This window comes from Lysinibacillus sp. A1, from assembly GCF_000801965.1.
GTDB lineage: Bacteria > Bacillota > Bacilli > Bacillales_A > Planococcaceae > Lysinibacillus > Lysinibacillus fusiformis.
The window spans coordinates 113,903-171,010 of sequence record NZ_JSZM01000008.1; the positions used below are offsets into that span (position 1 = coordinate 113,903).

General features: G+C 36.5%; 69 protein-coding genes and 1 other annotated feature (2 of these 70 only partly in view). Of the genes, 17 read left to right on the plus strand and 52 right to left on the minus strand.

Annotated elements, in window-relative coordinates; all coding sequences use genetic code 11:
* The 23 genes from PI85_RS05755 to PI85_RS05860 all read right to left on the minus strand — a co-directional run.
* Window positions 1-965 carry the 5' portion of a terminase large subunit gene (locus PI85_RS05755; RefSeq protein WP_036122555.1) on the minus strand. The gene continues 715 nt to the left of window position 1, outside the view, so only the first 965 of its 1,680 coding nucleotides appear in the window; the start codon lies at window positions 963-965; its stop codon lies off the left edge, out of view.
* Complete coding sequence (locus PI85_RS05760; RefSeq protein ID WP_025114154.1) at window positions 962-1,423, minus strand: P27 family phage terminase small subunit; 462 nt, start codon at window positions 1,421-1,423, stop codon at window positions 962-964. The genes PI85_RS05755 and PI85_RS05760 overlap by 4 nt, the downstream gene beginning before the upstream one ends.
* A 75-nt stretch (window positions 1,424-1,498) precedes the next feature.
* On the minus strand, window positions 1,499-1,903 hold the full coding sequence (locus PI85_RS25025; protein WP_255350095.1) for an HNH endonuclease: 405 nt from the start codon (window positions 1,901-1,903) through the stop codon (window positions 1,499-1,501).
* 60 nt (window positions 1,904-1,963) lie between these two features.
* A complete protein-coding gene (locus PI85_RS05770) occupies window positions 1,964-2,149 on the minus strand; it encodes a hypothetical protein (protein WP_036122548.1) in 186 nt (61 codons plus the stop codon).
* A gap of 123 nt (window positions 2,150-2,272) precedes the next feature.
* Window positions 2,273-2,788, minus strand: a complete 516-nt coding sequence (locus PI85_RS05775) for a hypothetical protein (RefSeq protein WP_036122545.1) — start codon at window positions 2,786-2,788, stop codon at window positions 2,273-2,275.
* A gap of 505 nt (window positions 2,789-3,293) precedes the next feature.
* Entirely contained in the window at window positions 3,294-3,734 is a 441-nt protein-coding gene (locus tag PI85_RS05780) for an ArpU family phage packaging/lysis transcriptional regulator (RefSeq protein WP_036122543.1), read from the minus strand.
* 56 nt (window positions 3,735-3,790) lie between these two features.
* Complete coding sequence (locus PI85_RS05785) at window positions 3,791-4,240, minus strand: hypothetical protein (RefSeq protein WP_036122541.1); 450 nt, start codon at window positions 4,238-4,240, stop codon at window positions 3,791-3,793.
* A complete protein-coding gene (locus tag PI85_RS05790) occupies window positions 4,233-4,811 on the minus strand; it encodes a hypothetical protein (RefSeq protein WP_036122538.1) in 579 nt (192 codons plus the stop codon). The genes PI85_RS05785 and PI85_RS05790 overlap by 8 nt, the downstream gene beginning before the upstream one ends.
* A 21-nt stretch (window positions 4,812-4,832) precedes the next feature.
* Window positions 4,833-5,186 (minus strand): hypothetical protein, encoded by a 354-nt coding sequence (locus PI85_RS05795; protein WP_036122535.1) that lies wholly within the window; start codon window positions 5,184-5,186, stop codon window positions 4,833-4,835.
* Window positions 5,187-5,218: 32 nt separating this feature from the next.
* Window positions 5,219-6,499 (minus strand): DnaB-like helicase C-terminal domain-containing protein, encoded by a 1,281-nt coding sequence (locus PI85_RS05800; protein WP_036122533.1) that lies wholly within the window; start codon window positions 6,497-6,499, stop codon window positions 5,219-5,221.
* Window positions 6,477-7,244 carry a replication protein gene (locus PI85_RS23830; RefSeq protein WP_082011546.1) on the minus strand — a complete coding sequence of 256 codons (768 nt, stop codon included), beginning with the start codon at window positions 7,242-7,244 and terminating at the stop codon, window positions 6,477-6,479. Before PI85_RS23830 ends, PI85_RS05800 begins: the two co-directional genes overlap by 23 nt.
* A 15-nt stretch (window positions 7,245-7,259) precedes the next feature.
* Complete coding sequence (locus tag PI85_RS05810; protein ID WP_036122531.1) at window positions 7,260-7,487, minus strand: hypothetical protein; 228 nt, start codon at window positions 7,485-7,487, stop codon at window positions 7,260-7,262.
* On the minus strand, window positions 7,487-8,230 hold the full coding sequence (locus tag PI85_RS05815; protein WP_036122526.1) for an MBL fold metallo-hydrolase: 744 nt from the start codon (window positions 8,228-8,230) through the stop codon (window positions 7,487-7,489). The genes PI85_RS05810 and PI85_RS05815 overlap by 1 nt, the downstream gene beginning before the upstream one ends.
* Before the next feature lie 145 nt (window positions 8,231-8,375).
* Window positions 8,376-9,254: a RecT family recombinase gene (locus PI85_RS23520; RefSeq protein WP_052323460.1), complete on the minus strand. Its 879-nt coding sequence runs from the start codon at window positions 9,252-9,254 to the stop codon at window positions 8,376-8,378.
* Window positions 9,255-9,256: 2 nt separating this feature from the next.
* Window positions 9,257-9,451, minus strand: a complete 195-nt coding sequence (locus PI85_RS05825; RefSeq protein WP_036122523.1) for a hypothetical protein — start codon at window positions 9,449-9,451, stop codon at window positions 9,257-9,259.
* Window positions 9,448-10,956: an AAA family ATPase gene (locus tag PI85_RS05830; RefSeq protein ID WP_036122520.1), complete on the minus strand. Its 1,509-nt coding sequence runs from the start codon at window positions 10,954-10,956 to the stop codon at window positions 9,448-9,450. Before PI85_RS05830 ends, PI85_RS05825 begins: the two co-directional genes overlap by 4 nt.
* 21 nt (window positions 10,957-10,977) lie before the next feature.
* Complete coding sequence (locus PI85_RS24610; protein WP_200886554.1) at window positions 10,978-11,115, minus strand: hypothetical protein; 138 nt, start codon at window positions 11,113-11,115, stop codon at window positions 10,978-10,980.
* Window positions 11,116-11,385, minus strand: a complete 270-nt coding sequence (locus PI85_RS05835) for an AbrB/MazE/SpoVT family DNA-binding domain-containing protein (protein WP_036122518.1) — start codon at window positions 11,383-11,385, stop codon at window positions 11,116-11,118.
* Complete coding sequence (locus tag PI85_RS05840; RefSeq protein ID WP_036122514.1) at window positions 11,385-11,729, minus strand: hypothetical protein; 345 nt, start codon at window positions 11,727-11,729, stop codon at window positions 11,385-11,387. Before PI85_RS05840 ends, PI85_RS05835 begins: the two co-directional genes overlap by 1 nt.
* Window positions 11,730-11,733: 4 nt before the next feature.
* Window positions 11,734-12,036 (minus strand): hypothetical protein, encoded by a 303-nt coding sequence (locus PI85_RS05845; protein ID WP_036122511.1) that lies wholly within the window; start codon window positions 12,034-12,036, stop codon window positions 11,734-11,736.
* Window positions 12,033-12,272 carry a DUF6877 family protein gene (locus PI85_RS05850; protein WP_338039986.1) on the minus strand — a complete coding sequence of 80 codons (240 nt, stop codon included), beginning with the start codon at window positions 12,270-12,272 and terminating at the stop codon, window positions 12,033-12,035. The genes PI85_RS05845 and PI85_RS05850 overlap by 4 nt, the downstream gene beginning before the upstream one ends.
* On the minus strand, window positions 12,269-12,454 hold the full coding sequence (locus PI85_RS05855; RefSeq protein ID WP_036122508.1) for a helix-turn-helix domain-containing protein: 186 nt from the start codon (window positions 12,452-12,454) through the stop codon (window positions 12,269-12,271). The genes PI85_RS05850 and PI85_RS05855 overlap by 4 nt, the downstream gene beginning before the upstream one ends.
* Before the next feature lie 13 nt (window positions 12,455-12,467).
* On the minus strand, window positions 12,468-12,713 hold the full coding sequence (locus PI85_RS05860) for a DNA-binding protein (RefSeq protein ID WP_036122505.1): 246 nt from the start codon (window positions 12,711-12,713) through the stop codon (window positions 12,468-12,470).
* Window positions 12,714-12,917: 204 nt separating this feature from the next.
* On the opposite strand from PI85_RS05860, the gene PI85_RS05865 reads away from it, so the two are divergent.
* From PI85_RS05865 to PI85_RS05875, 3 genes are all read left to right on the plus strand, one after another.
* On the plus strand, window positions 12,918-13,376 hold the full coding sequence (locus PI85_RS05865) for a helix-turn-helix transcriptional regulator (RefSeq protein WP_042737486.1): 459 nt from the start codon (window positions 12,918-12,920) through the stop codon (window positions 13,374-13,376).
* 11 nt (window positions 13,377-13,387) lie between these two features.
* A complete protein-coding gene (locus PI85_RS05870; protein ID WP_042737487.1) occupies window positions 13,388-13,840 on the plus strand; it encodes an ImmA/IrrE family metallo-endopeptidase in 453 nt (150 codons plus the stop codon).
* A 74-nt stretch (window positions 13,841-13,914) separates the two neighbouring features.
* Entirely contained in the window at window positions 13,915-15,105 is a 1,191-nt protein-coding gene (locus PI85_RS05875; protein WP_036122501.1) for a site-specific integrase, read from the plus strand.
* 243 nt (window positions 15,106-15,348) lie between these two features.
* Here the strand turns inward: PI85_RS05875 and PI85_RS24395 are convergent, their stop codons facing one another.
* Window positions 15,349-15,507 (minus strand): hypothetical protein, encoded by a 159-nt coding sequence (locus PI85_RS24395; RefSeq protein WP_158499504.1) that lies wholly within the window; start codon window positions 15,505-15,507, stop codon window positions 15,349-15,351.
* 66 nt (window positions 15,508-15,573) lie between these two features.
* Between PI85_RS24395 and PI85_RS05880 the strand changes: the two genes are divergently transcribed.
* Window positions 15,574-16,035: a hypothetical protein gene (locus PI85_RS05880; RefSeq protein WP_029986952.1), complete on the plus strand. Its 462-nt coding sequence runs from the start codon at window positions 15,574-15,576 to the stop codon at window positions 16,033-16,035.
* A 50-nt stretch (window positions 16,036-16,085) separates the two neighbouring features.
* Here PI85_RS05880 and ytxJ read toward each other — a convergent pair whose 3' ends face one another.
* The 6 genes from ytxJ to PI85_RS05910 all read right to left on the minus strand — a co-directional run bounded on the left by ytxJ (window position 16,086) and on the right by PI85_RS05910 (window position 20,198).
* Window positions 16,086-16,415 (minus strand): bacillithiol system redox-active protein YtxJ, encoded by a 330-nt coding sequence (ytxJ, locus tag PI85_RS05885; protein ID WP_036122499.1) that lies wholly within the window; start codon window positions 16,413-16,415, stop codon window positions 16,086-16,088.
* A gap of 99 nt (window positions 16,416-16,514) precedes the next feature.
* Window positions 16,515-16,928 carry a VOC family protein gene (locus tag PI85_RS05890; protein ID WP_036122496.1) on the minus strand — a complete coding sequence of 138 codons (414 nt, stop codon included), beginning with the start codon at window positions 16,926-16,928 and terminating at the stop codon, window positions 16,515-16,517.
* Window positions 16,929-16,997: 69 nt separating this feature from the next.
* Entirely contained in the window at window positions 16,998-17,639 is a 642-nt protein-coding gene (locus PI85_RS05895; RefSeq protein WP_036122494.1) for a 3-oxoacid CoA-transferase subunit B, read from the minus strand.
* Entirely contained in the window at window positions 17,639-18,346 is a 708-nt protein-coding gene (locus PI85_RS05900; RefSeq protein WP_036122491.1) for a CoA transferase subunit A, read from the minus strand. Before PI85_RS05900 ends, PI85_RS05895 begins: the two co-directional genes overlap by 1 nt.
* Window positions 18,347-18,465: 119 nt before the next feature.
* A complete protein-coding gene (locus tag PI85_RS05905; RefSeq protein ID WP_036122488.1) occupies window positions 18,466-19,338 on the minus strand; it encodes a LysR family transcriptional regulator in 873 nt (290 codons plus the stop codon).
* Window positions 19,339-19,559: 221 nt separating this feature from the next.
* A complete protein-coding gene (locus PI85_RS05910) occupies window positions 19,560-20,198 on the minus strand; it encodes a LysE family translocator (RefSeq protein ID WP_036122487.1) in 639 nt (212 codons plus the stop codon).
* Window positions 20,199-20,364: 166 nt separating this feature from the next.
* Between PI85_RS05910 and PI85_RS05915 the strand changes: the two genes are divergently transcribed.
* Window positions 20,365-20,787, plus strand: coding sequence for an SRPBCC domain-containing protein (locus PI85_RS05915; RefSeq protein WP_036122484.1), 423 nt, complete (start codon window positions 20,365-20,367; stop codon window positions 20,785-20,787).
* Window positions 20,787-21,107 (plus strand): helix-turn-helix transcriptional regulator, encoded by a 321-nt coding sequence (locus PI85_RS05920; protein ID WP_036122482.1) that lies wholly within the window; start codon window positions 20,787-20,789, stop codon window positions 21,105-21,107. Before PI85_RS05915 ends, PI85_RS05920 begins: the two co-directional genes overlap by 1 nt.
* Window positions 21,108-21,142: 35 nt before the next feature.
* Here the strand turns inward: PI85_RS05920 and PI85_RS05925 are convergent, their stop codons facing one another.
* From PI85_RS05925 to PI85_RS05940, 4 genes are all read right to left on the minus strand, one after another.
* Window positions 21,143-21,922 carry a YqhG family protein gene (locus PI85_RS05925; RefSeq protein ID WP_036122479.1) on the minus strand — a complete coding sequence of 260 codons (780 nt, stop codon included), beginning with the start codon at window positions 21,920-21,922 and terminating at the stop codon, window positions 21,143-21,145.
* Between the two features lie 16 nt (window positions 21,923-21,938).
* Window positions 21,939-23,453: a DEAD/DEAH box helicase gene (locus tag PI85_RS05930; protein ID WP_036122476.1), complete on the minus strand. Its 1,515-nt coding sequence runs from the start codon at window positions 23,451-23,453 to the stop codon at window positions 21,939-21,941.
* A gap of 107 nt (window positions 23,454-23,560) precedes the next feature.
* Window positions 23,561-24,424, minus strand: coding sequence for an AraC family transcriptional regulator (locus PI85_RS05935; RefSeq protein ID WP_036122473.1), 864 nt, complete (start codon window positions 24,422-24,424; stop codon window positions 23,561-23,563).
* Window positions 24,425-24,442: 18 nt separating this feature from the next.
* Entirely contained in the window at window positions 24,443-25,492 is a 1,050-nt protein-coding gene (locus PI85_RS05940) for an NAD(P)/FAD-dependent oxidoreductase (RefSeq protein ID WP_036122470.1), read from the minus strand.
* Window positions 25,493-26,007: 515 nt separating this feature from the next.
* On the opposite strand from PI85_RS05940, the gene PI85_RS05945 reads away from it, so the two are divergent.
* The 5 genes from PI85_RS05945 (at window position 26,008) to PI85_RS05965 (ending at window position 30,391) form a co-directional block, all read left to right on the plus strand.
* Complete coding sequence (locus PI85_RS05945; protein ID WP_036122467.1) at window positions 26,008-26,877, plus strand: GNAT family N-acetyltransferase; 870 nt, start codon at window positions 26,008-26,010, stop codon at window positions 26,875-26,877.
* 231 nt (window positions 26,878-27,108) lie between these two features.
* Complete coding sequence (locus tag PI85_RS05950) at window positions 27,109-27,723, plus strand: dienelactone hydrolase family protein (RefSeq protein WP_081936989.1); 615 nt, start codon at window positions 27,109-27,111, stop codon at window positions 27,721-27,723.
* A gap of 12 nt (window positions 27,724-27,735) precedes the next feature.
* Window positions 27,736-28,692 carry a LytTR family transcriptional regulator DNA-binding domain-containing protein gene (locus PI85_RS05955; protein WP_036122461.1) on the plus strand — a complete coding sequence of 319 codons (957 nt, stop codon included), beginning with the start codon at window positions 27,736-27,738 and terminating at the stop codon, window positions 28,690-28,692.
* Between the two features lie 146 nt (window positions 28,693-28,838).
* Window positions 28,839-29,687, plus strand: coding sequence for an ABC transporter ATP-binding protein (locus PI85_RS05960; protein ID WP_036122457.1), 849 nt, complete (start codon window positions 28,839-28,841; stop codon window positions 29,685-29,687).
* Entirely contained in the window at window positions 29,684-30,391 is a 708-nt protein-coding gene (locus tag PI85_RS05965) for an ABC transporter permease (RefSeq protein ID WP_036122455.1), read from the plus strand. Before PI85_RS05960 ends, PI85_RS05965 begins: the two co-directional genes overlap by 4 nt.
* 17 nt (window positions 30,392-30,408) lie before the next feature.
* Here PI85_RS05965 and PI85_RS05970 read toward each other — a convergent pair whose 3' ends face one another.
* A complete protein-coding gene (locus PI85_RS05970; protein WP_036122453.1) occupies window positions 30,409-31,560 on the minus strand; it encodes an ATP-grasp domain-containing protein in 1,152 nt (383 codons plus the stop codon).
* Between the two features lie 113 nt (window positions 31,561-31,673).
* Window positions 31,674-32,258, minus strand: a complete 585-nt coding sequence (locus PI85_RS05975) for a GNAT family N-acetyltransferase (protein ID WP_036122450.1) — start codon at window positions 32,256-32,258, stop codon at window positions 31,674-31,676.
* A gap of 96 nt (window positions 32,259-32,354) precedes the next feature.
* On the opposite strand from PI85_RS05975, the gene PI85_RS05980 reads away from it, so the two are divergent.
* Both PI85_RS05980 and PI85_RS05985 read left to right on the plus strand, forming a co-directional pair.
* Window positions 32,355-33,716 carry a PLP-dependent aminotransferase family protein gene (locus tag PI85_RS05980; protein WP_036122446.1) on the plus strand — a complete coding sequence of 454 codons (1,362 nt, stop codon included), beginning with the start codon at window positions 32,355-32,357 and terminating at the stop codon, window positions 33,714-33,716.
* Window positions 33,717-33,865: 149 nt separating this feature from the next.
* Window positions 33,866-34,672, plus strand: coding sequence for an EcsC family protein (locus PI85_RS05985; RefSeq protein WP_036122443.1), 807 nt, complete (start codon window positions 33,866-33,868; stop codon window positions 34,670-34,672).
* 50 nt (window positions 34,673-34,722) lie between these two features.
* Here the strand turns inward: PI85_RS05985 and PI85_RS05990 are convergent, their stop codons facing one another.
* Window positions 34,723-35,691: a zinc-binding dehydrogenase gene (locus PI85_RS05990; protein WP_036122442.1), complete on the minus strand. Its 969-nt coding sequence runs from the start codon at window positions 35,689-35,691 to the stop codon at window positions 34,723-34,725.
* A gap of 316 nt (window positions 35,692-36,007) precedes the next feature.
* Window positions 36,008-36,270: a binding site (T-box leader), on the plus strand.
* A 64-nt stretch (window positions 36,271-36,334) separates the two neighbouring features.
* Here PI85_RS05990 and PI85_RS06000 point away from each other — a divergent pair.
* A complete protein-coding gene (locus PI85_RS06000) occupies window positions 36,335-37,576 on the plus strand; it encodes an MFS transporter (RefSeq protein WP_036122438.1) in 1,242 nt (413 codons plus the stop codon).
* Between the two features lie 40 nt (window positions 37,577-37,616).
* Here PI85_RS06000 and PI85_RS06005 read toward each other — a convergent pair whose 3' ends face one another.
* On the minus strand, window positions 37,617-38,345 hold the full coding sequence (locus PI85_RS06005; RefSeq protein WP_036122436.1) for an IclR family transcriptional regulator: 729 nt from the start codon (window positions 38,343-38,345) through the stop codon (window positions 37,617-37,619).
* 238 nt (window positions 38,346-38,583) lie between these two features.
* Between PI85_RS06005 and PI85_RS06010 the strand changes: the two genes are divergently transcribed.
* On the plus strand, window positions 38,584-40,245 hold the full coding sequence (locus PI85_RS06010; RefSeq protein WP_036122433.1) for a M20/M25/M40 family metallo-hydrolase: 1,662 nt from the start codon (window positions 38,584-38,586) through the stop codon (window positions 40,243-40,245).
* 68 nt (window positions 40,246-40,313) lie between these two features.
* Here PI85_RS06010 and PI85_RS06015 read toward each other — a convergent pair whose 3' ends face one another.
* The 5 genes from PI85_RS06015 to PI85_RS06030 all read right to left on the minus strand — a co-directional run bounded on the left by PI85_RS06015 (window position 40,314) and on the right by PI85_RS06030 (window position 44,136).
* Entirely contained in the window at window positions 40,314-41,267 is a 954-nt protein-coding gene (locus PI85_RS06015) for a methyl-accepting chemotaxis protein (RefSeq protein WP_036122430.1), read from the minus strand.
* A gap of 128 nt (window positions 41,268-41,395) precedes the next feature.
* Entirely contained in the window at window positions 41,396-42,580 is a 1,185-nt protein-coding gene (locus PI85_RS06020; RefSeq protein WP_036122428.1) for an NAD(P)/FAD-dependent oxidoreductase, read from the minus strand.
* A gap of 45 nt (window positions 42,581-42,625) precedes the next feature.
* Window positions 42,626-43,054 carry a DUF1641 domain-containing protein gene (locus PI85_RS06025; protein WP_004227758.1) on the minus strand — a complete coding sequence of 143 codons (429 nt, stop codon included), beginning with the start codon at window positions 43,052-43,054 and terminating at the stop codon, window positions 42,626-42,628.
* 83 nt (window positions 43,055-43,137) lie between these two features.
* The gene (locus PI85_RS25030; RefSeq protein ID WP_255319038.1) at window positions 43,138-43,269 is read right to left on the minus strand and encodes a hypothetical protein; all 132 of its coding nucleotides are present in this window, start codon (window positions 43,267-43,269) and stop codon (window positions 43,138-43,140) included.
* Between the two features lie 237 nt (window positions 43,270-43,506).
* The gene (locus tag PI85_RS06030) at window positions 43,507-44,136 is read right to left on the minus strand and encodes a TetR/AcrR family transcriptional regulator (protein WP_235318461.1); all 630 of its coding nucleotides are present in this window, start codon (window positions 44,134-44,136) and stop codon (window positions 43,507-43,509) included.
* Window positions 44,137-44,254: 118 nt separating this feature from the next.
* On the opposite strand from PI85_RS06030, the gene PI85_RS06035 reads away from it, so the two are divergent.
* The gene (locus tag PI85_RS06035; RefSeq protein ID WP_036122426.1) at window positions 44,255-46,441 is read left to right on the plus strand and encodes an MMPL family transporter; all 2,187 of its coding nucleotides are present in this window, start codon (window positions 44,255-44,257) and stop codon (window positions 46,439-46,441) included.
* A gap of 256 nt (window positions 46,442-46,697) precedes the next feature.
* On the opposite strand, the gene PI85_RS06040 is transcribed toward PI85_RS06035, so the two are convergent.
* The 8 genes from PI85_RS06040 to PI85_RS06075 all read right to left on the minus strand — a co-directional run bounded on the left by PI85_RS06040 (window position 46,698) and on the right by PI85_RS06075 (window position 55,389).
* Window positions 46,698-47,573: a MurR/RpiR family transcriptional regulator gene (locus PI85_RS06040; protein ID WP_036122425.1), complete on the minus strand. Its 876-nt coding sequence runs from the start codon at window positions 47,571-47,573 to the stop codon at window positions 46,698-46,700.
* 71 nt (window positions 47,574-47,644) lie between these two features.
* Complete coding sequence (gene murQ / locus PI85_RS06045) at window positions 47,645-48,550, minus strand: N-acetylmuramic acid 6-phosphate etherase (protein ID WP_036122423.1); 906 nt, start codon at window positions 48,548-48,550, stop codon at window positions 47,645-47,647.
* Window positions 48,551-48,555: 5 nt separating this feature from the next.
* Window positions 48,556-49,563 (minus strand): N-acetylglucosamine kinase, encoded by a 1,008-nt coding sequence (locus tag PI85_RS06050; RefSeq protein WP_036122421.1) that lies wholly within the window; start codon window positions 49,561-49,563, stop codon window positions 48,556-48,558.
* Entirely contained in the window at window positions 49,550-50,377 is an 828-nt protein-coding gene (locus tag PI85_RS06055) for a carbohydrate ABC transporter permease (RefSeq protein WP_036127525.1), read from the minus strand. The genes PI85_RS06050 and PI85_RS06055 overlap by 14 nt, the downstream gene beginning before the upstream one ends.
* A gap of 12 nt (window positions 50,378-50,389) precedes the next feature.
* Window positions 50,390-51,334 carry a carbohydrate ABC transporter permease gene (locus tag PI85_RS06060; RefSeq protein ID WP_042737488.1) on the minus strand — a complete coding sequence of 315 codons (945 nt, stop codon included), beginning with the start codon at window positions 51,332-51,334 and terminating at the stop codon, window positions 50,390-50,392.
* 56 nt (window positions 51,335-51,390) lie between these two features.
* Window positions 51,391-52,704, minus strand: a complete 1,314-nt coding sequence (locus PI85_RS06065; protein ID WP_200886555.1) for an extracellular solute-binding protein — start codon at window positions 52,702-52,704, stop codon at window positions 51,391-51,393.
* The gene (locus PI85_RS06070) at window positions 52,701-53,720 is read right to left on the minus strand and encodes a serine hydrolase (protein ID WP_036122418.1); all 1,020 of its coding nucleotides are present in this window, start codon (window positions 53,718-53,720) and stop codon (window positions 52,701-52,703) included. Before PI85_RS06070 ends, PI85_RS06065 begins: the two co-directional genes overlap by 4 nt.
* Before the next feature lie 154 nt (window positions 53,721-53,874).
* Window positions 53,875-55,389, minus strand: coding sequence for a DHA2 family efflux MFS transporter permease subunit (locus tag PI85_RS06075; RefSeq protein ID WP_036122415.1), 1,515 nt, complete (start codon window positions 55,387-55,389; stop codon window positions 53,875-53,877).
* 157 nt (window positions 55,390-55,546) lie between these two features.
* Here PI85_RS06075 and PI85_RS06080 point away from each other — a divergent pair, with 157 nt between their 5' ends.
* Window positions 55,547-56,464 (plus strand): TetR/AcrR family transcriptional regulator, encoded by a 918-nt coding sequence (locus PI85_RS06080; RefSeq protein WP_008179565.1) that lies wholly within the window; start codon window positions 55,547-55,549, stop codon window positions 56,462-56,464.
* A 36-nt stretch (window positions 56,465-56,500) separates the two neighbouring features.
* Here the strand turns inward: PI85_RS06080 and PI85_RS06085 are convergent, their stop codons facing one another.
* On the minus strand, window positions 56,501-57,108 hold the 3' portion of the coding sequence (locus tag PI85_RS06085) for a HAMP domain-containing sensor histidine kinase (protein WP_036122413.1). 1,036 nt of this gene lie beyond the right edge of the window; the window shows 608 of its 1,644 coding nt (coding positions 1,037-1,644); the start codon falls outside the window, past its right edge — the gene reads right to left on this strand; the stop codon is at window positions 56,501-56,503.

Consider the following 57,108-nt stretch of genomic DNA (forward strand, 5'->3'; position numbering starts at 1 on the left):
TTACAAAGATATTCCTCACGCTCTGAGGGCTTTTCTATGGCTGATTTACGGCTATCTCGTATCTCGTTATAGTTTTCCTCAACTCTCAATGGATTAGCTTGTAATAGCCCTGTATCGTCCCATAAATGCTCGTCCTCAGCATAATAAAGCAGCGCAAACATGCGATCATCTTCAATGAAACCGTTAAACACTTTCTTCGCATACGCCAATTCTTCCAGCATGATAGATTTATCCTCAGCATAGGCCGTTGTTAATTTAAAACGTAATGGATTTTTAACGTTTAATTGTCCAGATTTCATGGCATTTATATTCTTATAATCTTTAAACGCGCCCACTTCATCAGCAATAAAAGCAGATGGACGGATCGAGTTGTTTCTATTCGCCTCTGCAGTACGTGCCTGATAAAAACTATTTGTTAAAGTACATACAATTTTTCCGCTTAATGTTTTGGGAATCACAAAGTATTTAGCAACGCCTGGGCTGGCCATGATAATTTGTGTCATAGCCTTTTTTACTTCACCTGCAAGCTCACGGTCCAAACAGATAGAATAAAACTCCGAATAATCATCCTCTGTAAGCATTAAGATGATGATGATTAAGGCACAAATGAACGTCTTCGCATTCTTACGAGGAATAAACAACGTAATATCACGGTACCTAAACTTTTCTTTATCGTTTTTAAAGCGCCATCCGAAAATGTTGACAAGAAAAAAAGCCTGGAATCCTTCCAAGCCTTCTAATATCGTTTTCCCTGCAACGCCTAAACCTGTAGCAAAGTTAAGTAATTCTAATAGACCCTCTATCTTTTCTATTTCTTCCATGTCGAAATAGTAATCAAAATCATCCTCATACTGCTTTTCTAAATCCTTTAGGAACCAATTACACTGAATAATGACCTCTTTTGTTGTAATTTCTTTGCCTTTTACAACTCTTTCAGCGTATTTTACTGCCTTTTCGAATATCATTTTTTGCCACCACTCAATACTTTTAACAGTGGATCATCTTCTTCAACTCGAACTTGGAAATTGATATTTCCTAGCTTTGCTCGACTTTGAGGAGATAGGCTTAATTCATTACAGCATCGGAAAAACTCTTTTGAATACTTATCTTTAGCACTCAATAAGTTACGATCTAAAAGCCTTTCAATATCCCTGTTAATAATTCGTTCAATTTGCTGCACTCGGTCAATAGCTACCGCACAGGTGCTTAGAATATAAATATCGAGATTACCAAGAATCCCACTTGCTTGTAACTCCTTCACAATGAAATTGAAAATTTTCTTTTGCCTTGCATTCAGGTGTGTAGGAGGCAAGATTTCATCGGCAGCACCTTTTAATTTGTCTTCTGTTTGAGTACGAATTGCGATTTCTTCCTTCGTTAAATTCTTGCTCATTGTTTTCACACTTTTTGACGGTCTAGCCAATTTCCTCACCTCCTTAAAAATTTTCATTTAGGGAATTTTTTTTGAACAAATGGGGGCAGTCGGTGTACAGGAATTTCACGATTTTTCACCAAATAACAGGGGGGTACTCTCCAAAATAATATTTTTTAATTCTTTTGCAGGTATTGATCCCTTCTCTGCCAGCTCATGATGATAACGACACAACGATATAAGGTTGTCATCCTCTAGCCTCTTGTCCCATGCGTTAGCTATAGGCTCTATGTGATGCACCTCTAAGTCTGTGAAATTATATTGCATCTGAGTATTGTATAAGTTGCGTAGACATACTTGGCATAGATGTTTGTCACGATCAGCAATGTGCCCTCGCTTATTCTTCCATGCCCTTGACCATCTGAATCTATCAATGTATGTGGTCTGCTTTGAAGCTACTGGCTTAGATGCACACTGTTGACCGCGCTTATGAATACCACCACAATAAGTGCAACTCTTTAGCAATATCATCACCACCTTTTAAGCATAATAAAAAGCACCTCAATTATTGAGATGCTTAATATTTCAAATTTATTTATTAATACTTTTATAGATTTTCTCGAAAGTAGTAGTAATAGCTGTATCACCAAGTGCTGAATTTAATTGATTTTGCTTTGCACCCTCATTACCTTCTCCATAACTTGATATAATCTCTGCGCGAGCCTTCACAACTGCAATTGTTAAATCTGTAGCCAACTCTCTATTTGTTTTCGTCATTGAAATACACCTCCTATCTACCTTATCTATCATAGGATAAATGGAATGGATTGTAATTACAAGAAATAAAAAACATAATAAAAAGCAACACTTTATAGATGTGACTAAATCTCTTTATTCATTTTAAGATTTCCTATATTTATCTACTTCATAATGTAATTTTTTCATTTTGGCCCTTAACTCTTTTGTATCGCTATCTTTGTTTATTTTATCTAAATCTAAATATATGTCTAATAAATCTTCAGCCCACTCACCATTAATTTCTTCTATCATCTTTTTCATCAAATCTTCGAACTCTTTGTCTTTTTTTTCTAGCCATGCCGATTTTCCTTTATTTTCATCTATATCGGTAGTCACTTCATTTAGCCACATTAACATATTTAAAACAGTTTCGTAATTACTATAAATAGATTGCCTTACTCTTTCTTTTCTATCTAAACGAAAAGCTAGATAGACACCACCTAAAGTAATAAATCCTGATAGAATACCACCTATATAACTTCCCCAAAAGCCAAGCCAAGCTGAAAACTCTGCAGGTGATTTAATTACATAAAGGTTAGCTACCGAATTAATAACTACAGGAATTATCAAGACCACCAATAAAATAATAAATAAATATCTTCTTCTCAAAACTTTCATTATTAATAAATCCTCCTATTCACTTAAAAGTTTAAATGAGTTGAAGGGTTTAATCATTAATATAATTTTGATATGGATGGACAAAACCATCCCTTTGTAATTTCAGTTTAGTTGATTACGATATTGAATTATTCATAGCATAATATCATCCCTTCTTTATTATGATGATCTACCCTAGCAAAATGTATTTGCTAGATAGTTTTCTTTATTGTTTTCTTTATTGTTTTCTTTAGAGTTTTTGCATATATAGAAGGAACTCGTTTCACTAGACGCTAATTAGCGACATTACTAGACGCTAATCCGCGACATAAGTAGACGCTAATCCGCGACATAAAAGGTGACGCTAATTAGCGACAGTAACCACTATGGAAATGAAAAAGGAATCAACTAAGGTCTCCCTTAATCAATTCCCTATGTTATTAATTTATCATGTATAAAACCAAATGCTTCACAGTAAATTACTAATATTTTCATTTAATTTTGCTAATATTTTTCTACCATTTTTCTACATAGTACGTGCAATGTTTAAATCTAATGCCAGTTTGTAGAAAGCTTTCCAACGTATTTTGTCATAAGTAGTTGCAGAAATAGGCGGTTGAAATTTAAAGCAATATACTTTCATGTCCGTTAAGTATTCGGCATCATCAGCCATGTACCTGGATTCAATTAAGAAGCGTTCCATTGGCGGCAGTCTCTTTACAGCACGTTCTATACGATCACAATATTTACGCCTTTCACTTTGTTCATCTACGTTGTAAATTGCTACTGAGCCTGTTTGGTCACTCGTCAGATTACTCTTGCCACCGCCTATCTCATCTAATCGTGAAGTAGTTGCAGCTTCCTTTTCTTCAAATGTTAAGTATTTAAAAATGCGGTATCTTTCTAATTCACGCTCTACAGCTGCTTGCGTTGCTTTTCTATCTAATTCAGGTAATTCAAAGGCCAAAGTCGTTCCTCCTTCTGTTCAAAAGGAATGCCCTAGAATTAACTAGGGCAGTTTAATTAATCTAGTAAATCATCCTCATTTTCTTTTTGAGCTACATCATCTATGTTCATTTGTTCTACGACCTCTGTAGTTCCATCACCATTCACTTTATATTCGATTCCTTCATGATGCTCTTCTTCATCATCAATATCCTCAATGCTCATTTGGCTTTGCTCAAGCAATAATTTAATGTTAAAGCCTGCCTTTGGATATAGTTTAATAGTTTTTTCTTCGCTATCACCTTTAGCTTCAAACTTGAGTACGACTTTCTTGCTATCGCGTTGAATTGATTTAAACTCTGCGGAAAGCTTAACATCACCAATTTCAATTATTACAATGCTGCCTGCCATACCAATTAATTCAGATTTATATTTAACATCATCACCCAGGATATGAAACTCTAAAATTTCTTTTTTATCATCCTTTTGTATCTTTTTAAATAAAACGTCTAATTCTACTTTAGCCATTTGTCACACTCTCCATTTCGATTGTTTTATTTCCTAATATCGATTTAACTACCTCTGCTTGATAGACAGGACAACCAATAAAATCAGGTCTATTAAACTGGTACATGATTCTTGCAATTTGAGCCAAAATATATGCATCTACAACGTTGTCACTATTATGTGAAAAGCCGTAGTGTTCTTTTACTGATTTCATAACTACCTTTTTCTTTTCTACACCTGTAATGCGTTTTTTGTTTCCCACTTCTCCAGTAAAGCCAGTAACATTTACAAATTTCTTAACAGCACTAGGAGCAACTTCGTAGTATGTAAATCCTCGTCTAGTTAGTGACATTCTCATGCCCCAACCAATACCACCAAGCTGTATGCCTTGCTGTGTTGCAAATCCAAATCCCTCGATTGTAATGATGTCACTTTTTTGCATGTGGGCCATAACTTCGTCAATAAGGGTAATCATTCGATAAGGATCTTTATCACCTATACCTGTTAATTCTTTGGCTCTAAGTACCTGGCCACTTTCATCAAGTGCGACAAATCCTGTTTTAGTCGATGGATCTAAACCGATGAATCTCATAATGATCCTCCAAATCTTTTATCAATTGACTTTACGAAAATTTACTGATTCAGAATAATATCCGTTCGATTCACCAACCCAACGTAAAGTTACATAGCCTTTAATAGTAGCGAACTTATAGAATGTCCATGTTGCACTTTCGTAATTGTCGCTTTCAGGAGGACTTTCTATAACTTCCTCAGCCATTAATAAAGGACTGCCTATTAAATCTTCTAAATCCCCGATAGTTTCTTCTAACCAAACACTTTCACAACAATCTTGTTCATGATACATCTTGAATTTATCTCCTTCTGTTGTTAGGAAATAAAGTTCATCGTTGCTAACCTGTTCAATTGATACAAGTGTTTTGTTTAATAATGTTTCTACCGATGCCATTTTTGTTCACCCTTCCTCACAATATCTTTCTACTATTTATCCAATTCGATAAATTTCTGTTTCCAGCCCATAAATAACAGCTTAAATTCATTCATGCCAATGTCTCGACCTTTTGCAAAGAACTGTTGAATGACCTTGCCTTGTTGCATTTTGTCAGCTGGATCATGCCATAAAAACTCAACAACATCTGCGTCTTGTTCTATGGATGATGATTCTTTTAAGTGTGACAGCTGCGGCTTTTTTACATTGTCGCTTTCCCTGGTCATTTGCGATAACATCATGAAGCAACAATTCATATCACGCGCTATCTGTTTGGCCGTTGTTGTTACATTCCCGATTGCTTGCGCCCTGGTCTCATTTTTACGTTGGGGAATGCTCATAATTTGTAAGTAGTCAACAGCGATCATGGCAATTTGGCCATAGCGTTTTTTAAAGCGCCTTGCCGTGGCTCTAACTTCCTCTATCGTGACACCACTTGAATCCTGTACGAAAATAGGCAACTTCTCCAACTCTTTATACGCGTACTCAATCGTGCCTAATTCTTCTACTTTAAGTTCTTTATTTTTTATGCGGCCATAAGCTATTCCTGTTGAATTAGCTATCATACGATCATACAGTTGATATTTGTCCATTTCCTGACTAAAAACAATCACTGGACCACTTTTGGCAACACCCATAATTCTTTGAAGAAGCATAGCTGTTTTACCAACACTAGGACGTCCAGCGCTAACAAACAACCAACCTCTCCAAAGGCCATGCGCCCATTTGTCATATAGATTAAATCCAGTAGGAATAAACTCTGCTCTTTTTAAAAGATGTTCAAAATATCCTTGCCTTGTATCTTTCAAACTTTGCATTTTGCCATCATCTTCGGGCCTTACTTCTGAGGCCAATCTTTCGATCTCAGCAAAATAATCATCATCTGTTTCAAAATCCTCATGTACGAGATCCATTATTTTTTGGCCAACATCCGTTCCACGTCTTCGAATTGCTCTTGAACGGACAATATTTGCATAATGGACAACATTGGATGCCGTTGGACACGAAACAGCTAACTCAGTTAAGTAAGAAATGCTTATTTCGTCCATCTTGTTATGTTGCATGTACAGCTCAATAACTGTTGTAATATCTATTGGTTGGTTTCTATCATCCAACCATTTCATTACTCTATAAATTTGTTGGTGACGCGCACTAATGAAATCTCTTGATTCTAGAAAAACAATGTCATTAATTACATCCGGTTCAAGAAATATAGCACCCAAGACGGACATTTCTGCATCTAGTTCATAATCAGTTGCTCCAATCAAAGCCATTTGGATCATTCCCATCTTGTACCCAACGCTGGAACTCTATTTCTTTATCTCTCGGATCATATTGTGGCTTTTGCTTTGGCTGAACAGGTTTCTTTTCAGCATTCATTTTTATTGCTAGTTCAACAAACTTATCTCTAAGTTTTTTCGCTGATAAAACATTGGTGCGCCAAAATGAGTCCTGTGTTACCCAATCCATTACTTGTTTGGCCAAGTGCTTATCCACTTGATCTATTTCAATTAGCTTTCGCATATCATCAGCCCAGGTTTGCATGTTGGACTTTTTAATTAAATGAGATATTCCTGCTTCATCTGCTACTGCAGCAACTTTTTCATGAAAGTAAACTGCCATTTTGTAATAAGTATTATCTTCATCGTATTTTAACTTTTTAGGTTTATCAGGGATTTCAGGATCTATCTCATTAGTTGGCAGCTGTTCATCCCACTCTTTATAATCTTTATTAAATCCCATAATTTTCGCTCCTTTTGCACCAATCCCAATAACTGAGATTATGTTTCTATCAATCAATGTTGTAAGTTCTCTATTTACTTGAGTTCTGTTGGCATTAATTGCTTTTGTTAAAAAGCTTGTGGACATTTCATTGGTTTTTCGCTGAAAACCATACGTGTATCTCCAAATGGCCAATACCAAACGGAATTGTGTGCCATTGAGATTGGTCTTCATGATATGATCGAAGATTTCATTGGCAATCCGTGTATGCCCATTTTTGAGTTGTGGACTTGCCATGATCACTCACCCTATTCATGCTTTCAATTGGCTGTAGATGTACTTACTAATTTCCTTTGAAAATGCTTCTATGTCCTGACGTTCGTTATCGTCCTGATATGGTTTGCTTAACCACTCATCGATAAGCGTTGCAACAGCTGCTGAAATATTTTGTAGTTTCATAATTTCCATTTGTCGTTTCAACTCAGTATTTTCTTTTTGTAACAATTCAAAAGCAGCTAAAACTAAAGTATATGGATGCATTAAACGACCTCCAATTCGTAATGATTGCCTGCTTTGAATCCTTTATTTGATAACTCCCTATTAACGGTCATTTCCGCTAGCATAGGAAGGTTATTCTTGCTACTTAAATGTGTAAGATATATTCGTTCTCCTTTGCCTACTACAAGCTCTCTGAGGGCTTTCGCCGTTTGTTCATTTGATAAGTGGCCAACATGACTCAATATCCTCGCCTTAACGCTATTAGGGTATTCAGATGCTTCAACCATTCGTGGCTCATGGTTTGCTTCGATAATGTAAATATCGCTATTCCTCATGGCGCTCAACATGCTTTTATCAACTAGGCCAGTGTCTAAGCAAATGGATACTTTAAAGTTATCTAAAGTCCATACAACATACCCCCTCGGATCGATTGCATCATGATGAACATTAAAATGACTTACTATAAAGTGGCCACAACCGAAAATACCGCCAACACCAATTGGCCTAATTAATTCATCCTCAACGGTAGTAATGTTTTTCCATTCGCGTTCGCCCGCATAAACAGGGATTTTATATTTATTGGCCAACGGCAGCCCTTTTATATGATCGCTATGTGCATGTGTAACAAAGATTGCTTTAACGTTATTGGGTGTTATGCCTACTTCCAGTAGCCGTTTCTCTATCTTTGTTTTAGCAATACCTGCATCAATTAGAATGGTAGTTTCATTAGTTGTTAAAGCTATACAGTTTCCACTTGAACCACTCGCTAAGATGTCAACTTTCATTTTCTACCCTCCAACTCCTTATGGCACCGTGAGCATATTTCTAGCCCACGGTATAGGTTGTATTCACTTTCATTCATTTCTTTCCCACACAGCTTACAATCCTTATTTCTCTCATAAACTATTGTTTGTGGTAGTTTCATAGTTTTTACTCGAGTAAATCATCATTACTTTGTTGTGAAGCTAGCATTTCAATATTCATATCTAGCAATTCAATCAATCCAACCATTTCAGCCTCGGTAGCTGTTGCAGGATCAATATTTGGAGCGTTTTTATCCAGGTATTCTTGTACAGCTTGTTTCGTTGTAATGCCAAGCTTCTTTAACCTTGCGTTAATTTCCTTGCGTAACTCGTCAGCGCGAGTTAGTATAGGCTGTTCAACTGGCGGCTCTAACTGTTCCTGGTTAGGTGTAATATCTCTGCGTGATTGCGTAACAGGTTTAGGTCCATCATTTTGTGTGATCGTTACATCTTCAAATGACAATCCATATTGCTTTTTCAATGCACGTTGCTGAACATGTTTTCCGAACATGTCACTTGTCCATTTGTTCCAGTTGTCTTTATTTTGGCCTGTGAACATATGAGATACTTCGTCAATGTCCATAATTACTGTCACAGGTGGATACCCTTCTCGATAAGCAACTGAATAGGCTCCAATAATCTTTCCGCGTGGAAAACCGATTTCATGTTGTATCACTTCCATTTGTTTTGTTTCATTATTCATTGCGATTTTAAATTCATCATTCTCATGTACCATTTGAGTATCAGGTGGGATAAATCCATCCTGTTCACGCGCTTTTGAAAGATAAGCCTCAGCTGCAAACTGTATACGTGCTTGGCTACCATATTTAATAAAGAAGATTTCATTTTTGAATGGATCTAAGCCATATGATGCCGCCTTGTGAGCGAATAATAGAAATTCTTGATCATTGGCTGTTGGAGCAATTGAGTTTCGAATAACCTCTAATACTGCAGGTTGAAAAGCCTCTGTAATTTCAGGTGTTAAAGTAGGTAGGTTTCTGTTCATAATTAATGTGCCTCCGAAAATTTATTTAGGCCATTTTTGACCTGTTTTTTCATACTTTCAAATGCTTTGCTGTAAAGTTCATCAGTATCTTGTCCCGGCTCTACCGAAATTGTTACTGCAGCATCAACTTTTACGTTTTCAAAGTTTCCTAGATTTTTGGTATATGTGTAACCGACAGTGATTTCTTTAGCGTTCATTCAGAAATGACCTCCAATTCTTTACCAGCAACAACTCGGCTAATTATGAGTTGTCCATTTGGTTCCTTAAACTTAGTAATGGTTTCAGCATTATCTACAAAGCAAGGTACGATAAGATCACTTTGCTCTGACAACACATCACGAATTTCAAGCCCTGCTCTTGTTTGTTCACTAAATGAAAGTTTCATATAATCTTTGCCATCCATTTGAACAATGAAAGTTGGTTTATTATCACCTGTTGTTCTTACTTCTTCGAACAGTTTTATTGATAAATTTTTGAACAAGTCTTGAACCTTCTTAACTTGTAATTCTGCCTCTTTTGCTTTGAAATCTTTAATGGCATCCAGGATAAAAATGGACTCATTTAGTGATTCAAGCGTTTCTTTTTCGTTCACTTCTGCAGCAATAACTTGTTCCTCTAAACCCTTATATTGCTTATGCTTAGAAATCTCGTATTCTATTGGATTAATCTTTTCTTGAAGTAAACGCGCTTTTTCCAATTGCTCTGATACATCCACATATTCAAGTGTTTTAAGTTCTTCCTCCAACGCCTTTCGTTCATCTACAGCCTTTTGGAACTTCACTTTAACTTGTTGTATACGCTGCTCTTTGTCTTCCTTTACTGCATCAATAGCTTCATCTTGTAGTGTTTGATTACATACGCTGCAAGTGTCTTGTATCTGTTCACTTTTAAGCTGATTAAAATGGTCTTTAATGTCGTCACGTTCTTGTGACAAAACATTAATTTGGTTGTTTAGTATATTAATTCTTCCATTCACCGTTTGAGCTTTGTCTGTCACTTCTTCTATAGCGTTTCGTTCCTTAACAAGCTGTTTCAATTCCACATTTAGCGAATCTAATGGAATTGTTGGAGCATTTTGTTCTAGCTGCTCTCTTAACGTCTTGGCGCGGCTCTGAGCAGCTATATACTGCTTATCAAGCTTGGTTTTATTGGATCGATGGATTTTATCTAAATCCTCTAAAGAATGCTTTTTAACTAATGTGGCCAACTTGCCCGATTGTGGCTTAGGCAATTCTTTTAATACTTCTTTATTTGCAGGTGCAGTCGTATATTTTAAAATCATTTGACGCTGTTTTTCCCAATGTAACGTGAAGAAGTAACTCGGATTAAAGAGTGATAAGAATAGATCTTTATCAAATAACTTCTCTACTGCCTCGTTAAATTCAGTAGCTTTGGAAGGAACCTCATTTACATAGAATTTGTTGCGTCCTTTCGCAATTTCACGGCCTAAAAGAAGTTCTCCATCCTCAACACTTAAATGTAGTGTTACAAGTGTGTTGTCTGCCTGATATGTTATTGGTGTAGGATCTAGTTTGCTCCCCACCATGTCGGTACCGTATAATAAGAATGTAATTGCTTCACCAATGGAGCTTTTACCTTTTGCATTATCCGCGAGGATCTTAGTCATGTCGCCAAACTTAACTACAAGATCCTTGTGGCTTTTAAAATTCTGTAAGCTTAATTGTTTGAATTTAATTTCCACAGTTCTTACCTCGTTTCACTCTTATTTTTTGTCCATTACAATGGTGCCTCGCTGCCATTCAGCAACAAATTCATGAAACATCCAGCCCTTATTGGCCAGGTTATGTTTTACGAAATAATCACCCAGGACTTCTAAAAGGCAATCATTCACTTTTTCCATCTACTTCAACTCAATTTCAGTGATTAATTTTTTAGCTTCTTCGGGACTTAAAATAAGCTTTCCACCTAGCAAAACGAAATTATCATCTGAGACTTCACCAGTAACAGCGCATGCCATACTAGGCTTGTATTTCTTCAAAATAACCTGTTCACCATTCACAAAAATTTCTAGTGGATCTCCTTCATCTATCCCCAAAGTTCTACGAATTTCCTTTGGAATAACCACGCGCCCTAAATCATCGATTCTACGAACAATACCTGTTGCTTTCATTAACAATTCACTCCTTTAATTTTTGTGTTTAATAAGATACATGTTGTTTCAATTGATCGTGCTACAAGCTCGTCTATTGGTGTAGCAGTACCGTCAATAATTTTATTTTTATATGTGTTAAAGTACTCTAGCAGTTTTTCCTCGGGTGTTTGCTCTGCGGTATAGCCACAATACAAAGCCTGGCAAATTACATCTAGATCCAGTCCGTTTAAAGCATTATTTGAATCTAAGTCCCAGCCCTTCGGATTTCTTACATGCGCATCTACAATGACTCTTTTTGTGTAGTACATTGTTAGACGATCTAGTGCTTTTGCTACATCTTGACTAACCTTCACTTTGGCCATTCCTTCACCCCCATTTAATGCTGAAATATTGAAGCTTATAAGCCCCTAATAGCCCTTGTTTGTTCTCAGTTTCAAATTCGCAATGAAAACCTTTTGACTGCAGCTCTTTTTGAATAACCTTCAAAGCTCTGACATCATCATGTCTATCTACACTTTGTCGCCAACCTGTATAACCATCCAATGCGGAGTCTTCGATTTTAGCAATGATCTTTTTAAATAAAGGGCCATTCAAAACATCTTTTTCATAATTAGCTTGGCCATCACCTGATAACTGTTTTAAAAATTCAGCTGTTGGAATTTCGTTCATTCTAATTTGCCTCCCTTAATTGCCTGATAAACTTTCTGAGCATAAGCCACTTGTTGCTTAATGTATGGATCTGTTTCTTTACCACCACTTGCTAGCCAGTCACCTATACGCTGTTTAACATCAGATAGAACAGATATAGGTAACTCACAAGCAATTTGGTGTAACTCATACAGTGGCGTAATACCACTCGTTAATGCTTGGCCAACTAATGAAACTGGAACAGGTTTTATGTTCATTTGGTTTCGCCACCTACGGTATTAGTGACTAACCAATGTTCAATTGTAGGCCTGTGAAATAAAATTCTTCCTCTCACTTTTGTATGAGGAATTTCTTTTTGACGTACCATTGTATAAACAGTTGTATTACTTACCCCTAATTCGTTCGCTATTTCCTCAACTGACATAGTGAGTTTTTCCATGTACTCCCTCCTTTCATAAACAAACCACTTGTTGCTCACTTTCATCTTCTGTTTCAATCTCGTCCTCTTTTTCAAAAAGATATTCGAGACTACATTTTGGAAAGAAGTGCTTTTTAATCATTAATGCCTCGTCATAATAGAAACGGTATTTTCCATTAACTTTGTCATTAACAGTTGCATAACGAACATTTAAAAACTCTGAAATATCAACCATTGTGATACCTTCCCTAGCCATTTCTGCTCGTAAATTTTTATACATTGTTGCATCACCTCGCTTGCTTAGAACGCAATTGCGTCCTTCGTTATTTACGAATATAAACGTAATTGCGTTCATTGTCAACTGATTTCCGAAGAAAAAGAACGCAAAATCGTCTTTATTCTATTTACATACGAAATTGCGTATAGTATTATATACAAAAGAACGAAATTTCGTATAAACTGTTAATAAAAGGAGTTTTTATAATTGGAAAAGGCGAAAATTATTGAACGCTTAATTGAGGAAGCTGGATATAGTAAAAAAGCATTTGCTGAAATGATTGGTATTCCACCCACAACATTAAGATCTATGTTAGCTAGAGGAATAGGAAATGCATCAGTGGATAACGTGCTTAAAGTATGTAAAGGTTTAGGTATTACTACAGACGAGTTAGAACAAATGGCTACTGGAGAAATAAGTGTTGAAAAGCCATTTGCTCCAGAACTAACTGAAAAAGATGAAAAATCTATACAAGAAGAATTACAGAAAATGCTTGAAGGATTATCTAAAAACGGACATGCTGCATTTGATGGAAGAACACTTGATGAATTGAGTGAGGAAGAATTAGAAGATAGAGAGTTATTAATTTCGAGTTTAGAAAATTCATTAAGACTAGCTAAACGAGTAGCTAAACAGAAATTCACCCCTAAAAAGTTTCGTAAATAGGAGTGTTGCGTGTGTGTTCTATTAAGTCAACAGTCAATCAATTAGTAAATAAATATGGCACTAATGATCCTTTTAAAATTGCTAAATTCATGGGAATAATAGTAGTATTTGAACCTTTGGGCAATGCATTAGGCTATTACAATAAACATTTTAGAGTTCCTATTATTCATATAAACCAGGATGCTGATAGAAAATCTCAATTCTTTATTGCAGCACATGAACTAGGTCATGCGGTTCAACATTCAGACACTAGCACGTCTTTTTTGAAAAAGCACACTCTTTTTTCTACAGATAAGCTTGAAATAGAAGCTAATACATTTGCTGTTGAATTATTACTACCTGACGAATTATTTATAGAGAATAATAGTTGTTTTACCATCTATGATGCTATTAAAGAACAAGGTATTCCCGAAGAATTAGTGTCTTTAAAAAGTATAGATGGTAAAAAAATTTCCCTAAAATAGAACGTACATTCCTAAAAGGTGGTGATTATTAAGTAAATTAAGGATCATATCTATAACGAAAGGAGAAAATTAAAATGGCAAACATCGAAAAACGTGGAGAAAATTCATACCGTTTTACTGTCTATTTACCAAAGGATGCCAAAGGAAAGTATCCTAAAAGGCGTAAATCTATAACTATTGAAGATAGAATGTCACCAAAGCAACTTAAAGAATTTTTAGATCGCGAATACCTAAAATTTAAAGATGAAGTTTTATCAGGAAACTATGTACAAGCTGAAAGAATTCTATTTAAAGATTTTTCAGGACAATGGGAGAAAGACTTTGCCTCTACCCTTGCTCTAACGACATATGGAAATCATCAACGTAAATTAGAATTGCATATTATTCCTTTTATAGGTCACATGCGTATGGATCAAATAAATCAATTTCATCTTATGACCATCATTCGAGATATGAAACGTTATGACGGCAAAGACGATCCAGTTACTTATCACAGTAAACAAGACGTATATAGAACACTTAAAAGTATATTTAAGTACGCTGTAAAATGGGGTGTATTATCTGCTAATCCTATGGATGGAGTTGAAAAGCCTCGCCCTAGTGATACAGATGATGTGGATAAAGAGATGCAAGTATATGAAGAAGATGAAATAGAAAAGTTAATGCAGATGTTACAAAGTGAGTCAGAGTTATGGAGAATGATGTTCACCTTAGCATTAGCTGCTGGATTGAGAAAGGGTGAGCTACTAGGCTTAGAATGGAAAGATGTAGACTTTGAAAATCAGCAAATATACATTCACCAGTCAATCGTTTTGACTAAACAAGGCCCACATATTAAATCTACTAAAACAAAAAAATCGAAACGCTATGTAACATTACCTGATTCAGTTATGGAAGAATTAAAGGCATATCGAATACATTGGGCAAAAGAGAAACTAAAAAAAGGTGACAAATGGATCGAACAAGAAAGAGAATGGTTATTCCATTCATTTGATGGGACACATTTATATCCTACTAGCCCTTCAAAACATTGGCATAAATTTATTAATGGTCATAAATTCAAATATATTCGTCTACACGATTTACGGCATACATCTGCATCATTATTAATTGCACAAGGCGTACACGCTAAACTAATTAGTGAACGTCTAGGACACTCTGATATATCAGTAACAATGAATACTTACGGTCATGCTTTCAAGTCTGCTGATCGTGCTGCAGCTGATAAACTGGATAGCTTCTTTAGAGTGAAAAAACAATCTTAACCCCTGGGGTGATATTGGGGTTAAATTGGGGTTAAAATTGTTTATAAATAATTGTAATTAATGATAATGAATGATAATAACATTTACAAAACCTTTGAATAACGATATTTATTGTAATTATTTATAAATAAATTACCCTCAACAACTCATTTGAGGAGTGGTGGTTTAAAACTTTCTATAATAACTACGGCATACGCGGCTTTTTATATTACATTTACTTTTACAGCACCTTAGCCAATATGGTTAAGGTGCTTTTTTATGTTTGAAAAATGTATCTAAATACCACATACGCATTTGCCCTACAGCACCTGCTATATCTTCATTTTTAATTATCCTATTCCTAAACCCCTCAAAAAGGACATGTTCATCTACCGTTTTAAATCCTAGTTTTAAAAAGTGCATACAACCTTCTCATATTTTGTATAATTCCCTTCCAATTTGCCCATATATGGAGTAACAAGGGAGGTAATGATATTGAAAAAGTTAATGTATGTAATGGTATTTGCTTCACTGCTTCTAACAGCTTGCGGAAAGAGTGACGATCCAAAAGAGGTCGCAGTAGATCAAAATACTTCCGTTGAAGATATTGTCGGAGCAATTGTTAAAAATGAGTTCACGGTTGAAGAATCCAAAGGTGTTGTCACAATATCAATACAAGATACGGATGTGACAGAGGGATCGAAAAGTCAGATGCTGAAGGACTCCACTAAAATTTTTGCTGATTTGTCGAAGCTGAAAGATGTAAAGACACCTGCTGTTACTTGGTATGCTCCCCTTACTGAACCAGATGGAGATAAAACCATGACAGAAGTATTGAATATTTATTTTAGTGAAGAGGATTATCATAAAGTAGATTGGGCTAATTATTTACAGGTTGATATCGAATCAACCGCAACGAATTATCATGAAAGTGAAGCTTTAGAGGATTAATTTTATCGAAACAACAGATACCCCCACATGTATGAAGGGGTATCTGTTGTTTATTTCACATACAGGCTAAGTCCCTCCGCTAAAAGAGACCGTTTTATTTTGTAGTGGGTTGCTTGCCAAATTCCTTTACCATTCTGCAAAATTAATAACTGTGGTGATTCGTGCTTTACCTGTAGATCACGTTCTATGGCGTTGGAAACATCACGTTGCTTTTGGACAATGACTACATATTTAGGTAATTCTGTCGCTAATGCTTTGAACTCTTTTAAAGCTGAAATACTACTTATACATGTCAGACTAAATTTCAAGACAAGACACGGCATTTCGTGAGATTGTTCTAACACGTCTCTCCAACTATCCAAAGTTTTAATTCGTTGCATATATAAATACCCCCCTTATAAAGTATATACTATACAGGGTATTTATTTTGACAAAAAAACACGAGACTACTATTATAGCTCGTGCATTCCTTCTTCTGTTTAAATGCCCTCTGTATTCATTAATACAAGGCGCCAGCCATCAGGGTCCTCAATCGTAATACCCTTCTGCATCCAATATGGATTCTCAGGCTCTACTTCAGGGTACCCCATTCGTGATAAGCGTTTAGCAATGCTATGAATTGTTTCTTTATTTGGAATATAGAGCACTAACAGATTGTCCTTACTTGGGGCAGGACAAGGGCTCCCTTCAACATGTTCTGTAAATTCCAAATGATAGTGTGCATTTGGAAGACCAATCATTATTCCTGTATAGCCACGATGCCCTGAAAAAGAACCAATTTTCTTTAATCCTATGCCCTCACAATAAAATCGTTCAATTTCTTCTAATTGATCTGTTGGCCTTGCTACTCTGACCTGTGCAACTGCTAGTTCATTTGTCCATTGTTGGTCCATCCGGAATTCTCCCTTTTTAAATGAGTATAGGATGATACAACCACGTTGAAAACAGTCCTAAGTCTGAAATTATTGTGCTAAAGCTACATGAAATGAAGCCGCAGTCTTTGCTTTTACTTCCTCTAAAGTAACGCCTTCTGCTAATTCAATAAGCTGCATCCCGTCTTTAGTAAAATCAAATACAGCTAAGTCCGTAATTAACCGGTGGACAACACCTTTACCTGTTAATGGGAGTTCACATTGTTTTTTTATTTTGGATTCACCGTTTTTATTAACATGTTCCATAACGACGATGACTCTTTTTGCTCCTACTACAAGGTCCATGGCGCCTCCCATTCCTTTGACCATTTTCCCTGGAATCATCCAATTTGCCAGATCCCCGTTCTCTGAAACTTCCATACCGCCTAAAATAGCAAGGTCAATATGGCCACCGCGAATCATAGCAAATGATTCTGCACTATCAAAAAAGGAGGCACCTGGCATAGCAGTCACGGTTTCTTTCCCAGCATTAATTAAATCGGGATCTACGTCATCTTCAACTGGATAGGGACCGATGCCAAGTAATCCGTTCTCTGATTGTAAAAGTACTTCATAATCGGCTGGAATAGCATTGGCAACTAAAGTTGGAATACCAATACCTAAATTTACATTCATGCCATTTTGAATTTCTTTTACTGCTCTATTTACGATTCTTTGTCTCGTATCAGCCATCACGCTTCCCCCTTTTTCACTGTCAAACGCTCAATACGTTTCTCATAACTTTCACCCAATAAAACACGTTGAATGAAAACTCCTGGTGTATGGATATGATCTGGGTCTAACTCGCCAACTTCTACAATTTCTTCAACCTCAGCAATGGTAATTTTACCTGCCATCGCAGCTAGCGGATTAAAGTTACGTGATGTTTTTCTATACACTAAATTACCTAGCTTATCTGCTTTCCATGCTTTAACCAGAGCAAAATCAGCAGTAATTCCTTTTTCTAATATATAGTCTTTCCCATCAAAGACCTTTACTTCTTTGCCTTCAGCAATAGGCGTACCAACTCCAGTAGCTGTATAAAACCCAGGAATCCCTGCTCCTCCTGCACGTAGGCGCTCGGCAAGCGTTCCTTGAGGCGTTAACTCTACCTCTAACTCACCACTTAAAAATTGTTGCTCAAAAATTTTATTCTCACCTACATAAGAGGCAACCATTTTTTTTATTTGCTTATTCGCTAATAGTAAGCCTAAGCCCCAATCATCTACACCGCAGTTATTACTGACGACTGTTAAATCCTTCGTGCCCTTTTGCACTAAAGCTGCAATAGCCTTTTCTGGTATACCGCATAGACCAAAGCCTCCTACTGCTAACATATCTCCGTCCTTAATATCAGCAACCGCTTCTTCAAATGAACCCCACACTTTCCCATCTTTCATCTCGAAACCCCCTAAAATTGCTCGTTTATTAAGAAAAATTCTACCTTATCAGCATTTTACAAGTAAAGGAATTAATTAGAATACTACTTATTCCAAAATAGAATAAATCGCTATATGTCTTACTTACGTATCGTATTAAGTAACTGTTTTAAGGCATACGATTGATATGTATTTTTTTTGGTGATAATCCCCAAACGCCAGGGCATGTCAAAATTAGCTAAGGGAATCATTTTGACATTATTATTTGTTTGCTTAGCAGCAATAGAATATGGCAGTAATGTTATTCCTAAATTTGATGATACCAGTTCAACTATCAAATCCCACTGTGAACTTTTATAGCCTATATTTGGTGTGAATCCAACACTTTCACATGATTTAATCACATAATCATGTAAAGCGAATTCCTTAGCAAAAATAATAAAGGTTTCATTTTTTAAATCCTGCAATTGTATTTCGTTAAACTGAGCTAATGGGTGTAGTTCATTTATAAATACATAAAATTGATCTTCTACAAATGGCTGAACCGAAAACTTCCTTTCATCCGTCGGTAGTACGACAATACCCATATCAACATCACCGTTTTCTACTAACGTCCCCACCGTTTTTGCACCTCGTTCAACAAGCTCCAAATGCACGTCAGGATATTGTTGATGAAATTCTCTAGCTATTTTCGGAAAAAATAATGTCCCAATTAAAGGTGGAATCCCTAACTTGATGGAGCCTGTCTTTATATTTAATAAATCATCTAGTAAAATGTGCAGGTCTTGAACGGAACGCATGATTTTTTGCCCCTGTTTAAAGACAATACTGCCTGCATCTGTTAGCTCGACATTGCGTGTAGATCTATTCAATAATTCTACATGCAATGTATCTTCTAATTTTTTTATGCTTTTACTTAGTGAAGGCTGAGATACAAATGATTCATTCGCAGCCTTCGTAAAGCTACCATACTCGACAACAGACATAAATGCTTTTAAATCTCGTAATTCCATAACTATCTTCCCCATTTATTCTTTTTGATGAATGCCTCAGCAAAATTCTCTTATAGTAATTAATTCTTCTTCATCTATGGTAATCCTTCTAAAAAATAAGTGCACTGAAACTACAACTTTCATTCAGAAGATATTCCTGTATTTTTCACACACCTCTTCAACAAAAAAATACACCACCTATCATTAGATTATTACATCTAAATATAGTGGTGTATTGGATATTAGTGTGCCTTTTCCAATGCTAATTTAATGCCGAAGCCTATTAACACCGCACCCGTCAATCCTTCGATTACTGCCTTAGTAGTTGGCCTTTTCATAAATGCACTAATGCGATCTAATAAATAAACATAAAATACAAACCATAACATCGTTAAAGTTGTATATATTAATCCCATGATTAAAAACGGTAGGAATGTTCCACTCGTTCCATCCACAAATTGAGGAAGAAATGTTAGGAAAAATACAGCCACCTTCGGATTCGTCACATTAGTGAGGAACCCTTGCTTAAAGCATGATTGATGTGAGTACTTATGATCCATATTAGCTTCATCCTGCACTTCGGGTGATTGTGCGCGAATTGTCCGTAAGGTCCACAATGTTTTAATACCCAAATAACATAAGTAAACTGCACCAATATACTTTAATGCAGCAAACACATAAGCTGATTTCACAATGATAGCGGAAAGCCCAATGACTGCTGCACACGTATGAATCAATAAACCACCGCAAGACCCTAAAATAGTCTGCAAGCCTCCTTTTCTACTTACAGTCAAAGTATTCTTTGTCGCAATAGCTGTATCTGGACCAGGTAAAATTATGAGTAAAATGCACATAATTAAGAAAACAGAGATGTTCACCATTTTGCTCCCCTACTTTCTGTCAGAAAATTATAAAAATAATTGTAGCATATGTACTTCCTTACAGAAAGATACTAAATTTTTTCTTTTGACATTGACATACAACCATTGGGTGTTATATATTCATAACACCTAATGGTTACATTTTATCTATAAAGGAGATTGACACATGAGCGGAAAATTACCCGATATTGTTAAAACAATTACACTTAATGCACCTATAGAAAAGGTATGGGATACTGTAGCAACTGCAGAAAAAATCGCTTCTTGGTTTATGCCCAATGATTTTCAACCTATTGAAGGTCATGAATTTACGATTCAATCGCCGTTTGGTCCTTCACCCTGTAAAGTTGAACGTGTAGATGCGCCACATTTTCTAAGATTTGCTTGGGATGAGGATGGTTGGTTCGTTACTTTTGAGTTAAAAGAAGTCGGAGAACAAACAGAATTTACCTTAACACATGGTGGCTGGAAGGAAGCTTCACATATTATTCCAAAAGCTAACGCTGCTACTGAAGCCATACGCACAAAAATGGATGGCGGCTGGACAATGATCATCCACCATAAATTAAAAGAAATTGCAGAAGCCTAATGATCCAAGAAGCAATTAAATATGACGTTTTTCAGGCAATTGCAGATCCTACAAGAAGAAATGTTTTAAAGCTACTTGCATCTAGTGATCGACCTATCTCTAATATTTCAGAGCATTTTGCGATTAGTCGAACAGCTGTCGTGAAGCACTTAAAAATTTTAGAACAGGCAGAACTTGTGTCTGCTCAAAAAAAGGGGCGCGAAAGGATATACACTTTGCATAGTGAGCGTTTAAAGGAAATTGAGGATTGGCTCCAATACTTTCATTTATTTTGGGACAATAAATTGGCCCAGCTACAAAGCCTGGTGGAAGACAATTAAAAAATGGAGCTGTCTTATTAGGGACAGCTCCTTATTTAAAAGAGATAAAATAATCCTCCATTAATAATGTCAATTTTAATTTTAGATTCGTATTGCTCCTCTAATGCTTTTCTTTCAATTTCATAGCATTCCGGTTTATCCTCTACATCCTCATAAAAATAATCCAATACTCGTTGATCACGTTGCCATCTCTTTTGTGCTTCAATGGCCCACGAATGATCATCCTTTTCAATAATGGATTCCACTGCTGCATTTAATCTTTCAAGAGCACGTACTGGTTTAATTATATATTGCACATGAAAAACATTCTCTGCTGGTTCGGTGTCAAAATCTGAGGCATAAATCGATTCATGAAAATTCTCTTTGATAACACCCGTTAATAAATTAATACCAAATGAATACATCATTTCTTTTGTCCGATCACAGCTATAGGAAACTTTAAAATTAACGCCTAGCCATGGTGTAAGGATAACCTGCCCCATTGCATGATCAACTTTTTCAAATAATTGGACATAGGCACCTAGTTCTCCTGTCGCATGAAAAAGCTGATTTAACCGTGGTGAGCCATAATGAATCACTTCACCAAACAAGTTACCGGCCATAGCTGTCTGATCTGTAATAAAGGTCACTTGAGCTGGGTTTGGTTCACTATTAGTTGCCTCTATATATTGCCAATAAAATGGTCTATTCATAATTCTTTTATCAATATCTACCGTCAACTGCACGGTCAAAGAATGATCCTCTTCCCCTAAAATAGGGCATTCATTTTCGGTGAAAAATCCCTTTAAATACTCATGAACTTGCTGCGGATACATAGTTTCCCTCCTTACCTCATACTGATTTTTTTAAGTTTGTTAAAATGGCATCTAAATCACCAACCACTTTTTCAAACACATCGATTTTGGTATGAAGTAATTCTAAGATTTTTTCTTCAATGGTATTTTCAATAGCAAGATTATATATGTGAACATCATGCTCCTGCCCCAAACGATGGACACGACCAATTCGTTGCTCTAGCTTCATTGGATTCCATGGTAAATCATAATTGATGACATGATGACAAAATTGAAGATTTATTCCCTCTCCACCAGCCTCTGTGGCAATAAGTACTTGTGCTCTTTCTTTGAATAAATGCTTCATATAATCTCGTTTACTTTTATTAAATTTTCCGTTAAACAATACACTTGTAATACCTTTAGAATGTAAATACCATTGTAAGTAAATTTGAGTTGCACGGTATTCTGTAAAGATAATAACTTTATCCTTCGCCTGTTCAATAATCTCAATCGTCTTTTCTGCTTTAGAATTCACTTCTAACGCCATTAGTTTGGCTATAATATCTTCCATTTCTTGTGATTGTCCATGCTCCTTCAGCATATTTGTTAATGTTAATGCTGTTGCTTCCTTGCTACTGCACATTTCCTTCTGCAAAGTAATTAATGCAAAAGATCCTTTGTTTTCAAGTGAGCCAAGGAGATCGTAAACTTCTCTTTCTTCTTCCGTAAAGGTAATCGGAACAATTTGAACGCAACGATTGGTCCATTCAATACCTGTATCTTCTCTTCGATTTCTCACCATCACCTGATTGACCAATTCTTTCAAATAATCATCATGTTCTAGATGATGCTTACTAGCTGAAAAGGCAGATTGGAAGGTATCATAGTTCCCCAGATGTCCTGGTTTTAATAAGGAAATTAAATAATATAATTCGAAAACATCATTTTGTATAGGAGTGGCAGTTAATAATAAGCAAAACTTTTTCTTTAATCCTTGGACGAACTCATAAATTTGTGTTTTATTATTTTTTAATTTATGGGCCTCATCAATAATAATCATATCGTAATCCTGCTCATAAATACGCTCTCTATGAGGGCTCTTTTTCGCTGTATCCATACTCATGATAATGACGTCATAGCGCTCTATTGGACAATTTTTTTTATAAGCAATAGCAGGTATATGAAATTTTAAATTTAACTCTTCAATCCATTGATTAATAAGAGAAGCTGGCGCTAATATTAACGCTTTCTTCACAAGGCCCCTTAACAGATATTCTTTTAAAATCAAACCCGCTTCAATTGTTTTACCAAGACCTACTTCATCTGCTAAAATGGCTTTTCCATTCATGCGTTCAATGACTGTTTCAGCTGCTTCTAGCTGATGTGCAAGAGGTTTTAAATTTGGTAAATACTTTGTAGCTTGTAGACCTTTGAAATCAGGGATTAATTTCATTTTTACAATATCATAGTTCATCTTATATAATGTCCAGCTATGCCATTGTTCAAGATCATTGACGCGATTGATAAAGCCTTCTTCCCACTCTGACGACCTCTCTATTTTCATGATCATCACCCCACCATGTCAGTATTTCTCCTTAGGTTGTCCAAAAAAGTTAAAGCTATGTTCGATCTATACAAAAAACACCCAATGAATGTAATTTTTTCATCGAGTGTTTGTTAATTCATCTGTTTGCGGAAAATACTAGGTGATAAACCTGTCACCTTTTTAAAGACACGACTAAAATAAAAATAATCCGTATAACCTACTCGATCAGCTATTTCCTTTATAGAAAAATCAGATGACCTTAATAGCATTTTAGATTTTTGGATACGTAAATCAGTTAAATAAACATGGGGACTGACACCCATTCTTTTTTCAAATACATAGCTCAATTTTCTACGATCCCAATTACATTCATTAGCTATATCGTTCACAGTAATATTCTTTGTAAAATTTTCTTGTATATACGTCAAAATGGATGCTATGTTTTGATAGTCTTTCACCTTCATCAATAAAATTATTTCCTCTAAAATATTTAAAAAGAGTACTTTGGATTGAAGAAATGATAAATGACTACCCTTTTGATTTGTTTCGATTAATTGTTGCACGAGGTTCATTAATTTCATGTGCTCTACAATCTGTAAAGGAAAATGACTATTATAATGAGGAAGTTTCGCCTGTTCTTCATCAGATAGGTGAAAGTAAATGACTACATATTCTAATTTGGCCTCATTTGCAGCTAAGAATTGAATGGGAAAGTTCGGACCAACATGGAGGATCCTTCCTTTTTTTATGCGATAATTAGTGCCTTCAATTTTAACGTCTCCTATCCCATCGAATGGGAAGATAAGTCTAGCTACATTTTCCTTTGTCTCGCTAGTCTCAGCAACCATTTCTGAAGAAATCTGGCCAGTAGTGACAGACGTAAATGTTAAAGGTGCCATTGTATAGAATTCTATAATTTCTTGCGTATTGATACTGAATAGCTCCCTTCCTATAGCATGCTTTAAAACAACAAGAAAGGAACACCTAAAATGCATTAGTGCTCCTAAGATTGATTATTTTAAGCTTTCCTGTAATAGCTTGCGATTACGTTGTTTGAAAATATCATTATGGGAGGATACAATACCGCCATCAGAAGCATCTGGCTGAATATACTTCTTCGCACTATTCACTGCGTGCAATGCATCATGAAAAGCTGCTGCAATTAAATGGATTTTGCCATCATGGTGCAAAATATCTCCTGCCGCATAAAGACCCGGAATAGATGATTCACTATTTATAGTACCAGCTATGAAATAGTCGTTTTTACGTTCAATTGCTAATGGACTATTATCTAAAAGCTCTTTATCACGTACATAGCCATGACTAATAACAACTTCATCGATAGGAATTTCCGTTACAGTACCCATTTCATGGTTTGTCAAAGCAATTGCTTTAATCATTCCTTCTTGCTCATCTGCAATTAATTTTGTAATTTCAGAATTATAATGGCATTCAATGGCACTATTCGTAAGCTCCGTAATTTGAGCCTCATGTGCAGACAATTGATCTTTCCGATACGTTAAATAGACCTTTGACGCCACTTCCATTAACTCTAGTGCCCAATCTACCGCTGTATTGCCGCCACCAGAAATAATGACCGCTTTATTTTTAAATTTTTCATAGGATTTAATAGTATAGTTTAAATTAGATACCTCAAATCGTTCAGCTCCCTCAATCTCTATTTTTTGAGGATTAAGGATGCCTCCACCAATAGCAACTATGACCGTTCTTGAATAATGGATATTCCCAGACTCGGCTGTAATAACGAAAATACCCTCTTCGTTTTTAGCAATTGATAATACCTTTTCATCTGTGTAAATAGAAGGATTAAATGTTAAGGCTTGCTCTACTAACTGCTTAATGAGTTGTCCACCTGAAATTGGCGTAACGCCCCCAATGTCCCAAATCATTTTCTCTGGGTAAACGTGGATTTTCCCCCCAAGCTGCGGCTGTGATTCAATTAGCTTCGTCTTCATTTCACGTAAGCCACAATAAAAGCTAGAATATAACCCTGCTGGTCCTCCACCAATGATCGTTACATCATACAATTCTTGTTCAAACAATACTTAACACACCTTTCGTTTATGTTTATTTCCTATCTCAACAATTAGGCTGCGACATCAGCTGAACTACAACCCCTACTGTATACTTTTCATCTTATAAAAATGCTTATTATTTCCTTACTCCCCTATTATACGATAATGATAATCATTATCAAGTGAAAATTCCCCTTTTCAAAGCTATTTTGTCAATTCTTACTATTCACTAAATTATTTTTATATCGTAATTCCATCGACCATGCACTCTCAAACTAACATTAATTGCTAGTTTTAATATGGATGAAGTATAAAAAATAGCTGTCCTGGCAGCAGACTGCTCCTTAGCTATACGAGCGCGTTGCTCCAATAAAAGATAGAGGTTCAACAATTGGGCCATATTGTTGAATAAAGGAAAAAATATCTTTGTTAATGCAATTGAGACTGTGAAGGATTAAACTTAAACTATCGTTACAGGTTAGTGAAAGACAATATTAAAGTATTAAAGTATTAAAGTATTAAACGAAATAGGGGGATATCTAATGCATACAGACAATAAAACAGCATTGGAATTAGTGGAACTAGATCAATATGATATCTTAGGTTTAATAGAACTTTCTGCATCGGTTGGCTGGGATTATGATGAATATGAAATTAGAACTGTTATGTCATCCGGTAAGATATTCGGCCATAAGAATACTACGGGGAAAATTGTATCGAGTGCCGCAATCATACCTTATGATACTAATTTAGCTTCAATTGGTATGGTTATTGTAAATAAAGAGTACAGAGGATTAGGCTTAGGGAAAAAAGTTACTCAGAAATGTATAGACAGTGTTTCAAAAGATACTTCAATAATGTTAATCTCAACTGAAGATGGGAAACCACTGTATGAAACCCTGGGTTTTATTACTGTGGGCTTTGTACAAAAGTTTTTAAGCAATAGTTATATTCACACTGAAACTTTTAATAATCAAGATATTACTATAGAAAAATACAATGAGAATGACTTTAACAAAATAGTTGAATTAGATTCGGGTGCATTTGGTGATATGAGAAAAAGTTTTCTTTTTAACAGGATAAAGCAATCGAAACAATGTTTAGTTGCTAGAAATCAAAAAGGAAAGATTATTGGTTTTGGTCTATCCATCTTAGGACCAATAAATCTAATATTAGGACCTATTGTAGCACCAGATTCCCAAACGGCAGCTATGATAATCGATAAGCTAGCTATTAATCATCAAGGGAAGTTAAGGATTGATGTGGCATCCAGTAATAACGAGTTAATGTTTTTCTTGCAGAAAAGTGGATTTGTAAAAGTTAGTGAACCACCCCTTATGATAAAAAACTCTCTTAATATGCCATACAGAAATAAGGAGTTATTTGCTATCGCTGCCCAAATATTTGGATAGGATCCGAAACTCTTTATTAAACTTCGAGGTATATAGTTGAATAACGTTCTTCCACAATTGGGCGCATTAGCTGAATAAGAAACTAAATAAAGGACCACACATATTAGATATATCTAAATTGTGTGGTCCCTTTATTTTCAACACTTTTCCCCATCTAACCTAAATATAAATTATTCTAGTAAAACAAAAACCTAATCCATAAATTACTAAAATATACGTAAACGTTAGTTTTTGTTACACTATTGGAAAAAGCCAAAAGAGGTCGTTATGAAAAGAAAAATATTTATTTTACATGAAATATATGGCATCAATCAATTTATCAAAGAACAAGCCCAATCCTACCTTGACGAGTATACCTCCGTTTGCTGTGTTTCGCTTTATCCAGAAGGAAAATCCTTTTCATACAAACAGGAACAACAAGCTTATGATTATTTCTTACATACAGTCGGCTTTGACGCACCTCTTGAGATGTTATCCAAAAAACTACTAGAGGCATGTGAAAATTATGATGAAGTAGTGCTAATTGGATATAGTGTAGGTGCCACATTAGCCTGGAGATTATCAACTCTTCCCTTACATCGAGTTATTTGTGTTTATGGCTCACGAATACGACAATTCTTAGATGTCCAACCATCATGTCCAACTTTGATCATTTTACCTAGCTATGAAAGTAGCTTTGATGTGAATGCAATAAAACAGGAACTCAGACATAAATCCAATGTTCAAATAGAGCAATATCAAGGACATCACGGTTTTATGGATACTTATAATTCCAATTTTTGTCCAGCTAGCTACTTGCAAGCACATGCAAATATCTTAAACTTTTTACGAGTAGAACAACATTAGGAGGAACAAACAATGGAACAGCATATAGATATTTTGGTTGACCCTTATATTGAAGGAGGTAATGTGATTTATCCGAGCTTTCCTATATCCTTACAACCCGGCATGATTATCGGCATCTACACAGATGTTTCTAAAATACATACTTTAATGCAATGGTTTATGAAACGAGATCATACATTTACATATTTTCGCGAAAGTGCACTCTATGAACGCCTTACTGTTCGTGAGCATATACGTTTTTATTTAAAATTATTCAAACGTCCAACTAATGAGGTTGAGGATTTATTAAAGCTATTTAGCTTAACTGATCAAAGAAACATTCGAATTAGTAAGATTTCTACTAGTGAAAAACAGCGATTAAAGTTATTGGGTACATATCTTCAGGAAGTTTCTCTTCTTGTATTAGAAGAACCCTTTCAAAATATCGATGAGTTTTCTAAGCAAAATGTCCAACAAATACTAAAAACACTCACAAAAAGGCAAAAAAGCATCATTTTACTTTCTAATAATCTAGAAGACTTAATGATTGCCAGTACTACTATACATAGATTAGATGGGGCCGGCTTACATACCTTGGATGTTAAAGAGGAAGAATTAGAGCAAACACTTCCCCATCTTGAAAATTCACCGATTCGCATTGATAAAATTCCAACAAAGAAGAATGACAAGATCATTTTATTCAATCCACCAGAAATTGATTATATTGAAAGTGTGGAAGGTATCGTTTCTATTAATGTTGCAGGTGAAGCCTATCCATGTACACTATCACTGAATGAGCTAGAGCAAAAACTGACACCATTCGGCTTTTTCAGAAGCCACCGTTCATACATTGTTAACCTACAAAAGGTTCGAGAAATCATTACATGGACACGCAATAGCTATAGCCTTGCACTCAACAGTACTGATAAAACCGTTGTGCCTTTGTCGAAAAATAAACTAGCAGATTTAAAGGAAATACTCGGAATTTAGTAGATTTCCCAGGAAATAAACGACTCCTGTCACCTTCTATATTGTTTCGTTGATGGTCTTTTTTCCGCCTCTCAACTAATTTTTGCTGTGAACCTTTCACTTGTTGTTTATAGTTTAGACATCAACAACAAACAGGAGGCTTACACATGAACGCAGTAATTGATGTACAGCATTTGAAAAAAACCTTTAATAAAGAAACCGCACTACAAGATGTTTCCTTTACTATACAAAAAGGAGAAATATTTGGTTTCCTTGGTCCGAGCGGCTCTGGAAAAACAACTACTATTAAAATATTGACTGCGCAGACTGAAAAAACTGCTGGAAATGTTCTTTTATTTGGACAGCCAGCAACTGGCATGAAACAAAGTCAAAATCGTAAACGTTTTGGTATATTAACAGATAATAGCGGTTTGTATACTAGGTTAACTATTGAAGAGAATTTATTACTCTATAGTAAGTTATATGAGCTGTCAGTCACTGCCGTTAAAGAAGCTCTTGATTTTGTGAACTTATATGCTGATCGCAAAAAGAAGATTAGTCAGCTATCAAAGGGAATGATTCAGCGGGTTACACTGGCTAGAGCTATTATGCATAAGCCCGAATTATTATTTTTAGATGAGCCTACTTCTGCCCTTGATCCTGTCAATACAGAACATATATATAATGGTTTACGAAAACTGAATGCCATGGGGACAACGATATTTTTAACAACACATGACATGAGCGAAGCCGAAATACTTTGTGACCGAGTTGCTTTTTTGCATAAAGGGAAAATTCGAGCAATTGGTGCTCCAAGCGACTTAAAGCAGGAATATGGCACCGATTCTATGACTGTCGAACTTACAGATGGTACACAAGAAGTTATTCAAAACGGCGCTCAAGATGCTCAAAAGCTGTATCAATGGATGCAAGCCAACGTTGTTACTCGAATCCATACAAATGAACCAACATTAGGCGATATTTTTATGCAAATAACAGGGAGTGATTTAGTATGAATATTTCAATGACAAGAATTCAAGCTATATTAATGAAAGATTATAAGGAATTTTCACGTAACTATGCTGTATCTTCGATGGTACTCTTGCCGATAATTTTGGCATTTTTATATAACCAATCCGGGGCATCCTCTATAAACGCTTATCTCTTACCTATTAATATGACGTTTTCAATGGTAACGGCTTATATACAATGCTGTTTAATTGCGGAGGAGAAGGAGAAAAATACATTGCGCAGCCTGATGCTCTCCCCTGCCTCACTAGTAGATATATTAATTGGTAAAAGCTTATTTGTTCTTATCGTAACGATGATCGTGGTGGCTATGTCTATTTTTATTGTCGGATATAAACCATCTAACCTACTCATTTTAGCGATTTCATTAATACTTTCTACTGTATTTTATATTGCACTTGGAACGATTTGTGGATTATTTTCTAAGTCTATTATGGAAGGTTCCATCATTGTTTTACCGGTTATCATAATTTTCTCTTTTGGCCCAATCGCCCTAAATCTTGCTTCTACTTATCCAATCCTAAAGATTGCAGAATGGTTACCAAGCTCACAATTATTACAATTAGCAGAAGCATTAGAAGGTAAATATTCAATGACAGATGTTTTCATTCCTATGATTACGATAGTTGTATGGTCTCTATTTTCTTGGTTTCTTGCTGCATTTATTTATAAAAAAAGAATGGTCGATTAATGACCATTCCTTTTTTACTATAATAGTTCCTGCTCAAGTTTTTCAATCTCGCTAAGTTCATCGGCATACCATATTCCAACGAATCTAGAGGGAACAGGTTCATCGAAATAATTCCCGTCATAAAATGATAACGGAAATAAAATTTTCTGTTCAACAAACTTCTTAATGTTTTGAAAGAAAACTTCATTTTCCTGTGGACTTTGTGCAACATAGGAGGCAAATTTATTGATAGGCTTATCTAAAGTATCATGAAACATTAGCATTGAGGTGGATCCATTTTGGCGAAAATTCAAATCAATAGCCTGAACATCACCAGCCTCTGTGACAATTAAATCAAACCCTGCCACACCAACGAATCCTTCTGCAACGCCTTGCTCCATAATATGTCTTCCTACTTCGATGACCTTTTCAGGAACTTCATCTACTATAATATTACCGTGATAAATACCGTTTTCATCGGTAATTTGTTGAGACGCTCCTAAATATTGGATACCTAGCTCCTCGGAGTAGACAAATTGACAACTATAATTGTCCTTTGTCTGTAATAACTCCTCAATAATTATGCTCTCCGTTCCAGTCATTCGAAATTGCCGCAGACCTTCCGTCAGTTCCTCTTTATTATGGCAAATGATGACTCCATATCCTCCAGAGGTTGGGGAATCATCGCCCGGCTTAAGTACCACAGGCGGTTGCCAATTTTTGATGGCATCTGAGAGCCTATAGGTTTCAACATTTAAACGACTCGGAACAAATTTGCTATCTATTAAATGATCAATATATGCTTTTGAATTCAATTCATTAAATTTCTCGGCATCCATCCAATAGCATTGACGGTCCATCTGTTCCAAGTCATGTATATATTGACAAACAATCGTTTTGTCGTCTTCACACCAAGAACGAATATGAGCTAAATACTCCTCCTGTGTGTCATAACTAAAAGGCTGTTCTACCCATGGTAAACCTGTTAATCGATGTAGTTCCTGAGCTTTTTCAGTTTGGGTAGCTCGGTGCACCAATACAGGAATATCCGCAATTGCTACTTCTCTAGAGGTTAGGGCATCCAGCTTATGAGGATCGTCCATCATCCATGGATTATCACTAAACGGCGTTCTTGGTGTATAAACTGCATTCTCACCATAGATTTGTCTTAGCGTGTATTTTGGTTTCAAGTAGATTACCCTCTTTCAATTTTTAAGTACTCTACCCTTTCCCTTATTTTATGACACTTTTTAATAGAAAAAAAAGCCTTAGCGGCCAATAAAAATCCATTAAAACCCAAATATTAAATAGATTCGCCTAATAATTGATTTAAGTGAATTTTCACCTGCGGCCACTCCTCTAACGTAATACTATACATGACTGTATGGCGAGTGGTTCCATCTTTACGAATCATATGATTCCGTAATACCCCTTCCTTTGTCGCTCCTATACGCTCAATAGCTTTCTGAGACTGACTATTTTCATGATCAGTTTTGATTTGAACTCGCTGTAAATGAAGGGTTTCGAAACAGTATTGTAATAATAGGTATTTACAATTGGTATTAATAGCAGTACGCCAGTAGGCTGGTGTCAGCCATGTTGTTCCTATTTCAACCCGCTGATGTGTATCATCTATATCCATAAAACGTGTAGACCCTATGATCTCTCCCGTCTTTTTATCCACAATAACAAAAGGAAATTCTGTTTTATTACGCCGCATTAATAAAGCATTTTCCACAAAGTTATTCACATCCACCATTTTTTCGATCGTTGTGGACATATGTGACCAAATTTCTGGATAACTCGCCGCCTCTAATATCCCCGATAAATCATTTAACTCTAAAGGCTTCAGTTTAACTATTTCATTTTCTAATGCAATAAATTCCATGATATATCACTCCTTTTTTAATTATTTAACGGTAAAATTGATATGATAGAAAGTACCAATTATTAAAAACCACACCATACCAGAGGAGGTTATCTTGTGGAGCTATCCATTTCATTGACAGGAGATTCAGCCAAATACATACAGATTTACGAAGAAATTAGGCAGTCTATTTTAGCAAGAAGGCTTTTAGGTCATGAGCAATTACCCTCTAAGCGAGCTCTTGCGCGAACTCTCGATGTAAGTGTACATACTGTGAAGGAGGCTTATGAACAATTACTGGCAGAAGGTTATGTTTATAGTAAAGAGCGGTCGGGTTATTTTATCGCTCCCTTTGAATTTGACTGGGTACAAGAGGAACAGCAGCTTGAGACTCCTCTAAGGACAATCATATCCAATGACATTCAGTATGATTTTCATAACGGTCATGTGGATAACGAAGCTTTTCCCTATTCACTTTGGCATAAGCTCCTGAAAAAACATGTAAACAAGAATAATTTATCCACAAGTCCTTGGGCAGGAGAAGACGTTTTACGATCTGAAATTGCGCGCTATGTACAACGTTCACGTGGCGTTGTTTGTAATGCCTCTCAAGTGTTTGTTTATGGTGGCACACAAAGTCAACTTCAAGCCCTTAGTCTCTTTTTTGGTCCTCAGAGTAAGGTCGGAGTAGAAGAACCAGGTTTTAAACGGGTACATACTACTTTACGACAATGTGGATTGTCTACAGAGGCCATCCCTGTGGATAAAGCCGGTATAACTCTTCCTTCAAAAACAATTCACATGTTATACACAACACCAGCTCATCAATTTCCTTTGGGCATGATTATGACCGTAGAGAGAAGAGCCGCCTTGTTGCAATGGGCAAATTTTAATGATGCATACATTATTGAAGATGACTATGACTCAGAATTTCGTTATAAAGGGCAGCCAATCCCCTCTTTAGCAAAAATGGACCAGCTTCAGCGAGTTATTTATTTTGGAACTTTTTCTAAAACGTTGCTGCCTTCTTTGCGAATCAGTTATATGATTTTACCAAAGTCATTAATTACATCGTTTAATGCCTTTAACTATGAACAAAAATCCGTTGTCTCCAGAGTAGAGCAACTTGTTTTAGCTGATTTCATTGCAGAAGGTCAATTTGATAAGCATTTAGCGAAAATGCGAACAGTTTATCGTAAAAAACAACAAGCTCTACTAACTGCTATCTCCACTCATTTTTCAGAGGAATTCCAAATCATCGGTGAAAAATCTGGGCTACATATCGTGATGAAGCTACCTAATAGACTCTCTGAGAAAAATGCGATTCAACTTGCTCAAAAGATTGGAATTCTTGTCTATCCATGTTCTACTTCCTATCAGCATGGAACAGAGGATACTTTAATCATTTTAGGCTACGGGGGACTGACACTTCAGCAAATAGATGAAGGTATTGCACTCCTTGCTTCCATCTGGCAATAACATATCATTTTATTAGATGGTCGGAGTCCAATTGTACTTGAACCTTTATTTTGGACACAAAAAATATACAGATGAATCAAGACAAGGCGAAACCTTATACTATTTTTTTCGTATGTAAAGTAAATGAACACATAAGGGGATAGACACTAATGGAGAACCGTCAGCTATTAGAGCAGCACTTGCAGGAAATACAGGTTTGGGAAAAGGATCAAAAGGATTTATGGTTTTGGGAGAAACTAGGTAGAATACCGTTTAAATTGTTAGATAAAATGACGCCTACTTTTATTCAAAATAAAATTGCATTATTAGTCGATGAATTAGGGAACTACATACAATCCGGTGGAAAATATTTAATCAATGAACAAGCTATGATTCAAAAAATCCGTAACTATTCTTCCACAGAGCATATTTTGGGCATTTCAGATATTGGTCAAATCCCATTAGAGGATATGATTACTCTTAGTGATAAATTGCAAAATGAGCGTGTAAAGTTTGCGACTGTTCAAGGGGCTTCTACTGGGTTTGGCGGAATATTTACCTTGGCTATCGATATACCTGTTATTTTAGGAACCGCACTGAAGACATTGCAAGAAATTGCTATTATTCACGGCTATGACCCTAACGATAAAATGGAGCGTATTTTTATTGTGAAATGCCTGCAATTCACATCAGCAGATATTGTCGGTAAGGAAGCCATCCTACAGGAGCTTTCCACTATGAATAGTACTAATAAAGCTACTGATAATATGATTTCCCAGCTACAAGGCTGGCAGGAGGTATTTTATACGTACCGGGACCAGATGGGCTGGAAAAAACTGTTTCAAATGATACCTATTGCTGGTATGATCTTCGGCGCATACGCAAATAAAGGCATGATTCAAGATGTTGCCGAAACGGGTATTATGCTATATCGAAAAAGACGAATTTTTGAAAAAATGAATGAACTAGAAAGTTGATGAAGAGAGATGGCGCTCTTCCTTATATGAGCGTCACTCTCCCCTTGTTTCTATATTTTAATTACTATTTTCCCCTGATGCTGACGACTTTCCATCAGTTCATGAGCCTTTTGCATATCCTCTAATGAAAATATTTTAGCAATGGGCACTTGAAAACTATCCTCTTTTAATAAAGAAAAAATATGTTGAGCGACCTGTTGTAACATTTCCGGTCTTAAGTCCCTAGTCGTACCAAGACTAAATCCTTTTACATTACGACAGCTACTATGTAAATCCGATGTTTTAATAGTTCCTGCCTTGCCACCACTATTGCCGAATTGTACAAGTGTGCCATACGGTGCTAAGCAAGTTAAGCTTTCCTCCGTTATAGCTCCCGCAATGGAATCAAAGATAATATTTACACCAAGACCTCCAGTAAAGCCTCGTACATGCTCACTAAATTGATCGTATGTAAGAACATGATCTGCCCCAAGCTGATAAGCTATCGATGCCTTCTCCAAAGTACTTACAGTACCAATAATTTGTTTAGCGCCTAGCTTTTTGGCCATTTGAATAAGCATTGTTCCTACCCCACCAGATGCAGCATGAATTAATACCGAATCATTTTGACTAATAGGTGCTATCTGATGTGTTAAGATGTACGATAAAAATGATACAGTTGGCACAGCTGCTACCTTCTCTAACGGTACATCATAGGGGACTTTAAAAACTAATTGTTCCTTTGCTACGACATACTCTGCATAAGCACCATTTGTAGGAAATGCAATGACCTGGTCCCCCTTCTGAAAATTGCTGTTTTCATTAAAAACCTCTTCTACAATACCAGCAACATCTAATCCAAGAATCATTGGAAAATTCCCTTTAGCCTTATTACCTGTACGGTTTTTAATATCTGCATAGTTCACACTCGTATAGATTGTACGTATTAGGATTTCTCCTGTAGAGATTGTAGGCTTTGGATATTCCGTATATGTTAATACATCAGACGTACCAAATTCATTTATTACTATAGCCTTCATTTTTCTCTCCCTCCTTGTTATAGTCGAATTATAAACTAAATTTCCAAAGAATGGAGATATCTTTATGAAAATTAAAACTAAGCAAGAGAACTGTAATGGAATACCTTATGATTTTTTTGATCAAAACAGCAATAGCATATGCTTTATGTTATCTGGTACAGGCTATAGCTACGAAAAACCTGTTCTTTATTATTCACGATTGTCCATCCAGTTTTGCGAGTCGCTTTTCATACAACTAAAAGCTTACATTCAAAAAAATGAACCATCTATTTCAATGTAGCGCTTTACCAAAATTATCTATATATGCTACACTATCCAAAATACAGTGAAGAGAAGAGTAAATAAGGCTGTTCTTCCCAGAGAGCTCCGGTTGCTGAAAACGAGCAAGAACGAATTATTGAAACAAGCCTCAGAGTAGCGCATTGGATTTCTATTAGAATGATGGTGCGACGGGAACTCCCGTTATAGAGTTACAGTATAAGCATTCATTCATGCCGTACTGAAAAGGCTATTATGGCAACATAATAGTGAACTAGGGTGGCACCACGTGAGCATAAATTCTTCCGTCTCGTCCCTAAGACTACTGTCTTGGGGGTGGGATTTTTTATTTTGCAAGAGCACTTTCGCTAAAGGAGGAATTTATATGAAAAAATCTTTAAAATCGTGGCGCTATCCAATGATCCTTTTAAGTAGTATTGGTATTTCTAGTATCGGTGAATGGATTTATTTTATTGCTTTGAACCTTACTGTACTCAATCTGACAGGATCCGCACTTGCTGTTTCGGGCTTGTATATTGTAAGGGCCCTCTCCGCATTGTTTATTAATTTTTGGTCTGGTAGTTTAATAGACCGCTTTAATAAAAAACACCTGATGATCCTATTAAATCTTTGCCGGTCCATACTGATTGTCGCACTTCCCAGCTTATCCAGCTTAGGATGGATTTATGTTTTAGTCTTTTTCATTACAGCTACTAGTTCTATGTATCATCCTACCTCTATGACTTATATCACTAAATTGATACCGATAGAGCAAAGGAAACGCTTTAACTCGTTACGTAGTCTGCTTGATTCTGGGGCCTTCCTAACAGGTCCAGCTATTGCAGGCTTTCTATTTACGCTCGGTACACCGAATATGGCTATATACTTAAATGCTATTGCTTTATTTTTTTCTGCCTGCATAACTATAAAGATGCCGGACGTTGAAGGACATGAACAATTAGGCTTTGCTCATCGTACAGAAAATGCAACACTTTATAAAATATGGCTCCATGATTGGAAAATGGTCATCCATTTTAGCTTAAAAAATGCCTATGTGATGGCAGTCTATTTGTTGTTTAGTACTTCCATTGTATTGATGACAGCGACTGATTCTTTAGAGGCTGCTTTTGCCACTCAAGTGCTTGCTTTATCGGAGGGGGAATATGGGGTTTTAGTCAGTTTTGCAGGTGTCGGTGTACTAATTGGCTCTCTAACCAATTCAGCCTTTGTTGAAAAAACCTCTACTGCTTGGTTAATCGGCATGGGGTCTATAACGACGGCCTTCGGTTATTTACTATTTACTTCTTCCAATACTTTTTTTATGGCAGCTTTAGGTTGCTTCCTCTTATCATTCGCAACAGCTTTTGCGAATACAGGTTTTTATACTTTTTATCAAAATAATATCCCTGCTGAAAGCATGGGACGCATAGGGAGTATTTATGGTTTTTTTGAAGCCCTTTTCATCATAATTCTGACTGCTGCATTTGGAATGACTGCTGCATTTATTTCTATTCGATTTGTTATAGTAAGTGCCTCATTTGTCATGGTGACGGTAGCTATCATTTTATTTATTTTAGCGATACGCCCTTCTAAAGCGACTTTGTACCAAAGTACTTCTCCTAGGTAAACAAAAAAATAGGTCTTTTCCTTATGTGGAAAAGACCTATTTACATATGACCCAGCTCTTGTGAAAGAAGGTGAGCAGCTCTTGTGACTTCCTTTGCAATACTTTCTAATTTTTCAGTATCCGTATCATACTCAAAGCACTCTGCACTAATTGCTGCAATTGGTTCTTTATTTAAATCAAAAACAGGTGCAGCCACCGATACTGTTCCCTTTGTTTTTTCTCCATAGCTAATAGAGTATCCCTTATCTTTGATGATATTTAATTGTTCCATTAACTCTATTCTTTCAAGATCATTTATATTTTTTAGAAAGCCTGCATGCATTTCCTTCTCTGAGAATGCAAGTAATACTTTATTCGCTGCTCCAATCGGATAGGGGATTTTTTCACCTATCATATCAATGATACGTACATTTTTTGGGCTATCTACACGATCAATAATAATAGAATTATTTAGTTTTGGAATATTTAAATACGCTGTTTCTCGCACATTAATGGCAAGCTCTTCTAATAAAGGATGGGCTTTTTCTCGGATGTTTGTATGGTGGTACATTTTCATGCCGAGCTGTAACCATGTATACCCTAAACGAAATTCCTTTTTTTCCTCATTTCTTTCTACTAAATCAAAGTTTTCTAATGTATACAATAAACGATATATTGTACTGCTAGGTAAGTCTGTTTCATTATATATATCTTGAACAGAAAAGAATCGTTTAGGATTCTTGGCTAGTACATGAATAATCATCATTGCTCTTTCAATGGATTGAATCATTGCTCATCCTCCTTTTATTCATTTTAACGAATTTTTACTCATTTATATAGACTTGCAACCGAATAAATTAATAAAAAGAAACAGAATTTTATAAAAATGAAAATTGACGTTTACGATTTTTTCTTATATGATGAATTATATTCCACTATACGGATTTATTTTCACATAACGAAACAATTAAGTAAATATAGTTGCTATTTTGAATGATATCTATTCGAACAAAAAAGGAGCAATATACATGTATTCACAACTAAGACAGTTACCCATCGCAAAGCAAATTGAAGAGCTTACAAATGAGTTAGTAACTATTAATAGTATTAATGGTACTCAAGGTGAAGGGAAAATTATCGAGTATATCTATGAGAAAATGAAGGAATTCCCTTACTATCAAGAAAACCCTGCATTTCTTTGGACTTTAAACGTAAAACAGGACCCCATTGGTCGAAAAAATCTTTTTGCCTTCGTAAAAAGTCCTAATGAAACAAAAAAGACAATTATTTATCACGCTCATTTAGATACAGTGGATATAGAAGATTATGGTCATTTAAAAGAGTTTGCTTTTTCCCCTACCAAGCTTGAGGATTTCTTTAAAACCTATGAAGGAAATACGGATGTACAGAAGGATGCTCAAAGTGGTGACTGGATGTTTGGGCGTGGAGCTGTAGATATGAAAAGCGGAGCTGCAGTCCATATTGCCAATATTCAATATTTCACCAATCATCTTCATGAATTAGAAGGAAATATATTACTTATTTTAAACGGTGGCGAAGAAGCAGAGCATAATGGAATTATTGATGCATTAGATGAGCTTAATCGTTTAAAAATGGAACAAGCGCTAGATTTTCTAATGGCGATTAATACTGACTTTACAACTCCTTTATATGGTGAAGATCCTCACCGTTATATTTATACTGGTGTTGCCGGAAAGTTACTACCCTCCTTCCACATTTATGGACGGGAAGTACATGTGGGAGATACATTAAGTGGCATTGATCCTAATTATGTGTCAGCTAAAATAACTGAGCGTATTCATAATAATTTAGCATTAACGGAGGCAATTGTAGGAGAAACCATCCTTCCACCTACATGCTTATACCAACGTGATACCAAAGAATCCTATACGGTTCAAACAGCATCTACTAGCCAGATTTATTTTAACTATTTTTTATATGAAGAGTCACCAGATCAAGTTGTTAAGAAACTTAAGTCTGTCGCACAACAGGCATGTCTTGAGGCAGAACAATATTTACAGCTTCAGTATGAGAAATATATAGAACGCTCCAACGTACCTAAGCGCTCATTATCATGGCATATTGAAGTTGTTACTTATGATGAGCTTATTGTTTATTTAAACGGAAAGGGTATTCAAACCGAGCCTATTATTGCTGATGTCTTGAGAAGAAATGCAGGCAAGGAATTACGCCAACAGTCGTTTGCAATCGTTGATGCCCTGCAAAAGGCAGATCCCGAGCATAAGCCTCGAGTTGTGCTATTCTTTGCACCACCATTCCTACCCCATAATTATTTAAAGGAAAATGTGGTAAGAGATCAGTTATTAAAGCAGACCATTTCACAAGTCGTTGATGAGGTAGCGAATGAAACAGGCGAAGTATTTCAAGTTAAGCGCTTTTTCCCTTACTTAGCGGATGGAAGCTTCTTATCTATTCATGCTACACAGGAGGAACTCCAAGAGTTGCTCAATAACTTCCCAAAATGGGATACACTCTATCCCCTACCATTTGAAAAAATAAAGGCGCTGAATATCCCTTCTGTTACTATGGGTGTATACGGGAAAGATGGACACAAATGGACTGAGAGAGTTTACAAACCTTATTCCTTCGGCGTGCTACCAAACCTAATACAGAAGGCTACAAAAGAAATATTTAAATCCAAACTTTAATATCGAAAAAGCACCATTCTACTCATTTTTAGAACGGTGCCTTTTTTATGTATCAAGTATAACTATTGTTAAATTGAATGAGGGAAACCCTTCACCTTTTCAACTGCTTCTAGTAATTTTTTTGTGACAATATCTGATTCATCAATATGATCCGTTAAAACTTTATTTGTTTCATCAAAAAGTACTGTCGTTGTTTTAAATTTACTCATAACATCTTCAGTCGAAATTTTTTGGCTATCTATATAATGAAGTAATTCCTTCACTTCACCTTGGACATTCATAATGATTTGGAGTAATGCGTTAATTTGCTCAGAAGTATCCGTGCTCTTCTGAAGTCCCTCTGTCACCAATTGCATATTATTTTTATTATCCTCATATGCCTCAGATATTTGATCCTCAATTTTTTTCGTAAGATTTACAATATCCTCTGTACTGGATTTGGTATTTTCAGCAAGCTTTCGTACTTCCTCTGCAACGACTGAAAACCCTTTGCCATGCTCCCCTGCTCTCGCTGCTTCAATAGATGCATTCAATGCCAGTAAATTAGTTTGATTCGAAATCTCACTGATGACTTTGACGATATCTGTTATTTGCTTTGAACGTTCACTTAAATGGTTCATACTATTTGTTGTTTTTCTTGATTGCTCACCAAGCTCATCAATAACATGCTGAACTTCTTTTACAGCTTGTTTACTATCAATCGATAAAGAAACCATTTCATCTGATGAAAGAATTAAAGAGTTTCCTTTTTCTAGGGCATGGCCAGATATGGTATTGGATTCAATGGTGCTGTTTTCTACACGATTAAACTCGTTTAAAATAGTAGTAACCATTTCACCCAAAATGACATGTTGGTGATTAACTATATCGTGCTGTCCAATCGTCGAAATTAATTCCTTATGTAATTCATTGAGAAAAATTTGAAATTCGTGATCCTTCTTATCTAGCTTTGCATTCAACTCATCAATTTTATCCTTAAATTGCTCTATATCTTCTTTTTTTGATTGAAATATCGTTAACACATGTCATCACTCCAGTAACTAGATTTGTATTAATTTTACTCTCTTTGAAGTAATTAATAAACAAATATCGTAACAGCAAACTTTCCATAAAAAAATCCCACCTCCTAATGGAAGTGGGATACTAATTTTTAGTAAGCTAAACCGAATAGAGCTTTAATATGTGTTAGATAACGAATATTTGAAGCTTCTTTCATTAATGTTGCAGGAAGACCTTTAAGTTCTGTATTGCTTGCACCAATTGTAGCAACCGCATCTTTACGGCCAAGGCTTGCAAGTGTACCAGAGTTCACTGCAGAGAATGATTTCATCTCTTGGTTTTTATATTGTGCAAAGACATTATAACCAGCAAGCTCACCCATTTGCCACGCAACTTGCGCAGTTGGTGCGTAAAGTGGACGACCACCATCAGCTGGTAATGCTACAGATGCGTCACCAATAACAAATACATCTTCGTGTGATGTAGATTGTAGGAATTCATTAATTGTTGCTTTACCGCGATCAGCTGCAAGGCCTGATTCACCTACTAGTGGAAGTGGTGCTACCCCACCTGTCCAGACAAGTGTGTTTGCAATAATTGGTTCACGGTCTTTTAGAGAAATAACGTTGCCGTCAACACCAGTTACAGGTGTTCCAGTAATAAATTCTACACCGCGTTTTGTTAAGCTTTCAGTAGCGCGTTGGATAAGTGTATCCGGAAGTACTGGTAAGATTTTTGGACCAGCTTCAACAAGTTTAATTTTAAGATCCGCAAAGTTAACACCGTGTTTTGCAGCGATTTTCGGGAAGTTGTCCACGATTTCACCAACAAGCTCAACACCTGTTAAACCGCCACCACCGATAACGATTGTTGCATCTGCTTCATCTTTAGATTGTGCATATGCTTTGATGCGATCTTCGATATGTTTGTTAATTTTATTGGCATCATTTACTGATTTAAGAACCATTGAGTTTTCTTCTAATCCAGGGATACCAAAGAAACCAGTTTGGCTTCCTAAAGATACTACAAGCGTATCGTACGTTAATGTATAGCCATTATCTAAATCTACTTTTTTATTATCTACATTGAATTTCGTTACTTTTGCAATGTGTAGATCGATGTCTAAACCTTTAAAGATTTTTTTAAGTGGTAATGCAACAGCACCTTCTGCAATTGTACCACCTGCTAAACGGTGAAGTTCAGTGATAATTTGGTGTGTTGGGAATTGGTTTACTACAGTAATTTTAGCTTCATCAGCTGATAGATACTTACGTGCAGTTAATGCAGTTAAAACGCCAGCGTAACCCGCACCTAAGATGACGATTTCTTTTGACATGATTAATTAATCCTCCGTCCTTACGAATTGAATTTACCTTAAGTCTTATTTAGCTTTGCGTTCTGAGCTTACTTGTAAGAAAGCATTAACAAAACGGAAAACATTTTGAACTTGAGGGTCTTTTAACATTTTCACAAGACCGAATAAACCAATTACTTCGTGGCTTTCAGATGCTCGGTCTTTTGCTTCAATTGCAGTTGCTGCTAGGTTTTTCGCAGAGCCTACTACAGGTCCAGCGATTTCTGTTACTGCACCAACAGTATCATTTTTAAGCACTTCATCTGTTGCAACAGCTTGAGCAAACTCGTATGATTTCGTTAATAAAGTCATCATTTCAGTTAACTTTGGTAATTGCTCAACTAAAGTTGTAAGTGATTCTTGAACTTCAGGTTTTAGTAATTGATCTAGTACATCTAATTGCTCTTTACTCACAGTTACTTGTTCAGCCTGTGTTTGGTTATTCGTTTCTGACATTTTGAACTCTCCTTTGCCATCACTAGTACTATTTTTTATTGCTTACATGTAAAAAAGACCATTAAGGTAAAACTTAACAGTCGTTACAGCGTATATCCTACACAATCACCAGTCACAAGGGCTGGATAGCGATTCGTATGACTTGTTATTACAATGTTAACTTTAAGTCGCAAAAAGCGCATCATAATACCATCCTTATCTTGTCTTGGTGACATTACAACCTTCATTATAAGACTGTTTGTACATTATTTCAATGCGCTAAATCACAATTTCGACAATCTTTTCAAAATTCATTGATTTTATCAACTATTAACTGCCTTACTATCATAAATTTTCTAATCCATCAATTTTTTTATGATTATTCACTTTCTTGTCATTTTTAGAACCCTTTTTTGAAATATAACAATGAAAGGAGTTATCTCTAATCTAATGAGATAACTCCTTTCAAAGCTTTATTTATTTTGAACAGATAGCCAAAAGAAATTTGTTACTTCTTTTGCTGTTACATCTACTGAACCTAACAAAGTTTTTCCATCGCCATCTTTAAAATATCCTACTGTCATCAATGCCATAAAGCTATGAGCAAAAAACTTGGCATTACCTTTTCGAATCGTGCCCTTCTCCATCTCCTTTTGCATAGCCCGCTCAATTGTTTGATACATTTCATTTTCGGATGCTTGTACTTGTCTCAACTGAGATTCCGATAAATTGATGGAGGCCTCCCGCATAAAATTATTCATATCAATATCAATAGTTGCTGATAAATGAACTTCAACGAGCTGTTCAAGGCGTTCTTTAAATGGTTTTTGTTGCTCCAAGATTTGTAGAATGGATAGCCTGATGCGATCCATCATTGCAATGAGTGCCGATGTATACAATTCGCCTTTAGTTGGGTAGTAGTAATAGATAGTCGCCTTTGTTACGTTACAAGCTTTTGCTACATCATCCATTGAAATATTTTTGTAGCCTTCTTTAATAAAAAGTTTTGTAGCCGTGTCAAGGACTAGATCTTTTGTCGGTTTCGCATTTTCATCATGGCGAGGTCTTCCAAGCACACGCGGTGACTGTTTCAACAAGTTCACCTCCTTTATAAATAAGCAGTCTTTTTACTCATATTATAACATATCAGTATTTCTAGATTGATTAATTAACCTTCTAGTATATATAATTAAATCACTTACATGAAATGGAGGTCTTCTCATGAAAAAACATCCACTTGAGCAATGGGGCTCAATGGTTGCAAGTAAAAAGGGGCGCTTATTAGCACTAGCCTTTTGGGTGTTATTAGTCATTGTATTGTCGTTTGCTTGGCCACAAATTAATAGCATCGAAAGTGAGTCAGGCAAAAACCTACCTGACACGGAAATGTCTGAACAGGCCGCGGCAATGATTGCCGAACAATTCCCTAATGATGCTGGTACACCATTATTATTAGTTTGGTATCGAGACAGCGGTTTAACGACTGAGGACTATTCAGCTATACAAAGTATATACAGTGAGCTTCAAGCTAAACCATTAGCTCATCAAACAATGGTTCCACCATTTGATAAAATGCCACCTCAGGCTCTATCAGCCTCCGCTTCAGAAAATGGCACAACCATTGTTACACCTGTGTTTTTTGAAAAAGGTGTCGCTACAGATGCCCTACAAGATAGTTTAGATAAACTTACAAAAATAATGGAGAGTAACGAAGTTCAATTAGATAAGAAACTTTCAAATGACATGCTTCATGTACGCTATTCAGGGCCAGTTGGAATCGCTACTGATGCTGTTAGTTTATTCTCCCAGGCAGATGTGAAGCTATTGATTGCAACCGTATTGCTTGTTTTAGTACTACTTATTATCATATATCGTTCGCCATTACTGGCTATTATTCCTTTACTAGTTGTAGGTCTTGCCTATGGAGTGATCAGCCCAACATTAGGCTTCTTTGCGGATCAAGGATGGATTGATAAAGATTCGCAGGCTGTCTCTATTATGACAGTATTGCTTTTTGGCGCAGGTACGGATTATTGTTTATTCCTGATTTCTAAATACCGAGAAGTTCTCTTCCATGTTGAAGATAAAACTGTCGCAATGAAACTCGCTGTGAAAGAATCAGGTGGCGCTATTTTAATGAGTGCCCTGACGGTGGTCATTGGCCTAGCTACCCTTAGTCTGGCTCATTATGGTGCATTCCAACGCTTTGCCGTGCCATTCAGCTTTGGTGTACTTGTAATGGGGATTGCAGCTCTCGTCGTCCTTCCTGCTATTCTTGTCATCATTGGTCGTGTAGCTTTCTTCCCATTTGTTCCACGTACAGAAGAGATGGCACTTAGCAAAGGAAAGAAACAACATAAGCCGTCACATAAGATTAGTCATAAAATCGGACATTTCGTTACGCATAAGCCATGGATAGTTATTGCTGTAACTGTTATTTTACTTGGTGGATTAGCGGCATTCGTTCCACGTATCCAATATACGTTTGATCTACTTTCATCCTTCCCAAAAGACATGCCGTCAAGAGAAGGCTTTACTTTAATAGAAGAGAATTTTTCGCCTGGTGAATTAGCACCTGTACAATTAGTGATTGATACAGAGGGAAATGAAATTAATTTACAGCAACAGCTTTCAACAATTTCTTATATTGATAGCGTGGCAGATGTGCAAATAGGTGAAAAAAATAACGCTATTCAGTTATACGAGCTATCTTTAAACGCCAACCCCTATGCGAAGGAATCATTGGCTCATATTCCTGAGTTAAAGGCAGAAGTTGTCGAAATGCTGGAGCAAAGTGGGCTTAAAAATGCTGATAAGCAGGTTTGGATCGGTGGAGAAACTGCTAGTCAGTATGATACCCAACAAATAACTAAGCGTGATGAAACGGTTATTATGCCAACTATGATTGCTTTAATTGCATTATTATTATTTGTTTATTTACGTTCCATTACAGCCACTGTTTATTTATTAGCAACCGTGATCATCTCTTACTTTGGAGCATTAGGGGCAGGTTGGCTGATTTTACATCATATCATGGGAGCAGAAGCCATTTCTGGAGCTATCCCGTTGTATGCATTCGTGTTCTTAGTAGCGCTCGGCGAAGATTATAATATCTTTATGATTTCAGAGATTTGGAAAAAACGAAAAACAACGGATCATTTAACAGCTGTAGAAGAAGGGGTTGTCCGAACGGGAAGTGTCATAACATCTGCTGGTCTCATTTTAGCAGGGACTTTCGCTGTTCTGGCAACATTACCAATTCAAGTACTTGTTCAATTCGGTGTGGTCACTGCAATCGGTGTCCTTCTGGATACATTCATTGTTCGACCATTGCTTGTACCAGCCATTACAACGGTTCTAGGCAAATACGCCTTTTGGCCAGGAAAACTATTCAAAAAAGAAGTCTAGCCTATTTTAAATAACACGGTCATTAGCAACTCTACTTGCTAATATCCGTGTTATTTTTTGTATGAATACTAGAAAGAGCTGCTACAAATCTTTTCTGGACCTATTGCTTTTCCTTTGGTGCTACCAGTCGATGTGGTTGAATTACTTGAGGCTAGTAATCTTTCTCCCATGTTTAGTTTTTTAACCCTGCTGTACCAACACTCCATTTGTGACAGAGCAACAAAAAAGAAGACGATGCTAAGAAATCGTCTTCATGCTACTTTATTTTTCTTTTAGCAACTTTTTTATGCAGTCGTTGAATTACCGTTCGTGTCTCATCTAAATAATCAATTGTCTGATTATAGGCACTGGTCACTACTCCCATAAATAAAATATCAATGACAAGAAGCTGGGCAAGACGAGAGGAAGTGGCACCGCTTCTAAAGGTCGCTTCGACATTCGGTGACACATATAAACAAATATCGGCTAAACTCGATACTAATGAATTACCGTAACGCGTTAAGCTTATGGTAGTAGCAGGAGTTTTGCCCGCTATTTCAAGGATTTTGGCCACTTCATGCGTTTCCCCAGAGAAGGATATCCCAACTAACACATCCCCCTCCTGTGAATTGACGACCGCTGTAGCTCCTAAATGTAAATCCATGAATACTTTACTATGCTTATTAATCCTTAAAAACTTTTGATCTGCGTCCATTGCAGTAATTCCAGAAGCACCTACGCCAAAAAAAATAATTCTTCTAGCCTTTGCTAAAGCTGATACAGCACGTTCTAATTCAGCCTTATCTATTAAATTAGCCGTTTGTGTCAAAATTTCACTACTTTGCAAGGTTACCTTCTCTACAATTGATTGTAACGGCTCATTTGCCTCTATATCTCTGTCGAAGGTGTTCTTACGCTGTAAATCACCGGCAATACGCAATTTTAATTCCTGAACGCCGCTGACGTGCAGAGATTTGCATAATCGTATAACAGCTGCACTGCTTGTCTGACTTGCCTCTCCCAACTCTACAGCGGTCATTTTAATCGCCTGAGTGGGATTCTCTAAAATAAAGCTCGCCACCTTTTTTTCGGAAGGGGGCAGCTTCTCACGCATTTCTGATAACATAATTAAACCAGCATTTATTTTTTCCATACGTCCATCCCCACCTCTAGTATGTAGCCTTCACGGAAAAGTGAATGGAGCAGTTCCATCCACCTCTTTCTTCAAAGCTTACGTAATTCTACTGCTCTACGGACATGCCCTTCGGATTCGGCGAGTAATGTGGTCGCTTCTTCTAACACTGTATTTGTTAGTAACATGACAATCGCCAGTTTTACTTGATAATTGGTTTGCTCTAAAACTTGCTCAGCTTGAAAATACGATACTCCTGTCACTTCACAAATAATTTGCTTGGCACGTTCTCGCAATTTAAAATTACTAGCATGAACATCCACCATTAAATTTTTATAGACTTTACCAAGCTTGACCATAGTTGAGGTCGTAATCATATTGAGAATTTGTTTATGGGCTGTTGCAGCCTTTAGTCTAGTGGAACCGGTTAGAATTTCTGGACCAGTAATAACCTCAATAGCTATATCTACATTTTCGCTAATGGTAGAACGAGCGTTGCTGACCAAGCTAATCGTTTTGGCTCCTATTTGCTGAGCATAATTTAAAGCTCCTTTGACAAAAGGCGTTCTACCACTTGCCGCAATACCAATGACTATATCTAGATTTTTTAAGCGTTGTTTTTCCAATTCTTGCCGACCTAAAGATAAATCATCTTCTGCCCCTTCTATAGCGATCATTACTGCCTCTGACCCACCCGCTAATATGGCTTGCACTAGCTTAGGCGAAGTACTAAATGTTGGTGGACATTCAACAGCATCTAAAAGCCCGATTCTCCCACTTGTCCCTGCCCCTACATAAAACAATCTACCGCCATTTTTTAGCGCATGTACAACAGCCATAATAGCCTGTTCTATTTCAGGTAATACTTTGGCAATAGCCTGTGGAATTTTTTGATCCTCTTCATGCATTAGCCTTACAATTTCAGCAATGGACATTAAATCTAAATTGGTTGTGTCTGGATGATAATCCTCAGTCGTCAGTTTTGTCATTCGCTCCATCGAAATCAAATCCCTCCATTCGATTTTTTTATATTCATCCAAGTTTCCTTTACTGTTTGTTGTAAAGCCTTTGTCATTGGAATTCCTTCACTAAAGAGCCCATTTATAAAAGCACCAATAGCAGGTGGTACTTCAGGCTGAATAATTTGATTATCAATAGTAGATTGTTGCAATTTTGCTTGAAAGCATTGAACAAAGTATTGATTTTCGAATAATCCTCCACAAGTAACAATAGGGAATTTTTTCACCTGTGGTTCTTTTCTAAACATCATTTGGAGAAGTTGAACTAAATGGGTAACTGCACGGTCAACAATCCTCTTCGCTATCTCATTATTTTGGGTAGCTAAAAGTAATACCGTCCTAGTAATAGAGGAAATACATATGCGTGGCTGCGTATGCTCATAAATTAGTGTAATAATTTCCGTAGGATCTGTTAGTGCTAGACGCTCTAAAATGGCTTTAGAAAAGGCATCTTCATTTAAACCATAAGCATCATATTGACGAGTAATGGCACGCAATGCCTCTTGGCCAATATAGTAGCCACTTCCCTCATCTCCCAATAGATAACCCCATCCCCCCATACGACTAATAGAATTTTGTTGAACCGCATAAACAATTGAGCCCGTTCCCGCTATAACTACTAACCCTTCCCGCGTAAACGTCCCACTAGTAAGTGCCGCCACTGCATCATTGGTGACAGTAACTTTACAGGAAGTGGAAGGGAGCATAGGAGCTATCCACGCCTTCCAGCGTTTTATATCCTCCTGACGATCCCCTCCTGCTACGCATAAGAAAATCGTTGAAACATCGTATTTTGTAGCGCTTATTTTTTGCACTAGACTCTCCAGTAAATGTTGAATATGTTGCCTTACCTCATGGGCTGGAGTTGATTTTATATTCGTACCGTGTCCATCCATAAAGGCGAGAATATTTCCTTCTTTTGTCCCGATTATGGCACGGGTTTTCGTTCCACCACCATCGACTCCAATAATATATTGATTATTTAATGGCACCTGCCGTCAGCCCCTCCATAAATTGCTTTGAAGCAATAAAGAATAATAGAATCATTGGTAATGATGCTAATGTCAGTCCAGCAAATAATGAGCCCCAATCAGCCGAATGCTCCCCAAACAGCGACATCATTCCGACCGGGATTGTCCGTTTCATCTTTTCCGTAATAAAAATAAGCGGGAAGAAAAAATCATTCCATGCTGCGATAAAATTGATAATCACGACTGTTCCTAGTGCAGGCCGCATTAATGGTAAAACAACATACCAAAGGACCCTTAGATTTCCTGCTCCATCCATACGGGCAGCCTCTTCCAATTCAGACGGCATCGTTTTAAAAAAGCCTGTTAGTATGAGTATGGATAAAGGTATACCTGTCGCTGTATTCATTAAAATTAATGACCATAAAGAATTAATTAGTCCTAAATCACGCATTAAAATGAAAAGAGGGACAATCCCCAATTTTATTGGGATCATCATGCCTAATAAGAAAATGAAGAATAAGGCATGATTCCAAGAAAATTTAAAGCGTGCAATATAAAAGGATGCCAATGAACAAACAACAACAATCAGTACGACAGATACAACACTGACAAATAGACTATTCATAAAATATGTGGTGAATGGAATTTTAGACAATAATGTGCGGTAAGTATCTAAGCTAAAGCTAGATGGAATGCCTAATGGATCCTTATAAATGTCCACACTTTTCTTAAAGGAGGACAAGATCATTAACAATATAGGATATATGCTGATTGTCGCCACTGTAAACACAACAAGATAATAGAATGGTCGAACCCAAATGGCTTCTTGCTTCATATACTTCCCCCCTTACATTTGGACGTCTTTTTTATTGGCCAAGCTTAAAAACAGCGTTGTACAAATTAATATAAATAGGAACAGTACTGTCGCTAGCGCAGATCCTAAGCCAATAGCTGTCGCACCAGAAGCTGTAGAACTACCAAATGCTAAGCGATAGAAAAAGACGGCTAATGTATCTGTAGAATAATAAGGCTCTCCCATCGAACCTTGCATGGCGTAAACAAGTTCAAATGCCTCAAAGGATTGAATAAATGTTAAAATGCCCATGATCATTATCGATGGCACCATTAAGGGTAAATAAATCGTACGTAATAAGGTGAAGCCCTTTGCACCGTCTAGTCTCGCAGCTTCAATTAATTCATTGGGGATGCCCTGGAACCCAGCTAAAAAAATTAAGACGCCAAATCCTAGTCCAAACCAACAATTGACTAAAATAATGGCAATCAAAGCTGTTCCAGGATCACCGAGCCAAGCCTTTTGCAACGTCTCTAAACCTATTTTCTCTAAAAGGACATTTAAGGTTCCGAAATTGGGGTTTAAAATAAGCTTCCATAAAAAACCTACGACAATTACAGATAAAACTCGTGGGAGAAAAAAGGCTGCCTTAAAAAACTCAGCACCTTTAATTTTTTGGTAGATAATAAATGCTAAAAAGAAAGCTACACCATTCATGACCACCATTTGCACAATAAAATAAAGAACATTATGTTTGAAGGCATTCCAAAACATGGAGCCATTAGGTTCTGTCGTGAAAAGCGTCACAAAGTTTTGGAAGCCAATAAAGTCCCCCCGTGCCATCCCTTTCCATTCAAAAAAACTATAGGATAAAGCCGCTAGAATTGGATAAAGCACAAACATTCCATAAATGATAATTGCAGGGATAGGGAAAAGGTGGATAGACCACCCTGCCCATGATTTTCTTTTTGATAACGGTGAAGCTGTAGGCTCTTTCATGATGAACAGCCCCCTTTAAATTTTTGAAAAAGGAAGATTCCTTGTAGGAGCATTATTTATTTTTGAAATGGCGTATACCAAGTTTTAGCGTTTTCTTGTACTTTTGCAGCGACCTCTTCAGGCGTTACCTGACCTAAATACATACCTTGTAATTCACTTTCAAGTAAACTTTTTGTTGTTGGGTCCCCACCTGTAAAATTAGTCACCCACATGTATGGTGTCGCCTCATTTGCAGTGGACTTACTAATCTCATTTAATAGGGCATCGTCAGAGGTAATATCAGGTATAGCACTGATCATGGAAAACTCCTTCACAAACAACTCTCCAAATTCCTTTGTTGTTAAAAACTCTAAAAATACTTTGGCAGCCTCTATATTTTTGGAATTTGCATTAATAGCAAATGAGCCATCCACCCAAGTCGTCACTGTTTTCTGACCCCCTTTAGATGGAATAGGGAAATACCCTAACTCTAAATCTGGATTCATTTCTAATACAACAGGAATTTCCCAGCTACCTAGCGGGAACATAGCAGAGTCCTCTAATGCAAACAAAGTACGAATATCATCCATTCCTAAGCCTTCTGAATTTGCAGGAAAATACTTCTTCAAGTCATTCATTACTTGTATGGATTCTATAAACTGAGCATCTGTAAAATCCTTTTCTCCAGCAAGCACTGCTTGGTAGAAATCATTCCCTTCGTAAATCGCTGGTCCAACAATCCCATGCAGTAATGACAATAGCCACCCTTCCTTAGTACCCATTGCTATCGGTGTAATGCCCTTTTCAAGCAATTGATCATTTAATGCTATAAACTCCTCCCAAGTAGTCGGTATTTCAAGGTTATTATCCTTGAAGATTTTTTTATTATAGAAAAATTGCGTGGAGCTCAAATTGATCGGTACCCCGTATTGATTTCCATCTTCATCACGTGAAGCTAGTAATGCCTCTTCAGGAAACGAAGCTAAACCGTTTAAGCCATTTATGTTCTCTACATATCCTGCTTCAGCAAGCTTTAATCCTGCTGCATAAGGTCGTAAGTGGAAAATGTCTGGGCCTTCCCCAGCCTGTAGTGCTGTATTGAGAACAGTGTTATACTCTGTATTTTTAGTTGGATTAAAGGAAATGTGTATTTCGGGATGTTGTTCATTAAATAAAGCAATCACCTTTTCATATTTTGCCACATCTTCAGTACGCCAACTTCCTATCGTGAGAGAAATCTCTTCCGTTTTCTCCCCTTCTTCCTTATCAGGTGTTGTTGAAACCGTTGTTTTCTCTTTTGAGGTACACCCCACTAAAGCTACAACGAATAATAATGGAAACAGCCATAACCATTTACTCTTTTGTTTCATATCAACTAATCCACCCTTCATATAAGTAATTTTTCATAGATCAACGTATGAAGCTTTTCCCGAATACTTCTCATATTTGTATTCCTTCCATAATGAACTGCATTCGTCAGGAAAATAACAAAGGCCTTTTCAATAGGGTCCATCCAAATACTTGTGCCTGTAAAGCCTGTATGACCAAATGACCCCTTACTCCACCTCCTAGCAAAACAGGATGATGAGCAGTCTCCGTTCCATACTTCAAAACCCAGCCCCCTATTCCGAAATGTCTTCGTATGAGCAAGTTCTAGCCACTCATATGGAAGAACATCTTGTTGTGTAAGACCTAACCATATTTCTGCATACTTCGCTAAATCTTCCGCACATGAAAATAGACCAGCACTACCAGCCACACCTCCCAACAGCAGGGACTTTTCATCATGGACAATTCCTTGAACAAATTTACCATCCACCATTTCTGTGGATGCCGCTAGTGCCTGTTGATGGTCCGGTAATTGAAAGCGAGTATGCTTCATCCCCCAAGGCTTCAATATTTCCTGTTCAACGAATTGGCTAAGTGACCTTCCTGATACTATTTCAATTACTTTCCCTAATAAAATCATACCTAAATCACTGTAGAGTACTTGCTTGCCTGGCTGAAACACTACTTTACTGGAAAATATCTCTGTCATGATGTCGCGTTGATGATGCCTCTTCACTACTGGCATTAAGTCTGCTGGTAGCCCTGAATTATGCTGTAATAAATGTTGAATGGTTATATTGGCATACTTAAAATTCGGTAAATATGTTTGAACTTTATCGTCCACAGTCATTTGCTGTCGACTCAAGAGCAGTAAAGTAGCTGGTAGCGTTGCCACTACTTTTGTTAATGACGCTACATCGAATAATGTATGGCTCAAAATGGGTTGTTTGCTGCCATCCTGCGCTGTAAAAGCCCCGTAACTACGAGACAAAATTCTTTTATGATGTTGTTGAACAATCAATACTGCACCTGGAATTTCCTTTTTCCGCACTAATTCATTTATATAGGCATCTACCAAATGAACACCCCACAATTATAACTAACTAAATTTTCTGTAAATTAGTATTATCATATAAAATAAAATGATAAAAAATTACTCCAATCTTAAAATTTTTTTTCACATAAAAAAACTCCCCACCAAGTAATTGCTTACTTGATAGAGAGTTTCTTCACTATTTAGTTGGTTTTTTCAAATCCATTGAAGCTGCTGCGCTTTCAACCTTTACGCGTTTTAAGAAGAATGCAAGCACGACTGCAATCACTGTTATACCAGCTGCAATTAAGAATGAGTGTGTAATACCATCTAATAAAGCAGTTTGCATAATTTGATCTTGCATTTGTTGCATTTGCTCTGCGGTGGGTGCTGCACCTGCTTGTGCCGCATTTGCTTTCGCCTCGACAATTAATTCTTCAGCTTTGGCTTTTGTACGATTATTCATGAATGTAACTAAAATCGCACTACCAATTGCTCCTGATACTTGCTGTAATGTGTTGTTAATAGCTGTACCATGTGGATTCATAATTTGTGGTAATTGGTTTAAACCGTTTGTCATAATAGGCATCATTACCATCGACATACCGAACATACGAATTGTATACATCGATACAATAAATGTATAGCTTGAATCAATTTCTAATTTTGTTAAACCGAATGTTGCGATTGTTGTAATCGTTAATCCGATAATGGCCAATATACGTGGACCAAACTTATCGAAAAGCTTACCAGTAATTGGTGACATAATCCCCATTACAAGCGCTCCTGGAAGCATCATTAAGCCAGCTTCAAAAGGTTCAATACCGCGAATAGATTGTACGTAGGCCGGTGTTAAAATCATCCCTGAGAACATTGCCATCGAAACAATAACAGAGATAACAGACCCTAATGCAAACATTGGATATTTATAAATACGTAATTCCAATAATGGTTGATCCATTTTTAATTGTTTAATGATGAAAATAATTAAGGCAATAAAGCCAATTGAAATTGTGCCATATACCCAAGGACTTGACCAGCCTTTATCTCCTGCTGTACTAAAGCCGTATAAAATACCGCCGAATGCAACTGTTGATAAAAGTACTGATAGGAAATCTAAGTGAACTTCACGTGTCTCCATCACGTTTCTTAATTTCCAAACACCAAATAATAAACTAATAATCGCAAATGGAATAATCATTTGGAAAAGCATACGCCAATCATGATGCTCAACAATATAACCTGATAATGTCGGTCCAATTGCTGGAGCCATGATCATAACTAAACCGAAGATCCCCATTGCTGCCCCACGCTTCTCTTTCGGGAAGCTAGTTAACATAACATTCATTAACAGTGGTGACATACTAGATGCTCCGGCTGCTTGCACCATACGACCTGCTAATAGCACGTCAAAGTTAGGAGCGAAGCCTGCCATAATTGTACCAATAGTAAAGATGGACATCGCCGCAATAAATAAATGTCTATTTTTAAAGCGTGTCACAAAAAATGCTGAAGCAGGAACTAAAATACCGCTTACTAGCATATAACCTGTTGCGAGCCATTGTACTTTTGAATATGTGATCCCAAAATCTTTCATGATTGTTGGTAATGCCACATTCAACAATGTGTTGTTAAGAAAAGCAACAAAAGCACCCACAAATAATATAGCAATCATGCCATAAGGGGGCTTCTTCATTGTCTGCTCACTATTCATTTATATCCCTCAATTCTTTCTTGTGTTTTTCGATAAAACTTATTTTATACTCGTAGTCTACTTTTTTCAACAAATAAGTTTATATTTTTTATAAACGTTGATATATCAGCGTTTATAGTGTAGAATAAGAGTATAATATTTTAAAAAAGGTGAGGTCATGAACAAAAGAAAAAGACAGATAATTACAGCTGCACGCGCACTTTTTATTGAAAAAGGATTTCTAGATACATCAATTAATGACATTATCCATGATGCTAAAATTTCAAAGGGGACGTTTTACAATCATTTTTCTTCTAAGAACGAATGCTTAATCGCAATTTTAGATGAAGGACGTGAGGAAGCAAGTAATCGTCGACATGAACTTATTTACGGGAAAGATCCTACAGATTTAGAAGTATTAACACAGCAAGTTGCTGTTCTCATGTACGTCAATCGTGAACATAATTTAATTCAAATTTTTGAATCGATCTTCCATTCAAGAGATAAAGAACTGAAAAAAATTATTATTAACTACCACCTACAGGAATTAGAATGGTTAGCTAATCGACTTGTTCAAGTCTTTGGTGAAGAAATTAGCCCAATAAGCTATGAATGTGCTGTGCAAACACTTGGAATGATTAACCTCACATTGCGCGCAGTTTTTATTGCTGATTATAATAAATATATCAATCGAGAAGCCATTGTACGTGTAGCATTGCGCAATATTAGCGTTATTATACCTACGATGCTTGAATCGAAAGAAATCATCGTTAGCGTTGAAATGATCAATACTATTCAAAATGTAGTGAATTATAAAACCGTTACAAAAGATATGGTCATTGATCAATTACATGGCTTTGCCAAAGGATTAACGAACAATGAAACAGTGGAAGGCTTGGAGTATGCGGAATTCTTATTAGAAGAGCTTCAACGCGAAAATCCAAAGCTCTTTATCATCGAATCACTTCTTACACCTTTCCGTAAAGCATTCGTTGGAACAGAACATGTCGCAGAAGCCCGCGATATCGCTAATAGCCTATGGCGTTATGTAAAAATTGAGCGCCCAGCTGAGCGCTGCAATAAAAATAGACAATAATAAAAGAGGTATCAAAGTGAATTTTGATACCTCTTTTTAATGACATTTAAATTTTAAAATAAATACTGTGCCGTCACGATCTGAACGTACACTTATGGTGCCATTGTGGAGATCAATGAGCTGTTTCGTAATGGCTAGTCCTAACCCTGTCCCTGCTGTATCATCTGTAGTGTTAGTTCCACGATAATAGCGTTCAAATAGGTTATCGAGCTCTTCCTGAGGAATGCCAGGACCATGATCAGCAATTGTTAGCATCACTTCTTTACCAGTATGTTGCGCTTCCACCATTACCTTCGTGCCTATAGGTGTATATTTCTTTGCATTGGTTATTAAATTATCCATAATCCGCTTAAGTAAAAGTTCATCTGCTTGCAGCATTACATCGCCATAAACCTTTACGCTTACCTGTTCATCTGCAAATTGTGTTAACCATGTTGTCAAAGGCAGTAATACCTTATCAAGCTGTATGGCTTTATTTTTTAACTGATACGTATACGTTAAATCTTGTATAAGCGCATCCATATATGTTGCCTTTTCCTGCATCGTTTGTGCAAAAATACGCATCTCATCCTTTGTCCACTCATAATCCTCCGAGGCAAGCATTGTGGAATAGCCATAAATAGAGCTTAGAGGCGTTTTTAAAT

Bases quoted from the DNA above. Each gene is read 5' to 3' on its own strand.
- PI85_RS25025 (WP_255350095.1), bottom strand. From the start codon at position 1,903: ATGATATTGCTAAAGAGTTGCACTTATTGTGGTGGTATTCATAAGCGC.
- PI85_RS05770 (WP_036122548.1), bottom strand. From the start codon at position 2,149: ATGACGAAAACAAATAGAGAGTTGGCTACAGATTTAACAATTGCAGTT.
- PI85_RS05775 (WP_036122545.1), bottom strand. From the start codon at position 2,788: ATGAAAGTTTTGAGAAGAAGATATTTATTTATTATTTTATTGGTGGTC.
- PI85_RS05785 (WP_036122541.1), bottom strand. From the start codon at position 4,240: ATGGCTAAAGTAGAATTAGACGTTTTATTTAAAAAGATACAAAAGGAT.
- PI85_RS05790 (WP_036122538.1), bottom strand. From the start codon at position 4,811: ATGAGATTCATCGGTTTAGATCCATCGACTAAAACAGGATTTGTCGCA.
- PI85_RS05795 (WP_036122535.1), bottom strand. From the start codon at position 5,186: ATGGCATCGGTAGAAACATTATTAAACAAAACACTTGTATCAATTGAA.
- PI85_RS05800 (WP_036122533.1), bottom strand. From the start codon at position 6,499: ATGGCTTTGATTGGAGCAACTGATTATGAACTAGATGCAGAAATGTCC.
- PI85_RS23830 (WP_082011546.1), bottom strand. From the start codon at position 7,244: ATGGCAAGTCCACAACTCAAAAATGGGCATACACGGATTGCCAATGAA.
- PI85_RS05810 (WP_036122531.1), bottom strand. From the start codon at position 7,487: ATGCATCCATATACTTTAGTTTTAGCTGCTTTTGAATTGTTACAAAAA.
- PI85_RS05815 (WP_036122526.1), bottom strand. From the start codon at position 8,230: ATGAAAGTTGACATCTTAGCGAGTGGTTCAAGTGGAAACTGTATAGCT.
- PI85_RS23520 (WP_052323460.1), bottom strand. From the start codon at position 9,254: ATGAACAGAAACCTACCTACTTTAACACCTGAAATTACAGAGGCTTTT.
- PI85_RS05825 (WP_036122523.1), bottom strand. From the start codon at position 9,451: ATGAACGCTAAAGAAATCACTGTCGGTTACACATATACCAAAAATCTA.
- PI85_RS24610 (WP_200886554.1), bottom strand. From the start codon at position 11,115: ATGGAAAAAGTGAATGATTGCCTTTTAGAAGTCCTGGGTGATTATTTC.
- PI85_RS05835 (WP_036122518.1), bottom strand. From the start codon at position 11,385: ATGAAAGCAACAGGTATTGTTCGTAGAATCGATGATTTAGGGCGCGTG.
- PI85_RS05840 (WP_036122514.1), bottom strand. From the start codon at position 11,729: ATGGCCAAAGTGAAGGTTAGTCAAGATGTAGCAAAAGCACTAGATCGT.
- PI85_RS05845 (WP_036122511.1), bottom strand. From the start codon at position 12,036: ATGAACGAAATTCCAACAGCTGAATTTTTAAAACAGTTATCAGGTGAT.
- PI85_RS05850 (WP_338039986.1), bottom strand. From the start codon at position 12,272: ATGAACATAAAACCTGTTCCAGTTTCATTAGTTGGCCAAGCATTAACG.
- PI85_RS05855 (WP_036122508.1), bottom strand. From the start codon at position 12,454: ATGGAAAAACTCACTATGTCAGTTGAGGAAATAGCGAACGAATTAGGG.
- PI85_RS05860 (WP_036122505.1), bottom strand. From the start codon at position 12,713: ATGTATAAAAATTTACGAGCAGAAATGGCTAGGGAAGGTATCACAATG.
- PI85_RS05875 (WP_036122501.1), top strand. From the start codon at position 13,915: ATGGCAAACATCGAAAAACGTGGAGAAAATTCATACCGTTTTACTGTC.
- PI85_RS24395 (WP_158499504.1), bottom strand. From the start codon at position 15,507: ATGCACTTTTTAAAACTAGGATTTAAAACGGTAGATGAACATGTCCTT.
- PI85_RS05880 (WP_029986952.1), top strand. From the start codon at position 15,574: ATGATATTGAAAAAGTTAATGTATGTAATGGTATTTGCTTCACTGCTT.
- ytxJ (WP_036122499.1), bottom strand. From the start codon at position 16,415: ATGCAACGAATTAAAACTTTGGATAGTTGGAGAGACGTGTTAGAACAA.
- PI85_RS05890 (WP_036122496.1), bottom strand. From the start codon at position 16,928: ATGGACCAACAATGGACAAATGAACTAGCAGTTGCACAGGTCAGAGTA.
- PI85_RS05895 (WP_036122494.1), bottom strand. From the start codon at position 17,639: ATGGCTGATACGAGACAAAGAATCGTAAATAGAGCAGTAAAAGAAATT.
- PI85_RS05900 (WP_036122491.1), bottom strand. From the start codon at position 18,346: ATGAAAGATGGGAAAGTGTGGGGTTCATTTGAAGAAGCGGTTGCTGAT.
- PI85_RS05905 (WP_036122488.1), bottom strand. From the start codon at position 19,338: ATGGAATTACGAGATTTAAAAGCATTTATGTCTGTTGTCGAGTATGGT.
- PI85_RS05910 (WP_036122487.1), bottom strand. From the start codon at position 20,198: ATGGTGAACATCTCTGTTTTCTTAATTATGTGCATTTTACTCATAATT.
- PI85_RS05915 (WP_036122484.1), top strand. From the start codon at position 20,365: ATGAGCGGAAAATTACCCGATATTGTTAAAACAATTACACTTAATGCA.
- PI85_RS05920 (WP_036122482.1), top strand. From the start codon at position 20,787: ATGATCCAAGAAGCAATTAAATATGACGTTTTTCAGGCAATTGCAGAT.
- PI85_RS05925 (WP_036122479.1), bottom strand. From the start codon at position 21,922: ATGTATCCGCAGCAAGTTCATGAGTATTTAAAGGGATTTTTCACCGAA.
- PI85_RS05930 (WP_036122476.1), bottom strand. From the start codon at position 23,453: ATGATCATGAAAATAGAGAGGTCGTCAGAGTGGGAAGAAGGCTTTATC.
- PI85_RS05935 (WP_036122473.1), bottom strand. From the start codon at position 24,424: ATGCATTTTAGGTGTTCCTTTCTTGTTGTTTTAAAGCATGCTATAGGA.
- PI85_RS05945 (WP_036122467.1), top strand. From the start codon at position 26,008: ATGCATACAGACAATAAAACAGCATTGGAATTAGTGGAACTAGATCAA.
- PI85_RS05955 (WP_036122461.1), top strand. From the start codon at position 27,736: ATGGAACAGCATATAGATATTTTGGTTGACCCTTATATTGAAGGAGGT.
- PI85_RS05960 (WP_036122457.1), top strand. From the start codon at position 28,839: ATGAACGCAGTAATTGATGTACAGCATTTGAAAAAAACCTTTAATAAA.
- PI85_RS05965 (WP_036122455.1), top strand. From the start codon at position 29,684: ATGAATATTTCAATGACAAGAATTCAAGCTATATTAATGAAAGATTAT.
- PI85_RS05975 (WP_036122450.1), bottom strand. From the start codon at position 32,258: ATGGAATTTATTGCATTAGAAAATGAAATAGTTAAACTGAAGCCTTTA.
- PI85_RS05985 (WP_036122443.1), top strand. From the start codon at position 33,866: ATGGAGAACCGTCAGCTATTAGAGCAGCACTTGCAGGAAATACAGGTT.
- PI85_RS05990 (WP_036122442.1), bottom strand. From the start codon at position 35,691: ATGAAGGCTATAGTAATAAATGAATTTGGTACGTCTGATGTATTAACA.
- PI85_RS06000 (WP_036122438.1), top strand. From the start codon at position 36,335: ATGAAAAAATCTTTAAAATCGTGGCGCTATCCAATGATCCTTTTAAGT.
- PI85_RS06005 (WP_036122436.1), bottom strand. From the start codon at position 38,345: ATGATTCAATCCATTGAAAGAGCAATGATGATTATTCATGTACTAGCC.
- PI85_RS06010 (WP_036122433.1), top strand. From the start codon at position 38,584: ATGTATTCACAACTAAGACAGTTACCCATCGCAAAGCAAATTGAAGAG.
- PI85_RS06020 (WP_036122428.1), bottom strand. From the start codon at position 42,580: ATGTCAAAAGAAATCGTCATCTTAGGTGCGGGTTACGCTGGCGTTTTA.
- PI85_RS06025 (WP_004227758.1), bottom strand. From the start codon at position 43,054: ATGTCAGAAACGAATAACCAAACACAGGCTGAACAAGTAACTGTGAGT.
- PI85_RS25030 (WP_255319038.1), bottom strand. From the start codon at position 43,269: ATGTCACCAAGACAAGATAAGGATGGTATTATGATGCGCTTTTTGCGA.
- PI85_RS06035 (WP_036122426.1), top strand. From the start codon at position 44,255: ATGAAAAAACATCCACTTGAGCAATGGGGCTCAATGGTTGCAAGTAAA.
- PI85_RS06040 (WP_036122425.1), bottom strand. From the start codon at position 47,573: ATGGAAAAAATAAATGCTGGTTTAATTATGTTATCAGAAATGCGTGAG.
- murQ (WP_036122423.1), bottom strand. From the start codon at position 48,550: ATGGAGCGAATGACAAAACTGACGACTGAGGATTATCATCCAGACACA.
- PI85_RS06055 (WP_036127525.1), bottom strand. From the start codon at position 50,377: ATGAAGCAAGAAGCCATTTGGGTTCGACCATTCTATTATCTTGTTGTG.
- PI85_RS06060 (WP_042737488.1), bottom strand. From the start codon at position 51,334: ATGAAAGAGCCTACAGCTTCACCGTTATCAAAAAGAAAATCATGGGCA.
- PI85_RS06065 (WP_200886555.1), bottom strand. From the start codon at position 52,704: ATGAAGGGTGGATTAGTTGATATGAAACAAAAGAGTAAATGGTTATGG.
- PI85_RS06075 (WP_036122415.1), bottom strand. From the start codon at position 55,389: ATGAATAGTGAGCAGACAATGAAGAAGCCCCCTTATGGCATGATTGCT.
- PI85_RS06080 (WP_008179565.1), top strand. From the start codon at position 55,547: ATGAACAAAAGAAAAAGACAGATAATTACAGCTGCACGCGCACTTTTT.